The sequence below is a fragment of the Rhodococcus sp. AG1013 genome (genome assembly GCF_003350365.1).
Taxonomy (GTDB): Bacteria; Actinomycetota; Actinomycetes; order Mycobacteriales; family Mycobacteriaceae; genus Prescottella.
Window position 1 is genome coordinate 1 of record NZ_QQAT01000027.1, and the last position, 57671, is coordinate 57671.

At 68.7% G+C, this 57671-nt stretch carries 44 protein-coding genes and 4 tRNA genes (1 of these 48 running past the window's edge); 24 read left to right on the forward strand and 24 right to left on the reverse strand.

What is annotated here, in order from left to right:
- Positions 1–524 precede the first annotated feature (524 nt).
- The gene (locus tag DEU38_RS24845) at positions 525–1874 is read right to left on the reverse strand and encodes a lipase family protein (protein WP_114724058.1); all 1350 of its coding nucleotides are present in this window, start codon (positions 1872–1874) and stop codon (positions 525–527) included.
- A gap of 269 nt (positions 1875–2143) precedes the next feature.
- Between DEU38_RS24845 and DEU38_RS24850 the strand changes: the two genes are divergently transcribed.
- The 10 genes from DEU38_RS24850 to DEU38_RS24895 all read left to right on the forward strand — a co-directional run bounded on the left by DEU38_RS24850 (position 2144) and on the right by DEU38_RS24895 (position 16911).
- Positions 2144–2425, forward strand: coding sequence for an acylphosphatase (locus tag DEU38_RS24850; RefSeq protein ID WP_114724059.1), 282 nt, complete (start codon positions 2144–2146; stop codon positions 2423–2425).
- A gap of 22 nt (positions 2426–2447) precedes the next feature.
- The gene (smc, locus tag DEU38_RS24855) at positions 2448–6053 is read left to right on the forward strand and encodes a chromosome segregation protein SMC (protein WP_114724060.1); all 3606 of its coding nucleotides are present in this window, start codon (positions 2448–2450) and stop codon (positions 6051–6053) included.
- Between the two features lie 80 nt (positions 6054–6133).
- Complete coding sequence (locus tag DEU38_RS24860; RefSeq protein ID WP_114724105.1) at positions 6134–6667, forward strand: glutathione peroxidase; 534 nt, start codon at positions 6134–6136, stop codon at positions 6665–6667.
- Between the two features lie 128 nt (positions 6668–6795).
- Positions 6796–8301 (forward strand): signal recognition particle-docking protein FtsY, encoded by a 1506-nt coding sequence (ftsY, locus tag DEU38_RS24865; RefSeq protein ID WP_114724061.1) that lies wholly within the window; start codon positions 6796–6798, stop codon positions 8299–8301.
- Between the two features lie 195 nt (positions 8302–8496).
- On the forward strand, positions 8497–9657 hold the full coding sequence (locus DEU38_RS24870) for a phosphodiester glycosidase family protein (protein ID WP_181818935.1): 1161 nt from the start codon (positions 8497–8499) through the stop codon (positions 9655–9657).
- A 205-nt stretch (positions 9658–9862) separates the two neighbouring features.
- Positions 9863–11122, forward strand: a complete 1260-nt coding sequence (locus DEU38_RS24875; RefSeq protein ID WP_114724106.1) for an ammonium transporter — start codon at positions 9863–9865, stop codon at positions 11120–11122.
- A 58-nt stretch (positions 11123–11180) separates the two neighbouring features.
- Positions 11181–11519, forward strand: a complete 339-nt coding sequence (locus tag DEU38_RS24880; RefSeq protein ID WP_114724063.1) for a P-II family nitrogen regulator — start codon at positions 11181–11183, stop codon at positions 11517–11519.
- Entirely contained in the window at positions 11509–14046 is a 2538-nt protein-coding gene (locus DEU38_RS24885) for a [protein-PII] uridylyltransferase (RefSeq protein WP_114724064.1), read from the forward strand. The genes DEU38_RS24880 and DEU38_RS24885 overlap by 11 nt, the downstream gene beginning before the upstream one ends.
- A 190-nt stretch (positions 14047–14236) precedes the next feature.
- Complete coding sequence (ffh, locus tag DEU38_RS24890; RefSeq protein ID WP_114724065.1) at positions 14237–15817, forward strand: signal recognition particle protein; 1581 nt, start codon at positions 14237–14239, stop codon at positions 15815–15817.
- Positions 15818–15825: 8 nt separating this feature from the next.
- Positions 15826–16911: an amidohydrolase family protein gene (locus tag DEU38_RS24895; RefSeq protein WP_114724066.1), complete on the forward strand. Its 1086-nt coding sequence runs from the start codon at positions 15826–15828 to the stop codon at positions 16909–16911.
- A gap of 182 nt (positions 16912–17093) precedes the next feature.
- Here the strand turns inward: DEU38_RS24895 and DEU38_RS28910 are convergent, their stop codons facing one another.
- Positions 17094–17918: an ester cyclase gene (locus DEU38_RS28910; RefSeq protein WP_258558150.1), complete on the reverse strand. Its 825-nt coding sequence runs from the start codon at positions 17916–17918 to the stop codon at positions 17094–17096.
- A 565-nt stretch (positions 17919–18483) separates the two neighbouring features.
- Between DEU38_RS28910 and DEU38_RS24910 the strand changes: the two genes are divergently transcribed.
- Both DEU38_RS24910 and DEU38_RS24915 read left to right on the forward strand, forming a co-directional pair.
- Entirely contained in the window at positions 18484–19197 is a 714-nt protein-coding gene (locus DEU38_RS24910; RefSeq protein WP_181818936.1) for a TetR/AcrR family transcriptional regulator, read from the forward strand.
- Positions 19194–20459, forward strand: a complete 1266-nt coding sequence (locus tag DEU38_RS24915) for a nucleotide disphospho-sugar-binding domain-containing protein (RefSeq protein WP_114724068.1) — start codon at positions 19194–19196, stop codon at positions 20457–20459. The genes DEU38_RS24910 and DEU38_RS24915 overlap by 4 nt, the downstream gene beginning before the upstream one ends.
- 68 nt (positions 20460–20527) lie before the next feature.
- Here DEU38_RS24915 and DEU38_RS24920 read toward each other — a convergent pair.
- Together DEU38_RS24920 and DEU38_RS24925 are read right to left on the reverse strand one after the other, a co-directional pair.
- A tRNA-Leu gene (locus tag DEU38_RS24920) sits at positions 20528–20609 on the reverse strand.
- A gap of 78 nt (positions 20610–20687) precedes the next feature.
- Positions 20688–21395 carry a hypothetical protein gene (locus DEU38_RS24925; protein ID WP_114724069.1) on the reverse strand — a complete coding sequence of 236 codons (708 nt, stop codon included), beginning with the start codon at positions 21393–21395 and terminating at the stop codon, positions 20688–20690.
- Positions 21396–21839: 444 nt separating this feature from the next.
- Between DEU38_RS24925 and DEU38_RS24930 the strand changes: the two genes are divergently transcribed.
- Together DEU38_RS24930 and DEU38_RS24935 are read left to right on the forward strand one after the other, a co-directional pair.
- On the forward strand, positions 21840–31154 hold the full coding sequence (locus DEU38_RS24930) for a type I polyketide synthase (RefSeq protein WP_114724070.1): 9315 nt from the start codon (positions 21840–21842) through the stop codon (positions 31152–31154).
- Positions 31154–31555: a holo-ACP synthase gene (locus tag DEU38_RS24935; RefSeq protein ID WP_114724071.1), complete on the forward strand. Its 402-nt coding sequence runs from the start codon at positions 31154–31156 to the stop codon at positions 31553–31555. The genes DEU38_RS24930 and DEU38_RS24935 overlap by 1 nt, the downstream gene beginning before the upstream one ends.
- Before the next feature lie 215 nt (positions 31556–31770).
- Here the strand turns inward: DEU38_RS24935 and DEU38_RS28725 are convergent, their stop codons facing one another.
- Positions 31771–31908, reverse strand: coding sequence for a hypothetical protein (locus DEU38_RS28725; RefSeq protein ID WP_174911557.1), 138 nt, complete (start codon positions 31906–31908; stop codon positions 31771–31773).
- On the opposite strand from DEU38_RS28725, the gene DEU38_RS24940 reads away from it, so the two are divergent.
- Positions 31907–32341, forward strand: a complete 435-nt coding sequence (locus DEU38_RS24940; protein WP_114724072.1) for a hypothetical protein — start codon at positions 31907–31909, stop codon at positions 32339–32341. The genes DEU38_RS28725 and DEU38_RS24940 overlap by 2 nt on opposite strands.
- Before the next feature lie 7 nt (positions 32342–32348).
- The gene (locus tag DEU38_RS24945; protein ID WP_114724073.1) at positions 32349–33941 is read left to right on the forward strand and encodes an MFS transporter; all 1593 of its coding nucleotides are present in this window, start codon (positions 32349–32351) and stop codon (positions 33939–33941) included.
- Positions 33942–33963: 22 nt separating this feature from the next.
- On the opposite strand, the gene DEU38_RS24950 is transcribed toward DEU38_RS24945, so the two are convergent.
- From DEU38_RS24950 to DEU38_RS24960, 3 genes are all read right to left on the reverse strand, one after another.
- Complete coding sequence (locus DEU38_RS24950) at positions 33964–34617, reverse strand: TetR/AcrR family transcriptional regulator (protein WP_397484756.1); 654 nt, start codon at positions 34615–34617, stop codon at positions 33964–33966.
- Positions 34618–34722: 105 nt separating this feature from the next.
- Complete coding sequence (locus DEU38_RS24955) at positions 34723–35523, reverse strand: ABC transporter permease (protein ID WP_397484757.1); 801 nt, start codon at positions 35521–35523, stop codon at positions 34723–34725.
- Positions 35520–36473 carry an ATP-binding cassette domain-containing protein gene (locus DEU38_RS24960; RefSeq protein ID WP_114724074.1) on the reverse strand — a complete coding sequence of 318 codons (954 nt, stop codon included), beginning with the start codon at positions 36471–36473 and terminating at the stop codon, positions 35520–35522. Before DEU38_RS24960 ends, DEU38_RS24955 begins: the two co-directional genes overlap by 4 nt.
- Positions 36474–36577: 104 nt before the next feature.
- Here DEU38_RS24960 and DEU38_RS24965 point away from each other — a divergent pair, with 104 nt between their 5' ends.
- Both DEU38_RS24965 and DEU38_RS24970 read left to right on the forward strand, forming a co-directional pair.
- Positions 36578–37306, forward strand: coding sequence for a TetR/AcrR family transcriptional regulator (locus tag DEU38_RS24965; RefSeq protein WP_114724075.1), 729 nt, complete (start codon positions 36578–36580; stop codon positions 37304–37306).
- Between the two features lie 73 nt (positions 37307–37379).
- A complete protein-coding gene (locus DEU38_RS24970; protein WP_258558151.1) occupies positions 37380–38738 on the forward strand; it encodes a dipeptidase in 1359 nt (452 codons plus the stop codon).
- A gap of 10 nt (positions 38739–38748) precedes the next feature.
- Here DEU38_RS24970 and bcp read toward each other — a convergent pair whose 3' ends face one another.
- A complete protein-coding gene (bcp, locus tag DEU38_RS24975; protein WP_114724077.1) occupies positions 38749–39219 on the reverse strand; it encodes a thioredoxin-dependent thiol peroxidase in 471 nt (156 codons plus the stop codon).
- Between the two features lie 186 nt (positions 39220–39405).
- On the opposite strand from bcp, the gene DEU38_RS24980 reads away from it, so the two are divergent.
- On the forward strand, positions 39406–39627 hold the full coding sequence (locus DEU38_RS24980) for a DUF3618 domain-containing protein (protein WP_031936604.1): 222 nt from the start codon (positions 39406–39408) through the stop codon (positions 39625–39627).
- Positions 39628–39785: 158 nt separating this feature from the next.
- On the opposite strand, the gene DEU38_RS24985 is transcribed toward DEU38_RS24980, so the two are convergent.
- A tRNA-Lys gene (locus DEU38_RS24985) sits at positions 39786–39858 on the reverse strand.
- Positions 39859–39899: 41 nt separating this feature from the next.
- Positions 39900–39972, reverse strand: a tRNA-Lys gene (locus tag DEU38_RS24990).
- A 274-nt stretch (positions 39973–40246) separates the two neighbouring features.
- Between DEU38_RS24990 and DEU38_RS24995 the strand changes: the two genes are divergently transcribed.
- The gene (locus DEU38_RS24995) at positions 40247–41491 is read left to right on the forward strand and encodes an Ig-like domain-containing protein (RefSeq protein WP_114724078.1); all 1245 of its coding nucleotides are present in this window, start codon (positions 40247–40249) and stop codon (positions 41489–41491) included.
- 46 nt (positions 41492–41537) lie between these two features.
- Complete coding sequence (locus tag DEU38_RS29520) at positions 41538–41771, forward strand: hypothetical protein (protein ID WP_114724079.1); 234 nt, start codon at positions 41538–41540, stop codon at positions 41769–41771.
- A 107-nt stretch (positions 41772–41878) separates the two neighbouring features.
- On the opposite strand, the gene DEU38_RS29525 is transcribed toward DEU38_RS29520, so the two are convergent.
- The 3 genes from DEU38_RS29525 to orn all read right to left on the reverse strand — a co-directional run bounded on the left by DEU38_RS29525 (position 41879) and on the right by orn (position 43131).
- Positions 41879–42013: a hypothetical protein gene (locus DEU38_RS29525; RefSeq protein WP_258558152.1), complete on the reverse strand. Its 135-nt coding sequence runs from the start codon at positions 42011–42013 to the stop codon at positions 41879–41881.
- Between the two features lie 362 nt (positions 42014–42375).
- A tRNA-His gene (locus tag DEU38_RS25005) sits at positions 42376–42448 on the reverse strand.
- Positions 42449–42531: 83 nt separating this feature from the next.
- The gene (gene orn, locus DEU38_RS25010; protein ID WP_114724110.1) at positions 42532–43131 is read right to left on the reverse strand and encodes an oligoribonuclease; all 600 of its coding nucleotides are present in this window, start codon (positions 43129–43131) and stop codon (positions 42532–42534) included.
- Between the two features lie 84 nt (positions 43132–43215).
- On the opposite strand from orn, the gene DEU38_RS25015 reads away from it, so the two are divergent.
- Positions 43216–44973 (forward strand): helicase HerA-like domain-containing protein, encoded by a 1758-nt coding sequence (locus DEU38_RS25015; protein WP_114724080.1) that lies wholly within the window; start codon positions 43216–43218, stop codon positions 44971–44973.
- A 24-nt stretch (positions 44974–44997) separates the two neighbouring features.
- On the opposite strand, the gene DEU38_RS25020 is transcribed toward DEU38_RS25015, so the two are convergent.
- From DEU38_RS25020 to DEU38_RS25045, 7 genes are all read right to left on the reverse strand, one after another.
- Positions 44998–46116 (reverse strand): NDMA-dependent alcohol dehydrogenase, encoded by a 1119-nt coding sequence (locus DEU38_RS25020; RefSeq protein ID WP_114724081.1) that lies wholly within the window; start codon positions 46114–46116, stop codon positions 44998–45000.
- A gap of 93 nt (positions 46117–46209) precedes the next feature.
- Positions 46210–47553 carry a diaminopimelate decarboxylase gene (lysA, locus tag DEU38_RS25025; protein ID WP_114724082.1) on the reverse strand — a complete coding sequence of 448 codons (1344 nt, stop codon included), beginning with the start codon at positions 47551–47553 and terminating at the stop codon, positions 46210–46212.
- A 141-nt stretch (positions 47554–47694) separates the two neighbouring features.
- Complete coding sequence (gene cmrA / locus DEU38_RS25030) at positions 47695–48498, reverse strand: mycolate reductase (RefSeq protein ID WP_114724083.1); 804 nt, start codon at positions 48496–48498, stop codon at positions 47695–47697.
- A 45-nt stretch (positions 48499–48543) separates the two neighbouring features.
- Positions 48544–50574, reverse strand: a complete 2031-nt coding sequence (locus DEU38_RS25035; RefSeq protein ID WP_114724084.1) for an NADPH-dependent 2,4-dienoyl-CoA reductase — start codon at positions 50572–50574, stop codon at positions 48544–48546.
- Positions 50575–50593: 19 nt separating this feature from the next.
- Positions 50594–51157, reverse strand: coding sequence for a PadR family transcriptional regulator (locus tag DEU38_RS25040; protein ID WP_114724085.1), 564 nt, complete (start codon positions 51155–51157; stop codon positions 50594–50596).
- Positions 51158–51265: 108 nt separating this feature from the next.
- Positions 51266–51397, reverse strand: a complete 132-nt coding sequence (locus DEU38_RS28915; RefSeq protein WP_217487143.1) for a putative transporter small subunit — start codon at positions 51395–51397, stop codon at positions 51266–51268.
- A 63-nt stretch (positions 51398–51460) separates the two neighbouring features.
- Entirely contained in the window at positions 51461–52774 is a 1314-nt protein-coding gene (locus DEU38_RS25045) for a sodium:solute symporter family transporter (RefSeq protein ID WP_397484758.1), read from the reverse strand.
- A gap of 835 nt (positions 52775–53609) precedes the next feature.
- On the opposite strand from DEU38_RS25045, the gene DEU38_RS25050 reads away from it, so the two are divergent.
- Positions 53610–54980: an MFS transporter gene (locus tag DEU38_RS25050; protein ID WP_114724086.1), complete on the forward strand. Its 1371-nt coding sequence runs from the start codon at positions 53610–53612 to the stop codon at positions 54978–54980.
- Between the two features lie 33 nt (positions 54981–55013).
- Here DEU38_RS25050 and DEU38_RS25055 read toward each other — a convergent pair whose 3' ends face one another.
- Positions 55014–55844, reverse strand: a complete 831-nt coding sequence (locus DEU38_RS25055) for an acyl-CoA thioesterase II (protein WP_114724087.1) — start codon at positions 55842–55844, stop codon at positions 55014–55016.
- Between the two features lie 91 nt (positions 55845–55935).
- Here DEU38_RS25055 and DEU38_RS25060 point away from each other — a divergent pair, with 91 nt between their 5' ends.
- A complete protein-coding gene (locus DEU38_RS25060) occupies positions 55936–56505 on the forward strand; it encodes a TetR/AcrR family transcriptional regulator (RefSeq protein ID WP_114724088.1) in 570 nt (189 codons plus the stop codon).
- An 11-nt stretch (positions 56506–56516) separates the two neighbouring features.
- On the opposite strand, the gene DEU38_RS25065 is transcribed toward DEU38_RS25060, so the two are convergent.
- Together DEU38_RS25065 and DEU38_RS25070 are read right to left on the reverse strand one after the other, a co-directional pair.
- A complete protein-coding gene (locus tag DEU38_RS25065) occupies positions 56517–57362 on the reverse strand; it encodes an alpha/beta fold hydrolase (RefSeq protein WP_114724089.1) in 846 nt (281 codons plus the stop codon).
- A gap of 22 nt (positions 57363–57384) precedes the next feature.
- Positions 57385–57671: the final stretch of a TetR family transcriptional regulator gene (locus tag DEU38_RS25070; protein WP_114724090.1), read on the reverse strand. Its footprint extends 343 nt past the window's final position; 287 of the gene's 630 nt are visible here — the last part of the coding sequence; the start codon falls outside the window, past its right edge — the gene reads right to left on this strand; its stop codon occupies positions 57385–57387.

Below are 57671 nucleotides of genomic sequence, written 5' to 3' on the forward strand. Positions count from 1 at the left end.
CATCGTCCGCGACATCCAACGCGCACTCGCCATCTGGATCGGCACCTGCCCACTGTGTCACCACAGGTTTCCAACCTAACAAAGTCCTACTAGTGGGGGGTGTCCCTACCCGGTTCGCAAGGCGGCTGCGTTACCGGAAGCGGACTGATATGACTGCACTCTCGGTATGAGGCCATTGGGTATGAACATGCAGTTTTGGGAGGTATCGGCGCTCTTCCGGCATCTGAGGAACTATCTCGTGAACGCCCGTCGATTCTTCGCAGGGTGGCGTGTCACCGAGATTCCGAGCACCGAACACCCTCATCCTGAAGACCGCTGAACGACCTGTTCGGTCCCAAGTTCGAATTCGCTGGGCCGGCCTTCGAGTCGTCCTCCGAGTCGATGCTCGTGTAGTGGCCGACCGGCGGCCGGACGTCATCGCATTCGATATCTGACGGAGGCTGCTCGGGTTGGTGGTCGGCGTATCGGAGGTCTCTGACGACGTCGAGTGCGACCCCGCTGTTCTGCGGATGTGATGCGACAGGTCAGGGGTTGGCGTGTTCTTGTGGCGCAAGGGAATTCCCGGGTGCGATGCTCGCGCAGTTGGACGGGGCGGGCTTACCGTCGAATCGGTCGTTGATCCAGACGAGGGCGCCCGGTAGCCAGAGCGCGCCGCCGGGGGAATGGCTGATGGTGTCGTACTGGTCGTACTGAACAGGCAGTCCGGCGTCGCAGTATCTGATGGCGAGGCTACGGACATCTCCCGTGACCATGATGCCGTCACCCGCTCCGATACCGGGGCCACCCGGTTGGGTGCCCTCGAGGGTTCCGTTGGCTGCCTGAGCGATGAACATCGGGATCGTGGGTATCGGCGCGGTACCCATGTTGATCCGGTTGACGGCATCGACGTACTCGGGAATCGAGTTGGGATCCGCGTACTCCGGTTTGACGAGATCCTGCCAGGTCAGGCCGGGATATTGCCCGATCACATTGCTGATCGACGCGTCGTCCAGTCGAGCCATGACCTCACGTCCCCGGTCGCTGAGATACGGGCTGAAGTCGATGTCGTACGAACGGGCCACACCGACCACGCCCATTCCGACAACACCGCCCCATCCGATGCTTCCGCTGGCGTATCGGAGATTGTTGACCGGATTGACGAGCACGCCGCCCTGGGCGGCACCGATCAGATCGTCGTTGATATCCGGTGCATATTCGGGCGCGAGGATCGATGCCCAGTTGGTGGCGATCGCACCACCGGAATACCCCATCAGGCCGATCTTGGCGTCGTCGGTGATTCCGGTTTCGGGAACGTTGCGGGCGGCGCGTAGGGAATCGAGGGTCATCATGCCGTACTCGGGTCCGGCAGCGAAGTGCGCATCCGGACCCTCGGTATCGGCGACGACGATCGTGTAGCCCGCCGCGAACAGTGGGCCGAACACGGCCGTTTCGACGGAGGGGAGTGTGCCGCCGATGTTGGGGTTGCGCCCGCTGGGGGTCACACCACCGATCGTGATGTCGCCGGCGATTGCTCTCGACGGGCCGTCCTCAGGGTTCAGCGAGTCGTAGAAGGACTGGTAGGAAACGACTCTGTTCGGCTGGGCATTCTCCGGTCGCAGGATCGAGGTCACATTTGCGGACGGCTGCCCGAGGGCGTCGGTCGATCGGTAGAGCACCTGCACTGCCTGCACCGGTGTCGGGACGTTGACCACGTGGTACGGCACGCTGCGTGTCTTGAGAACCGCACCAGGCTCGTAGGACGCCAATGGTGCGGTGCCGTCATATCGGTAGAAGGGGTCGCCCGTTGGTTCTGCGAGGGCGGCCGGCGCCGCAGCACACGTCAGTGCAACAGCGAGTAGCGCTACGGCGGTGCGTGACAGGCCCCTTGGCGACATGCTCAACCCCCACTGGAATGGGCCACGTCTGACCATGTGGCCGCGACATGACGACCACGATATATTTGCTGATCAGTAGCGTGGCGTGAATCGACCACTGTGATCACTTCGCATCGCAACGCTCCGCGGGTCCGGTAGGACTGATCCGGCATTGCAGACGACGGGCACTGCGGACCGGTGGCCGGCATGGGGGTTCTCGGGATGGGGCGCGGCCGAGCCGATGGCCCGCACGTCCGCAGGCTCACGGCGCCCGTCGGATAATTGCCGTCATGAGTCCCGACACCGAACGCCTCACCGCCTGGGTCCACGGATATGTCCAGGGTGTCGGATTCCGGTGGTGGACCCGGGCGCGCGCCCTCGAACTGGGTCTGTCCGGCCATGCGACCAATCACGTCGACGGCCGGGTGCTCGTGATCGCCGAGGGGCCGCGCGATGCGCTCGAGCGGCTCCTGGCGCTGCTGCGGTCGGGGCAGACGCCGGGCAGTGTGACGCTCGTCGTCGAGCACTTCGGCGCGGCACGCGGGGGCCTTTCCGGGTTCGTCGAGCGCTGATCCGCCGGTAGAGTCCACCGTCATGCACCTGAAGAGTCTGACGTTGAAGGGCTTCAAATCCTTCGCGTCTGCCACGACTCTGCGGTTCGAGCCCGGCATCACGTGCGTCGTCGGCCCCAATGGTTCGGGCAAGTCCAACGTGGTCGACGCTCTCACCTGGGTGATGGGCGAGCAGGGCGCGAAGGCGCTGCGCGGCGGCAAGATGCAGGACGTCATCTTCGCCGGTACCGCCGGCCGCGCGCCGCTGGGTCGCGCCGAGGTGACGCTGACGATCGACAACTCCGACGGCGCGCTGCCGATCGAGTACTCCGAGGTATCCATCACGCGGCGCATGTTCCGCGATGGCGCCGGCGAGTACGAGATCAACGGCAACTCGTGTCGGCTGATGGACGTGCAGGAACTGCTCAGTGACTCCGGCATCGGCCGCGAGATGCACGTCATCGTCGGTCAGGGGCGGTTGTCCGCGATCCTCGAATCCCGTCCGGAGGACCGGCGGGCGTTCATCGAGGAGGCCGCGGGTGTCCTCAAGCACCGCAAGCGCAAGGAAAAGGCCGTCCGCAAGCTCGATGCGATGCAGGCCAACCTCGCGCGGCTCACTGACCTCACCGCGGAGTTGCGTCGACAGCTCAAGCCGCTCGGCCGGCAGGCCGAGGTGGCCCGGCGAGCGCAGAGCGTGCAGGCGGACCTGCGCGACGCGCGCCTGAGACTGGCCGCCGACGACCTCGTCACGCGGCGCACCGAACTCGCCAGCCAGACGCACGACGAGAAGCTCGCCCGGCAGCAGCAGGAAGCGGTGCAGGCCGCGCTCGAGGCGGCCACCGCCGAACTCGGTGGGCACGAGCAGGCCCTCGCCCGCCTGACACCGCAGGCCGAGGCCGCGGGCCAGACATGGTTCCAGCTGTCGGCGCTGGCCGAACGGGTGAGTGCCACGATCCGGATCGCGCAGGAGCGGGCGCGTCATCTCGACGCCGAGCCGGACGCCGGTCGCGGACAGGATCCGGACGAGATGGAGGCCCGCGCCGAGCGGATCGCGCAGGAGGAGGCCGAACTCGTCGCGGCGGTCGAGATCGCGCGCGCCACCCTGGAGGCGGCCCGCGAGCAACTCGCCGAACGTGAGGAGGCCGCTGCCGACGCCGAGCGCGCCCACCTCGCGGCGGTGCGGGCGATCGCGGACCGACGTGAAGGACTGGCCCGGCTGTCGGGGCAGGTCGACACATTGCGGACCCGGGCAGAATCCGTGGACGCTGAGGTCGCCCGCCTCGACGTCGCGATCGACGAGGCCCGACAGCGCGGGGACGCGGCGCAGACCGAGTTCGACGCCGTCGAGGCCACGGTCGACGACCTCGACGCCGGCGAGGTGGGTCTGGACGGCCACCACGAACGTGCCGTCGCGGCACTGACTCTCGTGACCGACCGGGTCACCGAACTGCAGGCGGCCGAGCGTGCCGCGGGTCAGGAAGTGGCGTCGCTGAAGGCTCGGATCGACGCCCTGTCGATGGGTCTCGAACGCCAGGACGGTGGTGCGTGGCTGCTCGAGCATCACGCTGACCTGGGCCTGACGGGTGTGGTGGCCGAGTTGATCCGCGTCGACGCGGGTTTCGAGGCGGCCGTCGCCGCCGTCATGGGCCCCGCGGCCGACGCGATCGTCGCGGAGTCCGCCGCTGCCGCCGCGAGTGCGGTGCAGGAGCTCAAGGCCGCGGACGGCGGACGGGCCGCAATCATTTTCACGATCGAAAACCGCGGTAGTACAACACGTCCCACGCTGACTGGGACGGCGAAGTGGGTTGCGGACGTCGTCGAGTGTCCCGAGTCGGTGCGCTCCGGGATCACGGCGCTCCTCGCGGGCGTCGCGGTTGTCGACTCGCTCGACGACGCCACCGAACTGGTGCGGGCGATGCCGTCGGTGCGTGTGGTGACCCGCGACGGCGACCTCGTCGGGGCCGGCTGGATCACCGGCGGCTCGGACCGTCGGCCCAGCACGCTCGAGGTGCAGGCCGCGATCGACACCTCCGTCGCCGGCCTCGAGGCCGCCGAGCGGCGTGCCGAGGAGTTGACGGCGGCGCTCGCCGGCGCGGTCGCCGAACAGGCCGATCGGGCCGAGGTCACCGAGCAGGCCCTGGCCGCGCTGCACGAGTCCGACGCCGCGCTGTCCGCGGTCTACGAGCAGTTGGGGAGGCTGGGGCAGGTTGTCCGGGCCGCGCACGCCGAATCCGAGCGGCTCGTCGCGCAGCGGCTGAAGGCGGAGACCGGCCGGGACGAGACCCTGGCGTCGCTCGCGGAACTCGAGGGACGGTTGCGGCGGGCCGAGGAGGAGCAGTCGGGTGGGGATCCGGCCGATGCCGACGGTCCCGACGCCACCACCCTCGAGCGTGAAGCAGCCGCCGCGGCTCTGACCGAGGTGCGCGCGGTCGAGGTGGAGGCACGACTCGCGGTCCGCACCGCCGAGGAACGTGCGGAATCCGTTCGCGGCAAGGCAGATTCGCTCCGCCGGGCGGCCCAGGTCGAGCGTGAGGCCCGAGCCCGCGCGGAACGGGCGTTGCAGGCCCGGCAGACCGCGGCCGCTGTCGCGGCCGCCGTGGCCGACGCCGGTGGACGGATCGCGGGACGACTCGAACGGGTGGTCGCAGCGGCCGCCGCCCATCGGGACGAACTCGCCCGCCTGCGCGCCGCTCACACCGAACAGGTCGAGGCCGTCCGGGAACAGGTCCGGCAGCTCACCGCGCAGATGGCGTCGCTCACCGACGCGGTCCACCGCGACGAGGTGGCCCGCGCGCAGGCCGCGCTGCGGATCGAACAGCTCGAGCAGACGATCCTCGAGCAGTACGCCATCGCACTCGACGACCTGATCGCCGAGTACGGGCCCGACGTCCCACTGCCGCCCACCGAGCTCGAGATCGTCGAGTACGAGCAGGCCCGCGAGCGCGGGGAACAGGTCACCAGGCCCGCGCCGATACCGTACGACCGCGCGACGCAGGAACGTCGCGCGAAGCGGGCCGAGAAGGACCTCGCGACGCTCGGCAAGGTCAACCCGCTGGCGCTGGAGGAGTTCGCGGCGCTCGAGGAGCGCTACAACTTCCTGTCCACCCAGCTCGAGGACGTGAAGAACGCGCGCAAGGATCTCCTCGGCGTCGTCGCCGATGTCGACACCCGCATCCTCGGGCTGTTCACCGAGGCCTACGCCGACGTCGAGCGCGAGTTCGTCGAGGTGTTCGCGAAGCTGTTCCCCGGCGGCGAGGGCCGCCTGGTGCTCACCGACCCGTCAGACATGCTCACCACCGGCATCGAGGTCGAGGCCCGGCCACCCGGCAAGAAGGTCAAGCGGCTGTCGCTGCTGTCCGGTGGCGAGAAGTCGCTCACCGCGGTCGCGATGCTCGTCGCGATCTTCCGGGCCCGGCCGTCGCCGTTCTACGTCATGGACGAGGTGGAGGCCGCACTCGACGACACCAACCTGCGTCGACTGATCGGTCTGTTCGAGCAGTTGCGGGAGAAGTCGCAGCTGATCGTCATCACGCACCAGAAGCCGACGATGGAGGTGGCCGACGCGCTGTACGGCGTGAGCATGCGCGGCGACGGCATCACCACCGTGATCTCGCAGAGGCTGCGCGGTCAGGACCTGGTCGCCGGGTGACGCCGGAACCTTCATCCACGTGCACGCGACCGCGTGTCCGCACTCGATAACACTCGATGAGTAGACGAATGGGAGAACCGATGAACGCCCACGATTTCCCGGTGAAGACCGCGGACGGAACAACCGAGGATCTGAGTACCTACAAGGGCCGGTTGCTGCTGATCGTCAACGTGGCCAGCAAGTGCGGACTGACCCCGCAGTACGAGGGGCTCGAGGCGCTCTACGGGGCGAACAAGGATCGCGGGCTTCAGGTCGTCGGGTTCCCGTGCAATCAGTTCGGGGACCAGGAACCCGGCGACGACGCCGAGATCCAGCAGTTCTGCAGCGTCAACTACAACGTCACCTTCCCGGTGTACGCCAAGCTCGAGGTCAACGGCGACGACGCGCACCCGCTGTTCACGTACCTGCGCGCCGCCGCCCCGGGCGACTTCGGACCGGACCACGGATTCCTCTACGAGCACGTCAGCAAGACCCGTCCCGAGGCGATCGGCACCGACGAGGTGAAGTGGAACTTCACGAAGTTCCTCGTCGACCGCGACGGCGAGGTCGTTCGCCGCTTCGAGCCGACTGTCACCCCCGAACAGATCGCCGAGGAGATCGCCGGACTGCTGTAGAAGGCGCGCCGCGGCGGCACGTGACACCCGGGGATCGGATCCTCGGGTGTCACGTGCGGATCGCCGCCCCGCGTCGCCTCTCTTGCCCGGACACGTCACAGCCGCGAGCAGCCTGACAGGATGTTGGGGTGACTACCGGAGCCTGGATAGCAATAGCGGCCGTACTGGCCGTCCTTGTCGTTGCGCTCGTCGTCGGCCTCACCATGGCCCGACGTCGCCGCATCAGCCTGACCGCGCCCGAAAAGCCGGAGCTGACGGAGCAGCCGAAGGACCGTTCGGGCGGGTATCAAGCCGGTGGCGGATTCAACTTCAGCCAGGGGCCGACGGCCACCGCGCCGCCGAAGGTGCCCCCGGCCGCGCCGAAGACGCCGCCGGCAGCACCCCCGGTGCCGCCGGCCGCGCCGCCCGTTCCTCCGACGGCGCCCCCCGTCCCGCCGGCCGCGCCCGCACCTGCCCCGGAGCCCACGCCGCCGCCCGCCCCCGAGCCCGTCGCGGAGCCGGAACCCGTCGTCGAGCCCGAGCCCGCCCCCGCGGCGGAGCCGGTCGTCGAGGAGAAGCCGGTCGTCGCGCCGGTCGCGGAGCCCGAGCCGATTGTCGAGGAGAAGCCGGCTGTCGAGGAGAAGCCGGCTGTCGCGCCGGTCGCGGAGCCAGAGCCGGTCGTCGAGCCCGAACCTGTTGTCGAGGCCGCCCCCGCGCCGGCGATCGAGGAGATCGAACCCACCGAGGGCCGTCTGGACCGCTTGCGCGGTCGTCTGTCGCGGTCGCAGAACGCGGTCGGCAAGAGCCTGCTCGGCCTGCTCGGTGGTGGTGACCTCGACGAGGATTCGTGGGAGGAGGTCGAGGACACCCTGCTGATCGCGGACCTCGGCACCGCAACGACGACCAAGGTCGTGGAACGTCTGCGTGAGCAGATGGCGGCCCGCGGCGTGCGCAGCGAGGCCGATGCCCGCGCGCTCCTGCGCGAGGTGCTCGTCGAGGAACTGCGCCCCGAGATGGATCGCTCCATCCATGCCTTGCCGCACGGTGATCATCCCGCGGTGCTGCTCGTGGTCGGTGTCAACGGCACCGGCAAGACCACCACGACCGGCAAGCTCGCCCGCGTGCTGGTCGCCGACGGCCGCCGTGTCCTGCTCGGTGCCGCCGACACGTTCCGTGCCGCGGCAGCGGATCAGCTGCAGACGTGGGCCGAGCGGGTCGGCGCCGAGGTGGTGCGCGGCAAGGAGGGCGGCGACCCGGCCGCGATCGCGTTCGACTCGGTTGCCAAGGGCATCGAGGACGGCGTCGACGTCGTCCTGATCGACACCGCCGGCCGCCTGCACACCAAGACAGGCCTCATGGACGAGCTCGGCAAGGTCAAGCGTGTGGTCGAGAAGAAGGCGGCCGTCGACGACGTCCTGCTGGTCCTCGACGCCACCGTCGGGCAGAACGGCCTGATGCAGGCCCGGGTCTTCGCGGAGGTCGTCGACATCACCGGCGTCGTGCTGACCAAGCTGGACGGCACCGCGAAGGGTGGCATCGTGTTCCAGGTCCAGCACGAGCTGGGCGTTCCGGTCAAGCTCGTCGGCCTCGGCGAGGGTGCCGACGATCTGGCGCCGTTCGAGCCGGGGGCGTTCGTCGACGCACTTCTCGGATAGCCGGTTTCGTCCGGTGCGCCGATCCCTTCCGTCCGCGTTGTCCGGACGGGGGTCACGACGACGTAACGGATGACATGCACTCGGACAACGGGCCTCGGTAGAGCGATCTACTGGGGCCCGTTGTTCGTGACGTGTCGGGGGAGTCGAGCGCATCCGCGTTGCTCGGTCACGAGTTCACGCTGGGGGAGGCGCGTAGTGCGAACCGTCCGGACCTTTCTGACCGCCGCGGCAGGGGCCGTTCTCCTGGCCGGATTCGTGGGCACCGCCCCCGCGTCGGCCGACCCGTTCACCGATGCCCGGGCGCGGCTCGACGGCGCCGTCGCGGCAGCCGGGGGCAGCCCCGTCGTCTACCAGTTCGGCCCCGACTTCCGGCTGCCGATGCAGCGTGCGGACGGCAGCGTCTACGACATGGGCACCGACAGCCGGCTGATCGTGATCCCGGGGGCCTCGCGGTCACCGCTCACGTCGGAGTTGCTCGTGGATCGCAAGGCCGGTGACTCGTTGCGATGTGAGGCGACGCCCACCGCGGTCGCCGGTGGGATCCAGCAGACGTCGGAGCTGTACCCGCCCGTCGATGCGTGGAACCGCATGGGGCAGCCCGCAATTGCGATCAACACCAACTTCTTCGATGTGCGCCCGCAGTCCGAAGGCACGAGTTGGGCACGCAGCGGGTGCTCGTCGCCGCTCGGGACGTACTACGACACTCACCTGGCGACGCGGAGCCTGGATTTCTCGAAGTTCTGGGACCGGTACTTCGTCGGGTCCGAGGGCCTGAGCGACGGTGCCGGGCAGGTGTGGTCGCCGCTGTCGACGTTCTTCGTCGTCGACGACAACGTCGCGGGACTGCCGATGCCGGTGTCGTTCGAGCTGCACGACGCCGAAGGCCCGTTCAGCAACGAGGAGACCAGACGGCGGGTCGACCAGTTGGAGTTAGGCGGGCGCGAGTTCACGGCGTTCGCGGGCATCAAGCTGCGTGGGCCGGCCGGGGAGTTCCAGTTCGTCGACAACCCGATCCGACGCGCGGCCCGAACCGCCATCGGCTACAACACTGCTCGCGACCAGTTGTACATCCTGCAAGGCGGATCGAACGAGCCGGACGGTTTCACCCTCGGGAACGTGCAGGATCTGTACCGGGCGCTCGGCGCCGACCTGGCCGTGGGGCTCGACGGCGGTGGATCGTCCGCCCTCGTGGTGAACAAGGCGGCGGGAATCCCTTGGGCAGGACAGGGAATCAATGCCGGAATCGCCCCGCTCGGCTCCTGTCCGGAGGCCCCGGATGCGTACTGTTCGCCGGGTCCGAAGCGTCCGGTTCCGGGGTGGTTGGGCGTCGATATGCGCGAGCAGTTGGGCTCGTAACGGGCAGGATCCTCGCGAAAACTCCCTGATGAAACGTGCCCGCAACATAGTCTGGCCATGCGTTCACCTACGCGAAACAGCCGAGAGCCCTGCCGGAAACACCGCGTGACCACTCTTCTCCATGACGACGTGCTGCCCGGCGCGCGAGAGGGAGGTTCTAGTGAGTCCCGAGGAAGTGTTGGCGAGCTCCGGTAACGCCGCATGGATGCTGATGGCCGCGTCGCTGGTGCTGTTGATGACACCCGGCGTCGCGTTCTTCTACGGCGGGATGTCGCGGTCCAAATCGGTCCTGAACATGATGATGATGTCGTTCGGGTCCATGGCCGTGATCGGCGTCATCTACGTGCTGTGGGGCTGGTCGATGTCCTACGGGACCGAGGACATCGGCGGGGTCTTCGCGAACCCGTTCGAGTTCTTCGGCCTCAAGGACAGCATCACCGACGCCGACGGCAACTTCATCGCCGGCGCATGGGGTTACCCGAATGTCATCGATATCGCGTTCCAGGTGACGTTCGCGATCATCACCACCGCGCTCATCAGCGGCGCACTGGCCGAGCGCGTCAAGTTCGGCACGTGGATGGCGTTCTCCGCGTGCTGGGTGACGGTGGTCTACTTCCCGCTGGCACACATGGTGTGGGGCGGCGGGCTGCTCTCCGGCTCCGAGAACGGACTGGCCGCCAAGATCTTCGGAACCATGGACGACGGTGAGGGCGGTCTGGTCGCGCAGGTCGCACCGATCGACTTCGCCGGCGGCACCGTGGTCCACATCAACGCCGGCATGGCCGCATTCGTGCTCGCGGTCATCGTCGGCAAGCGGATCGGCTTCGGCAAGACCGCGTTCCGTCCGCACAACCTGCCGCTCGTGATGCTCGGCGCCGCGCTGCTGTGGTTCGGGTGGTTCGGATTCAACGCCGGTTCGGCCTTCGCCGCCGACGGTGCTGCCGGTCTCGCCTGGGTCAACACCACCTCGGCCACCGCGGCCGCGATCCTCGGCTGGCTCGCCACCGAGCGGATCCGCGACGGCAAGGCGACGAGCCTGGGTGCGGCATCGGGCGCCGTGGCCGGTCTGGTCGCGATCACGCCGGCGGCAGGTTCTCTGAGCCCGGTCGGTTCGCTCGTGCTCGGCGCCATCGCCGGCATCCTGTCCGCCCTCGCGGTGGGCCTGAAGTACAAGTTCGGCTACGACGACTCGCTCGACGTCGTCGGTGTCCACCTGGTCTCCGGCCTGTGGGGCACGGTCGCGATCGGATTCTTCGCGACCAAGACCGGGCTCTTCTACGGCGGCGACTACAAGCAGCTGGTGATCCAGATCGTGATCGCCGCCTGTGCGCTGACCTTCACCGCAGTTCTCACCGCGGTCATCGCCTTCGCACTCAAGCCCCTCGGATGGCGGGTGTCGAAGGAGAAGGAAGCACGCGGAATCGACGAGGGTGAGCACGCAGAAACTGCATACGACTTCGCCTGACGCGATACTGAAGGAAAGTGAACATCGGGCACATGAGACTTTTCGAAGGGATACAGAGATGAAGCTGATCACGGCGATTGTCAAACCGTTCACACTCGAGGACGTCAAGACCGGCCTCGAACAGGCCGGTGTGCTCGGGATGACGGTCAGCGAGGTGCAGGGCTACGGGCGGCAGAAGGGCCATACGGAGGTCTACCGCGGAGCTGAGTACTCGGTCGACTTCGTGCCCAAGGTTCGCGTCGAGGTGGTCGTCGACGACGCCGCGGTCGACAAGGTCGTCGAGGTCATCGTCGAGGCCTCCCGCACCGGCAAGATCGGTGACGGCAAGGTCTGGGTCACACCGGTCGAATCGGTTGTCCGAGTGCGAACCGGGGAACGAGGTTCGGATGCGCTCTGACCCTCACGGGTCCGGATTCGACGGCCCTGATCCCGTCGCCGCCACGGCGGCCGGGTCGGGGCCGTCCGCGTCTCGCGGTGCGGAGTCGGGACATCCGGACGAGGCCCGGGACCTTGCCCGGGCACGGGAACAATTGCTGACGGGCGGTTCCCGTCACCACCGTCTCGACGCCCCCTCGCTGCGCCACGCCCTGGTCGATCTGCACGAATTCTGGCTCACCACAAAAGGAAACGAACTGGGCATCCGCCCGGACTCGGGGTTCGCGATCGTCGCGGTCGGCGGACTGGGGCGCCGCGAGATGCTGCCCTACTCCGACCTGGACCTCATCCTGCTGCACGACGACGTCGACCCCGCGGTGGTCTCGCAGGTCGCCGACCAGTTGTGGTATCCGCTGTGGGACGCGCACATCAAGCTCGATCACAGTGTGCGAACCGTCCCGCAGGCCCTGCAGGTCGCGACAGCCGACCTGACCGCGACGCTCGGCATGCTCGAGGCCCGCCACATCGCCGGCGACGTCGAGCTGAGCCACCTGCTCATCGGTGGCGTTCGGCGACAGTGGCGCACCGGGATTCGTTCGCGCTTCGACGAACTCGTCGAGCAGTCGCGTACCCGGTGGGCGCGCAGCGGCGAGATCGCGCACCGCGCCGAGCCGGATCTCAAGAACGGACGCGGCGGACTGCGGGACGTCCAGTTGCTCAACGCACTGTCGATCGCGCAGCTCACCGACGGGATGCCCGGTCTCGGGCCGGACGCGCCGGGTGGCGGGCTGGCGCTCGCACACCGGCGCCTGCTGGACGTGCGCACCGAACTGCACCGGGTTGCGGGCCGCTCGCGGGATCAGTTGCGGGCGCAGGACGCCGACGAGATCGGTGCGGCGCTGCGCATCGGCGATCGGTTCGATCTGGCCCGCACGCTCAGCGACTGCGCCAGAACCATCAGCTATTCGGTGGATGTCGGGCTGCGGACGGCGAGCAATTCGCTTCCGCGGCGCGGTCTTTCGAAGCTCCGTGGGATTCCCGTGCGACGGCCGATCGACGAGGGCGTCGTCGAGCATGCCGGCGAGGTGGTGCTGGCGCGTGACGCGCGGCCCAAGCGGGACCCCGGCCTGGTGGTGCGGGTCGCGGCCGCGTCGGCGGCGACCGGGATGCCCATCTCCGCGTCGACGCTGAGTCGGCTCTCCGACAGCGCCCCCGAACTGCGGGAGCCGTGGCCAAAGGGCGCACTCGGCGACCTACTGGTGCTGTTGGGGTCGGGCACGCGGGCGATCCCGACGATCGAGGCCCTGGACCGGACCGGGCTGTGGGGACGGCTGCTGCCGGAATGGGGCGCGGTGCGCGACCTGCCGCCGCGCGACGCCGTCCACACGTGGACCGTCGACCGGCACCTGGTGGAGGCCGTCGCGCAGGCGGGCGCGCTCACCACCCGTGTCGCGCGCCCCGACCTGCTGATGCTCGGCGCGCTGCTGCACGACATCGGCAAGGGGCGCGGCGGCGACCACAGCGAGGTCGGGGCCGAACTGGCCACGCAGATCGGGACCCGGCTGGGGCTGTGGCCGTCGGACATCGGGCTGCTGACCGCGATGGTGCGGCACCATCTGCTGCTGGCGCAGACGGCTACCCGCCGGGACCTGGACGATCCGGGGACCGTGCAGATGGTGGTGGACAAGCTGGGCGGCGACCCGGTGCTGCTCGAGTTGCTCCACGCGCTCGCCGAGGCCGACTCGCTGGCGACCGGACCGGGTGTGTGGGGCGACTGGAAGTCGTCCCTGATCGGTGAGCTGGTGCGGCGCTGCCGCCTCGCGATGGCGGGGGAGAAGCTGCCGGTGCCGGATCCGATCGATCCTGCGCTGATCGACCTGGCGGCCCGCGGCGGGGTGCATGTGTCCCTCCATCCCGGGTCTGCCGCGCACACGTTCGTGGTCACCGTCGTCGCGCCCGACACGCCCGGACTGCTGTCCCACGAGGCGGGCGTGCTGGCCCTCAACTCGCTGCGTGTGCTGTCGGCGTCGCTGGGCAGCCACGGCACCTCGGCGATCAACTCGTTCGTCGTCGCGCCGCGGTTCGGGGCCCCGCCCCAGGCCGGCCTGCTGCGGCAGGAGCTGATCCGGGCGATGGCGGGGGAGGTGGACGTCCTCGAGCAACTGGACGCGCGGGAGCTGGAGTCGCGCGGGACGCAGCCGCTCGAGGATCGGACCGCGGCGGCCGTTCCGGTGCAGTACGCGCAGGCTCCGCCTCGGGTGATCTGGTTCGAAACCGAGGGAGCCGACGAATCGGGTCAGGTGATCGTGGAACTGCGTGCGGAGGACCGGTTGGGCCTGCTCAGCCGGTTGGCACGGGTACTCGAGCGAAACGGCGCCGACGTGCGCTGGGCGCGGGTGAGCACGCTGGGCTCGTCGGTGGTGGACGCGTTCTGTATCCGGCTGTCGGAGTCCGACACCAGGGCCGGGCGCGAGCGGCTCGAGCGTGCGATCCTGTCCGTCGTCCCGGCGCCGGAACCCGAGAAGGAGCCGGACTCCGAGTCCACCTGAGCCCGGCGCGGTCGACATCGGGCGGTTGCTGCGCTGCGCTCTCGGGCGTTGTCGCAGGAACCGCCCGCGGCGCCGTTCGCCGGTTCATCGGTGCCGGGTACAGGGTTGCCGCGCGGTCCGACCGCGTCGAGCGGTTACCCTGGTTGCGAGAATATTCACGGCCTTCTCTCAGAGCTCAGGAGCGCACTCGGTGTTCGAATCCCTTTCCGACAGGTTGACCGGAGCCCTCAAGGATCTGCGTGGCAAGGGTCGACTCTCCGGAGCCGACATCGACGCCACGTGCCGCGAGATCCGTCTCGCACTCCTCGAGGCTGACGTCGCGCTGCCCGTCGTCCGCTCCTTCATCGCCAAGATCAAGGAACGCGCGAAGGGCGCTGAGGTCTCCGGTGCGCTCAACCCGGCGCAGCAGGTCGTCAAGATCGTCAACGAGGAACTCGTCGGCATCCTGGGCGGCGAGACGCGTCGTCTGCAGTTCGCGAAGACGCCGCCGACGGTGATCATGCTGGCCGGTCTGCAGGGTTCCGGTAAGACCACCCTCGCCGGCAAGCTCGCGAAGTGGCTCAAGGACCAGGGCCACACCCCGCTGCTCGTCGCGTGTGACCTCCAGCGTCCCGGCGCCGTCAGCCAGCTGCAGATCGTTGGTGAGCGCGCGGGTGCCGCGGTGTTCGCGCCGCATCCCGGCACGTCGATCGGTGGTGGCGACAACGCGCTCGGTGTCTCGGCCGCCGACCCCGTCGAGGTCGCCAAGGCCGGTGTCGAGGAAGCCCGCAACAAGCAGTACGACGTCGTGATCGTCGATACCGCCGGACGTCTCGGCATCGATGCGGACCTGATGGCGCAGGCCGCCGGGATCCGCGACGCCGTCCAGCCCGACGAGACGATCTTCGTGCTCGACTCGATGATCGGTCAGGACGCGGTCAGCACCGCCGAGGCGTTCCGTGAGGGCGTCGGCTTCACCGGCGTCGTGCTCACCAAGCTCGACGGCGACGCCCGCGGCGGCGCCGCGCTGAGCGTCCGCGAGGTCACCGGCGAGCCGATTCTGTTCGCGTCGACCGGCGAGAAGCTCGAAGACTTCGACGTCTTCCACCCGGACCGTATGGCCAGCCGCATTCTCGGCATGGGCGACGTGCTCAGCCTCATCGAGCAGGCCGAGCAGGTGTTCGATGCGCAGCAGGCCGAGGAGACCGCGCACAAGATCGGCTCCGGCCAGCTGACCCTCGAGGACTTCCTCGACCAGATGATGGCCGTGCGCAAGATGGGCCCCATCGGCAACCTGCTGGGCATGCTGCCCGGCGCGGGGCAGATGAAGGACGCGCTCGCCAACGTCGACGAGAAGCAGCTCGACCGGATCCAGGCGATCATCCGAGGCATGACCCCGGAGGAGCGCGAGAACCCGAAGATCATCAACGGTTCGCGTCGACTGCGGATCGCGAACGGCTCGGGCGTCAAGGTCTCCGACGTCAATCAGCTCGTCGAGCGCTTCTTCGAGGCCCGCAAGATGATGGCCGCGATGGCCGGACGCATGGGCATGCCCGGTGCGCGAAAGCAGATGAAGGGCAAGAAGGGGAAGAAGGGGAAGAAGGGCGGCAAGGGCCCGACGCAGCCCAAGATCCGGGGCGGTTTCCCGGGCGGCTTCCCCGCCGGAATGCCGGGCATGGGTGGCATGCCCGCCGGCATGCCGGACCTGTCGAACATGCCCAAGGGTCTCGACCAGTTGCCGCCGGGACTCGAGGGCATCGATCTGTCGCAGCTCAAGCTCCCCAAGAAGTAGGCACATCCGTGAGCTCGTTCCACCTGCGGGGCACCGGACTGCCCGACGAGCAACCGTTCGACCTGTGGGTGCGCGACGGCGTGTTCTCGGCCGAGCCGGTGCCCGGCGCGCGGACGCTGTGCATGGACGGCTGGATCCTGCCGGGTCTCGTCGACGCGCACTGCCACGTCGGGATCCGGTACGGCGGCGGTGCGGAGGACCTGGACGGTGCGCTGGCACAGGCCCGCACCGAGCGTGACGCCGGCGTCCTGCTGATCCGCGACGCCGGATCGCCGGTGGACACCCGCTCGCTCGACGACGTCGCGGGGCTGCCGCGGATCATCCGCGCCGGACGGCACATCGCCGCCCCGAAGCGGTATATCCGCGGGCTGCCGGTGGATCTCGAGGACGAGTCCCAGTTGCCTGACGAGGTGGTGCGGCAGGCTCGCGCCGGTGACGGCTGGGTCAAGCTCGTGGGCGACTGGATCGACCGCGAGGTCGGTGACCTGGCACCGCTGTGGAGCGACGGCATCCTCGTCGAAGCGATCGAGGCGGCGCACCGAGAGGGCGCCCGGGTCACCGCCCACGTGTTCGGCGAAGACGCGCTGCCCGGTCTGATCAACGCCGGGATCGACTGCATCGAGCACGGCACCGGCCTGACCGACACCACCATCGCGATGATGGCCGAACGCGGCACCGCGCTGGTGCCGACGCTGATCAACATCGACAACTTCCCGGAGATCGCCGACGGCGCGACGCGATTCCCCGTGTACGCCGCGCACATGCGCGACCTGCACGCGCGGGTGAACGACACCATCGGCGCCGCCCGCGATGCCGGCATCCCGATCTACGCGGGCACCGACGCCGGAGGACACGTGAAGCACGGGCGGATCGCCGACGAGGTCGCCTCGCTCGGCAAGGTCGGCATGACGCCCACCGAGGCTCTCGGCGCCGCGTGCTGGAATGCGCAGACATGGCTCGGCGGTGGCGGACTCGAGCCGGGCGCCCCGGCTGATCTCATTGTGTACGAACAGGATCCGCGCACCGGGCCGCAAGTTCTCGCGGAGCCGTCGCTCGTGATGGTCGGGGGACAGGTCGTCACGACGCGGGGCTGACCCCGATTCTGTTGGCGGAGCCGGCCGATGAGGTCGGCGGGACCCACGTCCGACGAGCGGTCGTCGCATGCCTTGTGCCGGTGTCGCGGAGCTTCTCAGCACTGAATGGCCCTGCGGCAACGGCACCGGGTGTGCGACACCATGTCGGCGACGTTGCTCCGGTGGAGGGTGGTCGCGTCGACTCAGCCGAGTTGCTTCATCAGTGAGTACAGGTTCGCCACACCCCAGTGCTCGACGATCCGGCCGTCGCGCACCCGCATCGCGTCGACGGTCTCGAACGCGACCTCCCGGCCGGTCGGCGCGATGTCCATGAACGCGCCTCGGTGTGTGCCGTGGTACGTCTTGTACGTCGTCACCACGTCCCCATCCACTGTCTGCCAATGGATTTCGGCGTGGAAGTCCGGGAAGGCCGCACGCAGCGCGTGGTACAGCAGGCGGGCGCCGTCCTTGTCCGGCGATCGACCGGGCTGCGGGGTGTGGTCGACGAAGTCGTCGGCGAACAGTTCGTCGAACACCGCGTAATCGCCGCCGCCCTGCACCTCCTCGGTGTTCCGGCGGACCACGGCCTTGGCGGCCTCGCCGTCGGGTCCGGCCGCGGAATCGCCGTTCCGAATCTTCGCTGCCGGAACGGAATCCATCGCGTGTCGCCCGTTCGGCGTCGATGCGCGGCGGGCGATGCTTGCCGCGAAGCCCGGTGTCTCGCGTCGGTTGTGGTCGGCCGCCGCGGCGGTGGCGGTGTCGGCGGCGTCCTCGTAGGTGATGCCGTGCCCGTCGAGGAACGCGAAGTAGTCGCCGGTCGGCGTGAGCATGAGACGGTTGGTGATGGTGCAGCGTCCGTCGTCGGTGGCCTCCGCACGCAGTTCCCACGTGGCCTGGACGGTCGTGCGTCCGTCGGGGGTGACGGCGTCGGACGTGGACACCATCCGGCAGTGGTGTGGCGCGACTACCTCACCGATGTAGTGGTGGATCAGCAGTGTCTTGCCGATCTGCTCCACGCCGATGGACATCGGCCTACCACCCGCCCCGGTGCCGACGCCCACCGTGACGTGGTCCGGGGGGGCAACATTGCTGGAACTCCGCTTCGGGAAGCGTGAACAGCCATTCGGCGATGTCGACCTTGTCTGCCTGCACATCGATGATGTGGGTGAAGGTCGAGTCGGAGAGCGTTCGAGTGGACATCCCGGCCTCCCGTCGTGGTGGAGAGCTGCCTCGGTGGACCGCCGCGCCGTGCACGGGACGGGCGGTGAGAACCGACGCTAGTCGGGAGGGGGGTGCTCATGGACCCGGATCCGCAGATGTTTGCAACACAGACACTCGCGATGTGCCCGACCGGTGTGGTGTGCGAGCGAGGATGCGAACTGGCCGGTACTCCTCGCGCTGACTCTCCTCGCGCCGGAGGACGCGTAGGCGCGTTCTGCCGGTTCGTTCCGCCGCTGTCTCGTTCCGTTGTCACCCGGTAAGGGGTGTCGCTTTCGGCGGAGCTCGTCGTCGCGTGACACTCGGGCCCGGAACTCTATCTGCGTCCATAGGACGCTATTGTGGATGTCTGAGCAATCTTTACCGGAGGGGTGCATGACTGAACCGGGCTTGGCGCTCTCGCGACTCTGGGGCACTCCTTCGGTGCTCCGCCCGGGTCCGAAGCCGAGGCTGTCGCTCACCGAAATTGTCGATGCCTCGATCACGCTCGCCCGGACCGACGGGTTGGCGGCGGTCACGATGGCGCGCGTGGCCGAAACCGCACTGTGCGCGAAGATGGCGTTGTACCGCCACGTCAGCGACCGGGACGATCTACTTTCCGCCATGCTCGACCGAGCACTCGGTGAACCACCGCAGCTGAACGGCTCTTGGCGAGAACGGTTTACGGCACTGTGGGATGCCCTGCTCGGTATCTATGCGTCCGACCCTTGGCTACTCGAACTGCCGACGGACGTGAACGGCGTGACTCCGCAGAATCTCGCGTGGATCGACAGGGCACTGAGCCTGTTCGATGAGAGTCTGCTTCCATCGAGTGAGCGCTTGAGCACGGTGCTGCTGATAACCGAGAACATCCGGTTCGAGGCTCGCCGACGAAAGGCAGCGGGCGATCCTGTCGATGATCTTGATTTTCTGCTGGAATCCGCCGTGAGTGCAGGCCGGCGGTTGTCCGGCGAGCGGTACCCCCATCTCGCTGGACTGTCTCGGACTGGAAGCGACGGGGAACCAGCATCCCTGTCGAGCGCTCGTCACGTTCGTGACCTCATGCTTCGATCTGTCGCTGCGTACTTCCCGGAAGGGCATGAGGGATGAGCGGTACCCGGCGCCTGCGGGTCCTGTTCGCGCCGGAAACGTTCAATCTCGGCGAGACCTCCCGTGCGGTCGAGGTCGCGAAGGAGGTACGGGCCGACGGGCATGACGTGCTCTTCATGGGATACTCCCGACGCTTCGCCGGTTACGTCCGGGGGGCAGGGTTCGCGCTCGAGCTTCTCGACCCTGAACTGAGCGAACGGGAAGCGGAGCAGCTCATCGCGGTGGATCAGGGGCGCGCGCTGCGGCACCCGTTCACCGACTCCATGGTGCGAACGCGGGTTGCGAGTGAACTCGCGTTGATCGAACGGTGGCGGCCCGATTGCATCGTGATCGGCACCACGCTGACGCTGTTCATCTCGGCGAGGGCGGCGCGGGTTCCTCTCGTGTATGTCCGTCCCTATGCGATGAGCCATGGTCACCTGACCCGGATGACCATGTTCCCGCTGACGGCCGGCCAGGGTGCGGCGGCCGCTGACGTGAACCGTGCAGCCGCATGGTTCTTGCGCCAGGCCGCTACCAAGGCCCGGTGGAAACCTGGCTCCTTCCGCCGCGTTGCCGCCGAGCATGCCGTCCACCTGCCCGAGCGCACGCTGGCAGCGCTCGACGCAGACCTCAATCTGATCGCGTCATTGTTTCCGTTCGCCGACCAGCGGCCCCTCGCGGCCCGGGAGATCGCGGTCGGCCCCCTCTTCGCTCAGAGCGCTGGCGAGCTTCCGCATCGCGTAGCGTCTCTTGCGGAAAGGAAGCGACCCGCCGTGTACATCGGTATGGGGTCGTCCGCGGGACGACGACTCGTGCTCGAGGTGCTGAAACAGCTCTCCCGGATGGACATCGACATCGTGTCGAGCGCGGGGCGATACGTCACCGAGGACGACTGCGCGGCCCTCCCCGAGAACGTGCAGGTGTACGACTTCCTGCCCGCGCACCTGCTGGCGGGGATGATCGACGCCTCGATCATTCACGGTGGCGAGGGCACCGTGCAGACCGCCTGCGCATCCGGAGCGCCCTTCGCGGGGATCGGCCTGCAGCCGGAACAGCGAATCAACCTCGACGAGTGCGCCCGGTACGGCAACGCCCTCCGGTTCACCCCGCGGGACATCCGTCGCGGAAGACTGCCCCATATCGTGGAGCGCCTGCTGCACGACGAGAGTCTCCGGCACGCCGCCCGTACGGTGCAGCCGCTGGCGCAGCCAGTCGGCGCCGTGAACAGTGCTGCAGCGATCCTCGACCTCGCCCGCAGGGGCATGCATGAGAGCCACTGACGAACAGGCAATGACACCCGACCCGAGATTCATGAAACCGAGTCGGGGGTCATGTCGTTTGATTTGAGTGCGCGAGGGGGGACTTGAACCCCCACGTCCTGAGACACTGGAACCTAAATCCAGCGCGTCTGCCAATTCCGCCACTCGCGCGAGCGCTTGTCAGACTACGCCACCGTCGACCGGTCTCCATCGTCAGGACCGGCCGACGGTCGGAGTACGGCTGTTCGTCTACGCGGACAACGGCTTCGGTGCCCGCCTGCCGGCCTGTGCTCGCTGGTGCCGCCATACTGCGTTCAGCAGCGCTGCCGGATCGAGGTCGGCCGTCTCCGCGGCGCCGGCCAGCAACTCCAGGGCATGGGACTCGGTGACCGGTTGCGCCGATCCGGTTGCCTCCGTGACGAACATGCACAGAGCCTCGAGCGTTCGAGGGCCGATGAGCCCGAGGCGTAACACGAACGTCTCCCATGTTGTGGTGCCGAGTCCGGGGATGGCGGTGATGACGGACCAGGCGCCCCGCCCGTCGGCCAGTTTCCGGGAGGTGTCGATGCCGGCGTGCACGAGGCCTGCGGCGGCGAGAGCGGTCGCCTCGGCCTTGGTGGTGTAGTTGCCCGGAACGCGTTGCCGATTGCCCAGGATCTCGGCGAGTCGGTCCGGGGTGTCGGCGAAGTCCGCCAGCGCGCTGATGTCGTCGAGTCGCGTGCCGCGATGACAGCGCCAGTTCTCGATCACGCGTCGGACACCGGTGCGCGGTGTGCCGTACGTTGCCCGTGCCGAGAAGGCGGCGTCGAGCAGGGCGGCCTCGGCCTCCTCCGGCCAGGCCGGCGGCCACTGCGACCGCTCGCTCGGCAGTGTCGCGGCGATGTGTTCGACGAGTGCATCGACGAATGCATCATCTACGAATGCATCGGCGAGTCCGTGAACCTCCGGTGTATCCATGTTCCCCCCTGGTGTCGGTTGTCCGGCGGACGCTATCCGGGCACCCCGACAGACTCCGACGCGACCGCGACTCCCGATTTCGAACCGACCGCACGTTCGAGGCCCGCCGTCAAGGAGGTCACGAATTGATAACAATCAACGTGAGGGTTCCCTCAGGTTTGTGGACGTCCATGCATGGCCTGTGACCCGCAGTTACGCGGTCTACTGGCGGGTCACTTTCGCGCGATCCTGTGCGCAATGTCACTTGATACTCGCTGGTAGGGAAGGGGGTCGGTGGCAAACGTGAGGCTTCCCTCATGATTTTGTGCCAACCTTGACGCGCCCGGATTCGCTGGATTTCGAAGCGTGTTCGAGGGGTGCCGCGACATCGCCGCGACAGCTCTGCCGAGGGCGGCCGACCACGACCTACCTCCCGTCAGGGAACCAGGAGAGGACTTAACTTCAGTGACGATCGACGACACTGCAGGAAACGGACGAACCTCGAGGGAGAGCAGCCAGTTCGGATCGGATCGGGGTTCTGCCCGGTCCTCCGCGCAGGGTCCGCTCGTGGACCGGTTGCGGGCAGGCGAGCCGTACGCACTGGCTTTCGGTGGCCAGGGCGCGCCGTGGCTGAGCGCCCTCGCGGAGCTCGCACGTGACAGCGGCCTGGAGCCGACGCTCACCGAGCTGGTGAACGAGGCTGCCGCGCTCCTCGCGCCGGTCGCGCAGGACCTTCTGGTGGTTCGCCCGGTCGGTTTCGATCCGATCGCGTGGATCCTCGAGCAGGAACTCGCGGACGATGAAGACACTGCCGGCGCGCCCGCCGGCCCGTCCGCGGCCGCACTCACCTCCGCCGCAGTGTCGCTGCCCGGCGTCTTCCTGACCCAGCTCGCGGCGCTGCGTGCGCTGCAGCAGCAGGGCCTCGATCCGGCGGAGACAGCCCCGGTCGCGACGATCGGCCACTCGCAGGGCCTCATCGCTGCCGCCGCCGTGGAGGGTGGCGGTGCCGCTGATGGTGCGCTGCTCGCCACCGCCCAGCTCATCGGCGCCGGAGCCGGTCTCGTCGGCCGTCGCCGCGGCATCATCGCCACCGCCGACCGCGCGCCGATGCTGGCCGTCTCGAACGTCGACCCCGATCGTCTCGAGGCAATCGTCGCCGAGCTCGCCGAGGGCCAGGAGCCTGAGCGCGCCGCTGTCATGGCGATCCGTAACGGCCGCCGTCGTGTCGTGCTGTCCGGTCCGCCGGCCCAGCTGGCCTGCGTGCAGCAGCGCTGCGAGCAGATCGCGGCCGACGAGACCCGCGCCCGTGACGCCAAGACTCGCGGCGGCGCCGTGTTCTCGCCGGTCTTCGAGTCGCTGTCCGTCGAGGTCGGCTTCCATCACCCGGCCCTGAACGAGGCCGTCGACATCATCGGTGGCTGGGCCACCCGCTGCGGCCTCGACGCCGAGCAGGTGCGCGCCCTCGCGCAGGCCGTGCTGGTCGATCCGGTCGACTGGGTCGACGCGGTCGACGGCGCCGTCGAGTCCGGTGCCGCGTGGATCCTGGACCTGGGCCCCGGCGACCTGCTCACCCGCATGACCTCTGCGGGCCTGCGCGGCCACGGCGTCGGCATCATCGCCGCGTCCACCCGCGGCGGTCACCGCAACCTGCTCACTCCGGGCGCCGCACCCGAGGTGCCGCGCGCGTGGACCGAGTTCGCGCCCAAGGCAGTTCAGCTGCCGGACGGCCGCGTCGCCGTCGAGACCGCGTTCACCAAGCTCACCGGTCGCTCGCCGATTCTGCTCGCCGGCATGACCCCCACGACGGTCGATCCGAAGATCGTCGCCGCCGCGGCCAACGCCGGTCACTGGGCCGAGCTCGCCGGCGGCGGCCAGGTCACGGAGCAGATCTTCGCCGACCACGTCGAGGAACTGAAGGGCCTGCTCGAGCCGGGGCGCGCCGTGCAGTTCAACTCGATGTTCCTGGATCCGTACCTGTGGAAGCTGCACGTGGGCGGCAAGCGCCTCGTGCCGCGCGCCCGGGCCGCGGGCGCCCCGTTCGACGGCGTCGTCGTCACCGCAGGCATCCCCGAGCTCGAGGAAGCCGTCTCGATCATCGAGGAGCTCACCGAGGCCGGCTTCAGCTACGTTGCGTTCAAGCCGGGCACCGTCGCGCAGATCCGTTCGGTGATCCGTATCGCCAACGAGGTCCCGACGTACCCCGTCATCGTCCACATCGAGGGCGGCCGCGCCGGTGGTCACCACTCGTGGGAGGACCTCGACGACCTGCTGCTCGACACCTACGCCGAGCTGCGCACCCGGGAGAACCTGGTGCTCTGCGTCGGCGGCGGCATCGGAACCCCGGAGCGGGCCGCCGACTACCTGACCGGCCGTTGGTCCACCGAATACGGCTTCCCGGCAATGCCTCTCGACGGCATCCTCGTCGGCACCGCCGCGATGGCAGCCCTCGAGGCCACCACCTCGCCCGAGGTCAAGCAGCTGCTGGTCGACACCCCCGGCACCCCCGACTGGGTCGGTGCGGGCACCGCCGAGGGCGGCATGGCCTCCGGCCGCAGCCAGCTCGGCGCCGACATCCACGAGATCGACAACGCCGCATCGCGCACCGGTCGTCTGCTCGACGAGGTCGCCGGTGACGCCGAGGCCGTCGCTGCCCGCCGCGACGAGATCATCGCCGCGCTGGACGTGACCGCCAAGCCGTACTTCGGTGACGTCGCGGCCATGACCTACCAGCAGTGGCTGCGCCGCTACCTCGAGCTCGCCGTCGGCGTCGACTCCCCGCAGGCGTTCGACTGCGGCGGCGACGTGCAGGACGCGATCGCGGAGGCCACGCAGTCGGTATGGCTGGACGTCTCGTGGCGTGCCCGTTTCGGTGAGATGCTCCAGCGTGCCGAGGCCCGCCTGCACCGCAACGACCGCGGACCGATCGAGACCCTGTTCGCGGATTCGGCCACGCTCGACCAGCCGTTCGCCGCGCTGTGCGCGCTCGAGGCCGCATACCCGGACTACGCCACCACGGTGCTGCACCCGGCCGATGTCCCGTTCTTCACCGCGCTGTGCAAGACGCCCGGTAAGCCCGTCAACTTCGTGCCCGTCGTCGACGGCGACGTCCGTCGCTGGTGGCGCTCGGACTCGCTGTGGCAGGCTCACGATCCGCGTTACGGCGCCGACCAGGTGTGCGTCATCCCCGGCACCGTCGCGGTCGCCGGCATCACCCGCGTCGACGAGCCGGTGGGCGATCTGCTCGACCGCTTCGAGAAGGCCACGGCCGACGAGCTCGTCGCGACCGGTGTCACCCCGGCCCAGGTCGCGGGTCGTCGCCACGGTGGCTTCGGCACGGGTCTGCTCGACGCCGTCCTCACCGCGCCCGACGTGCTGTGGGCCGCGCGCCTGACGCAGAACCCGGTCCGTCGCCTCGGCGAGGTCGCCGAGTGGACCATCGAGTCCGACACCGTCGCGAGCCACGACAAGACCGGCGCCCGCCTGGTCGTCGCCGGCGCCGAGCACGTCGACCTCACGGTCCCGCTCGCGCTGGGCAAGGCCGTCGAGATCCGGATCACCGTCCCGGCCGCGGTCCGCGACGGCGGTGCCCCGGTCGTCACCGAGGCCGACGCCGAGGCGTCGATGTCCGCACTGCTCGGCGTCGCTGCCGGACAGGAGCTTCCGGCGGTCAAGGGTGGTGTCGCGCACATCAACCTCGCGTGGACCCCGGACCTGGTCGCCGACCACGCCGGTGTCACCGGCGTCGGCCTGCCGGAGACCGTGAGCACCAGCGGCAATGCGGTGCCCGACGTCGTCGTCGGCGCCTGCTGGCCGGCCGTGTTCGCCGCTCTGGGTGCCGCGACCACCACGGCGGGCGTCCACGTCATCGAGGGCATGCTCGACCTGGTCCACCTCGACCACGCCGTGCACCTGGTGGGTGAACTGCCCACGGAGACCAGCATTCTCGTGGTCCGTGCCGAGGCCGGCGAGATCGTCGACACCGACATGGGTCGCGTCGTCGAGGTCCGCGTCGAGGTCGGCGCGATGCTCGGCGAGGGCCTCGACGCCCCGGCCGTCGCGACGCTCACCGAGCGCTTCGCGATCCGCGGTCGCACCGGCAAGGGTGAGCTGGCCGATCCGGCCCGCGCCGGCGGTTCGCTCGGCGACGACGTCGCCGAGACCCCGCGTCGCCGTCGCCGCGACCTGAAGATGGTGGCGCCGCGGAACATGGCGGCGTTCGCCCGCGTCTCCGGTGACCACAACCCGATCCACACGTCCGACGCGGCCGCACTGCTGGCCGGGCTCGGCAGCCCGATCGTGCACGGCATGTGGCTGTCCGCCGCGGCACAGCAGGCCGTCACCGCCGTCGATCCGCAGTCGAAGACTCCGGCTCGTCGTCTCACCGCGTGGACCGCCCGCTTCCTCGGGATGGTCCGTCCCGGCGCCGAGATCGACGTCCGCGTCGACCGTGTCGCGACCGACCGCGGTGCCGAGATCGTCGAGGTGGGCTGCCGTGTCGACGGCGACCTGGTGATGGTCGCCACCGGCCGCACCGCCACGCCGAAGACGGTGTACGCGTTCCCCGGTCAGGGCATCCAGCGCCCGGGCATGGGCCTCGACGCCCGCGCCCGCAGCAAGGCCGCCCGCGAGGTGTGGGAGCGCGCCGACAAGCACACCCGTGAGGCCCTCGGCTTCTCGATCCTGGCCGTGGTCCGTGACAACCCGACGCTGGTCAAGGCGCGGGGCGTCGAGCATCGCCACCCGGACGGCGTGCTGCACCTGACCCAGTTCACGCAGGTCGCGATGGCCACCCTCGGCGTGGCCCAGGTCGCGGAGCTGCGCGAATCCGGTGCCTACGTGGAGGGTTCGTACCTGGCCGGCCACTCGGTCGGTGAGTACAACGCGCTCGCCGCGGTCGCCGGTGTGCTGCCGCTCGAGGCGCTGCTCGAGGTCGTGTTCCAGCGCGGTTCGGCGATGCACGAGCTGGTCCCGCGCGACGCGGCCGGCCGCAGCGACTACCGCATGGCCGCGATCCGTCCGTCGCAGATCGGTGTCGCCGACGACGAGCTGCAGGCCTTCGTCGGAGGCGTCGCGGACGCGACGGGTGAATTCCTGCAGATCGTGAACCTCAACCTGAAGGGTTCGCAGTACGCGATCGCCGGCACGGTCAAGGGTCTCGCCGCGCTCGAGCGTGAGATCGACATCCGCCGTGAGGCTTTCGGCGGCAAGCGCGCGTTCATCGTGGTGCCCGGCATCGACGTGCCGTTCCACTCGACCGTGCTGCGGGGCGGTGTCGACGACTTCCGCGCCAAGCTCGACGAGCTGCTGCCGCAGGACATCGATCCGTCGGTGCTGATCGGCCGCTACATCCCGAACCTGGTGCCGAAGCTGTTCAACCTGCGCCGCGACTTCGTCCAGGAGATCGCCGACCTGGTGCCGTCGCAGCAGTTGCAGGCCGTGCTCGCCGACTTCGACAGCTGGAGCGAGCGCCCCGTCGCGCTGACCCGCGTCATCCTCGTCGAGCTGCTGGCCTGGCAGTTCGCGAGCCCGGTCCGCTGGATCGAGACGCAGGACCTGCTGTTCACCGACGAGGCCGACGGCGGCCTCGGGGTGGAGCGGTTCGTCGAGATCGGTCTGGGTGCCACCCCGACCGTCGCGAACCTCGCCTCGCAGACGACGAAGCTGCCCGAGCATGCGAACAGCACGGTCGAGGTCCTCAACATCGAGCGTGAGGCGTCCGTCGTCTACAGCACCGATGTCGATCCGGCGCCGGTGGAGGATGACGAGCCCATCGAAAGTGCCGCTCCCGCAGCGGCAGCCGCTCCGGCTGTCGCCGCGCCCGCCGCGGCCCCGGCCGCGCCGGCCGGTGGTCCGCGCCCGGACGACATCGCGTTCAAGGCCGCCGACGCCACCAAGGTGCTCATCGCCCTGTGGACCAAGCTGCGCCCGGACCAGATCGGTCCCGCCGACACCATCGAGGCGCTGTGCGACGGCGTGTCCTCGCGCCGCAACCAGCTGCTCGTCGACCTCGGCGCCGAGCTGTCGCTCGGCGCGATCGACGGCGCCGCGGATGCCGACATGGGCTCGCTCGCAGTGACGGTCGACCGCCTGGCGCGCACCTACAAGCCGTTCGGCCCGGTGCTGTCCGACTCGATCAACGATCACCTGCGGAAGGTGTTCGGCCCGTCCGGTCGCCGCCCCGCCGCGATCGCGGACCGCGTCAAGAAGGTCTGGGAGCTCGGCGACGGCTGGGCCCACCACGTGACCGCCGAGGTCGCACTCGGCACCCGTGACGGCTCCAGCGTCCGCGGTGGCGCGATGGGCGGTCTGCACGAGGGTGCGATCGCCGACGGCGCAGCGGTCGACGCGCTCGTCGACGCGGCCGTGCAGTCGGTCGCCTCGCGACGCGGTCTCGTAGTTTCCTTGCCGGCCGCCGGTGGCGGTGCAGGCGGAACCGTCGACGCTGCCGCGCTCGGCGAGTTCACCGAGCACATCACCGGTCGCAACGGCGTTCTCGCCTCTGCTGCCCGTCTGGTGCTCGAGCAGCTCGGCTTCAGCGATGCGGCGGCGGCCGCGGTCGCAACCGAGGACACCGCGCTCGTCGACCTGGTGTCGGCCGAGCTGGGTTCGGACTGGCCGCGCCTGGTCGCCCCCGCGTTCGACGCCAAGAAGGCCGTCCTGATCGACGACCGCTGGGCCACCGCTCGCGAGGACCTGGCCCGGGCCTGGATCGGCGAGACCGAGCTGACCGTCGAGCGTTTCGACGGTGCCGGTGCTGCCGTGGCCGCCCACGCCCAGTGGTGGCAGCAGCGCGCCACCGACACCGGCCGCACCACGCTCGCCGAGATCTACGGCCGCATCGCGCAGGTCGCGATCGCCCCGATCGACGAGGCCGGTCAGTGGTCCGGTGAGATCGCGGTCGTCACCGGTGCGAGCAAGGGCTCGATCGCCTCTTCGGTGGCGGGCAAGCTGCTCGGCGGCGGTGCGACGGTGGTCGTGACCACTTCGCGCCTCGACGACGCGCGGCTGGGCTTCTACCGCAAGCTCTACGCCGACAACGCCCGCGCCGGTGCCGCCCTGTGGGTGGTCCCCGCGAACATGGCGTCCTACGCGGACGTCGACGCGCTCATCGACTGGGTCGGCACGGTCCAGACGGAGACCGCGGGTGGCGCGAAGAAGCTGATCAAGGAGGCGATGACTCCGACGATGCTGTTCCCGTTCGCCGCACCTCGCGTGGCCGGTGAGCTCTCCGACGCCGGCGCCCGCGCCGAGATGGAGATGCGGGTCCTGCTGTGGTCGGTGGAGCGACTGATCGGCGGCCTGTCGAAGATCGGCTACGACAGCGACGTCGACACCCACCTGCACGTGGTGCTGCCCGGTTCCCCGAACCGCGGCCTGTTCGGCGGCGACGGCGCGTACGGCGAGTCCAAGGCCGCGCTCGACGCGGTCGTCGGACGCTGGTCGGCCGAGCGCACGTGGGCCGAGCGGGTCACGATCGTCCACGCGCTGATCGGGTGGGTGCGCGGCACCGGCCTGATGGGCGGCAACGACCCGATGGTCGAGGCCGTCGAGGCCAAGGGCGTGCGCACCTGGTCCACCGACGAGATGGCCACCGAACTGCTGGGCTCGTGCACGGCGGACGTCCGGCGTGCTGCTGCGGATGCACCGCGTGTGGTCGACCTGACCGGCGGACTCGCCGAGGTCGACCTGGATCTGCCCGCGCTGGCGAAGGAGGCCGCCGAGGCGGCCGAGAACGCCGGCAAGAAGGCCGACGAGGCCGGTGTCGATGCGAATTCCATTGCGGCGCTGCCTGCTCCGCCGCGTGCGGTCGAACTGCCGGCCGTCGGGTCCTGGCCCGAGCTGGACGTCGATCCTGCCGATCTGGTCGTGATCGTCGGCGCCGGTGAGCTCGGCCCGTACGGTTCGTCCCGGACCCGCTTCGAGATGGAGGTCGACGAGCAGCTCTCGGCGGCCGGCGTACTCGAGCTGGCATGGAACACCGGCCTGGTGACGTGGGAGAACGATCCCGTCGCCGGCTGGTACGACGCCGAGACCGGAGACCTGGTGCCGGAGGCGGAGATCGCCGACCGCTACCACGACGCCGTCGTCGAGCGGTGCGGTATCCGCACCTACGGTGACGAGGGCGCGATGGTCGACAACACGGCGCCGCTGCTGACGTCGGTGTTCATCGACAAGGACCTGTCGTTCGTGGTCGGCTCCGAGGCCGAGGCCCGGGCGTTCGTCGACTCCGATCCGGAGAACACGACCGCCGCGGTCGACGCGGAGAGCGGCGACTGGACCGTCACCCGCAAGGCCGGCACCGAGATCCGCGTGCCGCGCAAGGCGAAGCTGACCCGCACGGTCGGCGGCCAGATCCCGACCGGGTTCGACGTCACCAAGTGGGGCATCCCCGCCGACATGGCCGGATCCGTGGACCGTGTGGGCCTGTGGAACATCGTCTCGACCGTCGACGCGTTCCTCACCGGCGGCTTCACCCCGTCCGAACTGCTCCGTTGGGTGCACCCGGCGTTCGTTGCCAACACCCAGGGCACCGGTATGGGCGGCATGACGTCGATGCGCTCGCTGTACATCGACACGCTGCTCGGTGAGTCCCGCGCGAACGACATCCTGCAGGAAGCCCTGCCGAATGTGATTGCGGCGCATGTCGTCCAGTCGTACGTCGGTGGCTACGGCGCGATGGTGCATCCGGTTGCGGCGTGCGCCACGGCTGCGGTCTCCGTCGAGGAGGGCGTCGACAAGATCCGGCTCGGCAAGGCCAAGCTGGTCGTCTCCGGTGGCTTCGACGACCTCGGTATCGAGGGCATCATCGGCTTCGGTGACATGTCGGCGACCGCGAAGTCGGACGAGATGACCGCCAAGGGCATCAGCGATCGTCGCTTCTCGCGGGCCAACGACCGCCGTCGCGGCGGATTCGTCGAGTCGGCCGGTGGCGGCACGATCCTGCTGGCCCGGGGCGACCTGGCCCTGGAGATGGGCCTGCCGGTCCTCGGTGTGGTCGCGTGGGCGGGTTCGTTCGCCGACGGTGTCCACACGTCGATCCCGGCCCCCGGCATCGGTGCCCTCGGCGCCGGACGCGGGGGACAGGACTCGCAGCTCGCGCTGTCGCTCAATGCGCTCGGTGTCACCGCCGACGACATCTCGGTGGTCTCCAAGCACGACACCTCGACCGCGGCGAACGACCCGAACGAGGCCGAACTGCACGAGCGTCTGGCCGCGGCCCTGGGCCGCAGCGAGGGTGCCCCGCTGTTCGTGATCTCGCAGAAGACCCTCACCGGTCATGCCAAGGGTGGTGCGGCGGCGTTCCAGCTGATCGGCCTGTGCCAGGTCCTCGGCCAGGGCGTCATCCCGCCGAACCGCAGCCTCGACTGCGTCGACGACAAGATGGCGGAGTTCTCGCACCTGGTGTGGCCGCGGACCCCGCTGCGCTTCGGCGACCAGTTCGCGCTCAAGGCGGGCCTGCTGACCAGCCTCGGCTTCGGTCACGTGTCGGGCCTGATCGCGGTGGTTCACCCGCAGGCGTTCGTCGAGTCGATCCCGGCGGATCAGCGCGAGGCCTACCTGGCGCAGGCACAGCAGCGCACGATCGACGGTCAGCGCCGTCTGGCCGCGGCGATGTGCGGTGGCGACAGCCTGTACGAGCGTCCGGCGGACCGTCGCTTCGGCGGGGACTCGGTGCCCGCCAAGGCATCCCGGCAGCTCGAGGCCGACATGCTCCTCGCCGAGGATGCGCGCCTGGGCAGCGATCACGTGTACCGCCTCGGGAAGCCGGGGTGCCAGTGATGGCCATTCTCGGAATCGGCTTCGACGTCGTCACGATCTCGGAGTTCGAGGAGCAGCTGAAGCGTCCCGGTACGGCGATGAAGTCGAGCTTCCGTCCGGGGGAGCGGCGCTACTGCGAGGCCAAGAGTGAACCGGCCCGGCACTACGCGGTGCGCTGGGCGGCGAAGGAGGCCGTGATCAAGGCGTGGGCGGCCTCCCGGTTCGCCCGGCCGCCGGCCGTCGGCGACAACGCCTACGTGCAGGTCGAGGTCGTCAACGACGCCTGGGGGCGCCCGACGATCAAGCTGCACGACGAGGCCGCGCAGTTCCTGCCGTCCGCGAAGATCCACCTGTCGCTCACCCACGACGGGGACGTGGCGGGAGCGATGGTCGTGATCGAGGAGCCGGACCCGATCGCCTGACCGGACCCGGACGAACGAGACCGGCCGACGGAGAAATCCGTCGGCCGGTCTCGTCGTTTCTGCCGGACCGCGGGCGGAAATCGCGCCGGATTGCCGCCGAACAGGGGGTCGAGGGACGGTAATCGGCGTAGAAACGGAGGCGAGGCTGTTCCGAACCTGTTCCGGGGTGATCCGAGACGGAAGGGCTAAACCGTGTTCCACTCGACACAGAACGATCAGATTTTCCGCAGGCCCGGCACGATCCGGGCGGTGACCGCGGTGGGGTTCGCGGCACTGCTGGCCGTGACCGGGTGCTCGTCGAACGACGACAACTCGTCCGGTTCGACCAGCGCCTCCATGACATCCGCGTCCATGACATTCGGGACGGGGATGACCTCCCCGAGCGGGACGGGGACGGCGATGCCGATGACCGGGGCGTCGAAGGACGTGAACGACGCCTTCGTCGCATTCTTCTCCGGGGAGACATCGGGAGGCCAGAAGATCCTGCTGGTGCAGAACGGCGAGGCGTTCGCCGACACCATCAACGCGCAGGCCGAATCGCCGATGGCGAAGGGCACCACGGCGACCGTGACGAACGTGGACATGGACGCCCCCGGCCACGCGACCGTCACGTACACGATCGAGATGAACGGTCAACCCGTGCTGGCCGACCGGATCGGTGAGGCCGTCGAGCAGGACGGCCAGTGGAAGGTCGCACAGGGCACGTTCTGCGACCTGCTGACCCTCGAGGGAAACCCGCCGCCGGTGTGCGGACAGCCGACGACATCGGCGGCGACACCGAGCTGAGTTCGACATGAGCCGCGGTGTCGTCGCGCCGATCGGCGCGACGGCGCAACCGCGCGCCGCGCTCGCGACTGTCTGCGCGGTGCTGTTCCTGACGTTCCTCGACACCACGATCGTCAGTGTCACGCTCGGCAGCGTGCAGTCGGACCTGCATGCGGGTGTGGTGTCGCTGCAATGGGTCGTGAACGCCTACACGCTGGTGTTCGCGTCTCTGATGCTGACGGCGGGTTCGCTCGGCGACCGGTGGGGACGCAAGCGGGTCATGGTCGCGGGCATCGTGATCTTCTGCGTCGGTTCGGCGGTGTCGGCGGTCGCGTCGACCGTCGCGGTGCTCATCGTGGGGCGCGCGGTGATGGGCGTGGGAGCGGCCGCATCCGAGCCGGGCACGCTGTCGGTGATCCGCCACGTGTTCCCTGATCGGAGCGACCGTGCCAAGGCGCTCGGTGCGTGGGCCGGTGTGTCCGGTCTGGCGCTCGCGCTGGGCCCGGTGGTCGGCGGTCTGCTGGTCGGCACGTACGACTGGCGCGCGGTGTTCTGGTTCAACCTCGTCCTCGGCGCCGTGTTGTTCGTCGCGGCTGTTCGATTCGTTCCCGAGAGTTCCGATCCGCAGCCGGGGCGACTGGACCTGGCGGGGTTCGTGTTGGGTTCCACCTTCCTCGGATGCGTCATCTTTGCGGGCATCTCGGGGGAGAACGTCGGCTACGACGCACCGTCGGTGATCACACTGTTCGTCGTCGGCGGAATCTCGTTGGTCGCCTTCGTGATCGTCGAGCTGCGGGTCCGCAACCCGATGCTCGACTTCCGGTACCTGCACCCGCCGCTGGTGCGCAGCGCGCTGATCGTCGCGTTCGCCGTCTACTTCGGGGTGTTCTCCATCTTTTTCTTCACCGCGCTGTATCTCGAGGAGGTCTACGCCTATTCGGGACTGCACGCCGCGGCGATGTTCACGCCGATGGCGGTCGCGATCGTGGTCGGCTCCGCGCTGTGCGGATTCTGGGTGGCCCGCAGTTCGGCCGCGGTGCCCATGATCGTGGGGTGCATTCTGGCGGCGGTGGGCATCCTGCTCACCCGAGCGGCACTGAGCGGCGACCCGTCCTTCGTTCCGTTGGCCGGCGCGCTCACCGTCGCGGGTCTCGGGTTCGGGATCGCGGTGGTGCCGTTGACGTCTGCCGTCCTGTCCGGGGTGCCCGCCGCGCACTCGGGGATGGCGGCTGCGGCCACCAACACGATGCGTCAGATCGGGGCCGTAGTGGGGGTCGCGGCGCTCGGCGCGCTGGTCAACTCCCACCTGACGGAGGACCTCACCGGCAGGCTCAACGATCTGGACATTCCCGCCAACTTCCAGTCCATCGTCATCGACGCGATCAAGACCGGGGCCGTGCCGGCCGGCGGAAGTGAGGAGGCGTCGTCGGCCTACGGTCCGATCGTCGACCAGGTCATCGACGCGACGTACGCGGCGTTCCATGCCGGCCTCGACACGGCGCTGCTGGTCTCCGCGAGCATGATCTTCGTCGCGGCCGCCATCACGGTCGTCGCAGCAGTGCGGGTGCGTGGCAGGACCAGCGGTGGCTACGACGGTGTGGCGGAGGTGGAGGCCCGCTGACCCCGGTCGGGTGCGGTGGACCTCAGGTCGAGCGTGATTCCTTCTCGGCCACCAGCAGATACGCGACCATGAGCCGTTTGAGTTCGGCGACGGCGTCGGCGTGGCTCTGGCCGTCCTGTACCGAGAAATTCAACATCGAGTAGACGACGTGGACCAGGACCTCGGCCATCATCTTGCGGCGCTCGCGGGGCGTGTGCGGGGTGAGCGGCGCCAGCATTCGCGAGACCTGCTCGGCGAACTGTTTCTCGTGGATCACGCCGGTGGCCCGGGTCGACGGCGTCGACTGCATCGCCAGCCACACCTCACGCCGCGACGGATCCGACGTCCACAGCCCCGCCATGTGATCGACGAACTTGTTGAGGAACCGGAGCCAGTCGAGCGACGGTACCTCGCCGTTGAACGCCTCCAACTCCTGCTGCACGCCCACGAGATCCTGGCGGTTGAGCTCGCACACGATCACGTACTTGTTCGCGAAGAACTGGTACAGCGTGCCGATCGGCACATCCGCCCTGGCCGCCACCTCCTCGCACGTGAACGATTCGAAGCCGACGTCGACCAGCAGTTCCCGCGACGAGGCCAGTAGGGCGTCGAATTTGCGGCGGCTGCGCTCCTGCGTCGGGCGCCGCCGGGGCATGAGTTCCTGGGGGTCGCTCTGGACCTCCAGCGCGGGGTCCACCCTGCGAGGGGGACGGCGGCTGGTAGTGGACTCCACGAGCACAGATTATCGGTCTTTGCCGTCAGATTCGACGACCTGCCCGTTCTGGTGTTTCCCGCGGTACCGCTAACGCGTCGTCCGCCTGCGGTACAGCACCGTGGCGCCGACGAATCCGACGACGGTGACGGCGGCACACCACAGGACGGCCAGCACGGCGCTGTCGCCGATCGGCGTGCCCATCAGCAGCCCCCGAACCGTCTCGATGACGGGGGTGACCGGCTGGTTCGCGGCGAACCACTGCAGCCAACTCGGCATCGTGGCAGCCGGCACGAACGCGCTGCTGACGTAGGGCAGGAACAGGATGACGAACGTGAAGCCGCTCGCGGCTTCCGGGTTCTTCGCGAGCAACCCGAGCGCGGTCGACAGGTACGACAGCGCGAACACGAACAACGCGATGATCCCGATCGCCCCGAGCCACCGCACGGGGTCTGCCGTCGGGCGGAACCCGATCAGCAGCGCGAATGCGACGACGATCGCGGTCGTGATCATGTTCCGCACGACGCTCGCCAGCACGTGTCCGTTCAGGACCGCGGACCGTGCGATGGGCAATGTGCGGAACCGGTCGATGATGCCGTCGGTCATGTCGCTGGAGACGCTCACCGCCGTCGTGGACGCGCCGAAGGCCGCGCACAACAGGATGATGCCCGGCACGACGTAATCGATGTAGGCGCCGCCGGTGTCGATCGCGCCACCGAACACGTAGACGAACATCACCATCAACATGATCGGCAGGGCGAGGGCCGTGAGCATCGTGTCCGGGCTGCGCGAGATGTGGGTGAGGTTCCGCCACAACATCGTCCAGGAGTCGGACAGTGCGAACACGGGTTCGTTCACGGTCAGGGTCGATGTCGTAGATGGCACGGTCATCGGACTTCCTCCTTGCGGGCTCCACCGGTGAGGGCGAAGAACACGTCGTCGAGATCGGGGGTGTGCAGGGTGAACCGATCGACGGACAGCGTCGGGTCGTCGATGCGGTCGAGGAGCGCCTTGAGGGAGCGGATGCTGCCGTCGGTCGGGATCTGCAGCGTCGAGGCGTCGAGGTCGACGACGGCGTCGGACAGCGCTGCGCTCGCCCGCGCGAGCTGGGCCGGGTCGTGGACGGCGATCTCCACGTGCCCGCCCGGTACCAGCTGTTTGAGCTCGTCCGCGGTGCCTTCGGCGACGATCCTTCCGGCGTCGAGGACGGCGATCCGGTCGGCGAGCTCGTCGGCCTCGTCGAGGTACTGCGTGGTGAGCAGGATCGTGGTGCCGTCGCGGACCAGTTCGCGCACCATCGCCCACATGTCTCGACGGCTCCGGGGGTCGAGCCCGGTCGTCGGTTCGTCGAGGAACAGCACCCGCGGCCGCGCGACCAGGCTCATCGCGAGGTCGAGGCGTCGTCGCATTCCACCGGAGTAGGTGTCGGCACGCTGGTTCGCGGCGTCGGTGAGGTAGAACTGCTCGAGGAGTTCGTCTGCGCGGCGCCGTGATTCACGGCGACCGAGGTGATGCAGGTCGCCGATGAGGGTGAGGTTCTCACGGCCGGTGAGCAGTGTGTCGACCGACGCGTACTGGCCGGTGACGCTGATGTCGGCGCGGACCGCACGCGCCTGCGACGGCAGGTGGTGTCCCGCGACCTCGACCTGCCCGGCGTCGAACGGCAGCAAGGTCGACAGGATGCGGACCGTGGTGGTCTTGCCGGCGCCGTTGGCGCCGAGCAGCGCGAACACGCTGCCCGTGGGCACGTGGAGATCCACGTCGTCCAGCACCGTGCGGTCGCCGAAGGTCTTCCGTAACCCGGTCGCCGAGATGGCGTGCGTGGTCTGTGGTCGGTACATGAGCCGTCCTCCCCAAAACTGCGTACGTGATACACAACTGTTTACAACATACGCAGTTTTAGGATGAGCGCAAGAGTCGGCTCGAGAGAGGAGCGGTGACGCGGATGGAGACCACTGAGGGCGCGGCGCTGCCTCGGATCGTCGAACTCGCCTGGGGACTGGGCGAAGCCGGCAGCCGTGGCCCCAAGCGGGGCCTGAGCGTGAGCGAGATCCTCGATGCCGCCATCGAACTCGCCGACGACGAGGGCGTGGCGGCGCTGTCGATGGCGCGGGTCGCCAAGCGTCTGGGCTTCACCACGATGTCGCTGTACCGGTACGTCGAGAGCAAGGACGAACTGCTCGAGTTGATCTCCGATCGCGTCATCGGCCCGCCGCCGACGATTCCGCCGGAGCTGTCGTGGCGGGAGGGGCTCGAGGTGTGGGCGCGCGCCGAGTACGACACGCTCATGCGCCACCGGTGGTGGCTGCACCTGCCGATCAGCGGGGCCCCTCTCGGGCCGAACAACATCGCGTGGCTCGAGGCTGCTCTCGGAACTCTGGCATCGACGGCGCTGCCCGAGCCGCTCAAGGTGCAGGTTGCGCTGAACGTCTCGGTACACGTCATCGGCCGGGCCCGGTTCACCATCGATCTGGTCCCCGACGTGGAAGCGGACAACTACGCCAGCATCCTGCCGAGGGTCCTCGACCCGGCGCAGTTTCCGGCCCTGATGTCGGCGCTGGACAGCGGTGCGTTCGCGGAGGACGACGTCGATTGGCAGGACGCCGATTTCCGGTTCGCGCTGTCGCTGCTCCTCGATGGCGTCGAACGTCTCGTGGCGCAGTACGACACCTAGCGGCAGTACGCCACGTCGGCCGTCTCCGGCTCGTAGGCTCGGATGCGACGCGTCGAGAATGCTGGAGGTGGCCGTGGTGGTGCAGAAGTCGGACGAGATCCGGGCCCGGGTTCGGGAGCTGATGCCGACCGCGCGTGACGAACTCGCCGCGCTCGTGGCATTGCGGTCCATCGCGGATCCGAGGCAGGCCCCGCCCGAGCAGTGCGCCGCCGCCGCGAACTGGGTCGCCGACGCCTTCCGGGCGGCCGGGATCGGCCACGTCGAACTGATCGGGACGTCCGACGGTTCCCGCGCGGTCGTCGGGCATCAGCCGGGACCCGAGGGTGCGCCGACGGTGCTGCTCTACAGCCACTACGACGTCCAGCCTGCGGGCGACGAGGCGCTGTGGGCGACGCCGCCGTTCGAACTCACCGAGCGCGAGGGCCGGTGGTACGGGCGCGGTGCCGCGGACTGCAAGGGCAATGTCGTCATGCACCTGCTCGCGCTGCGGGCGCTCGCGGGAGCAGGGGAGCCGCTGCCCGTGGGGATCCGGATCGTGTCGGAGGGCTCCGAGGAGATGGGCGGCGGGGGGCTCGAGGATCTGGTCGAGCAGCGGCCCGAACTGTTCGCCGCGGACGTGGTCGTGATCGCGGACACCGGCAATGTCGCAGTCGGCCGGCCCACCCTCACGACGAGTCTGCGGGGAATCGCGAACGTCGTGGTGCATGTGGAAACCCTCGCGGGCGAACTGCATTCGGGCATGTACGGCGGTTCCGCGCCGGACGCTCTGGCCGCGCTCGTCCAGATGCTCTCCACGTTGCGGGACCACGGCGGCAACACCGTCGTCGACGGGCTCGACACCGCGCAGGACTGGGACGGTGTGGACTATCCGGAGGACCAGTTCCGGGCGGATGCCGGCGTGTTGGACGGGGTCCGGCTCACCGGTTCGGGCTCGGTCGCGGACGCGGTGTGGGCGCGTCCGGCGCTGACGATCCTCGGGATCGACGCTCCGCCGGTCGTCGGGTCCGCGGCGGCGATCCAGCCGCGGGCGTCGGCCCGGCTCAATCTGCGAGTGCCGGCGGGGATGGATCCGCACAAGGCGCAGGACGCGCTCATCGCGCATCTCGAGAAAGCGGCGCCGTGGGGCGCCCACGTGACGGTGGAACGTGAGGCGGTCGGGTCGCCGTTCCGGGCGAAGACGTCCGGGCCCGGCTACACCGCTCTGACGTCCGCGCTCGCGGAGGCGTTCGGCGCCGACGTGGCGGTGGCGGGGCAGGGCGGCACGATCCCGCTGTGCAACACCTTGGCCGGACAGCTCCCGGACGCCGAGATCGTGCTGATGGGTGTCGAGGAGCCGCGGGCGCTGATCCACGCGCCCAACGAGAGCGTTGACCCGTCGGAGATCGAGAATCTGGCCGTCGCCGAGGCCCTGTTCCTACAGGGCCTCGGCTGACGGGGCGGCGTCAGACCGACAGGTCGCGGCGGAGCTTGGCGACGTGGCCGGTGGCGCGCACGTTGTACTGGGCCACCTCGATCTTGCCGTTCTCGTCGACGAGGAACGTCGAGCGGATGACGCCCTGGACGACCTTGCCGTACATCTTCTTCTCGCCGAACGCGCCCCACGCGGTGAGCGTCGTCTTCTCGGGATCCGACAGCAGCGGGAAGGTCAGGCCCTCGTTGTCGCGGAACTTCGCGAGCTTGGCGGGCTTGTCGGGGGAGATGCCGACGACGTCCAGGCCGGCCTCGTTGAGTTCGGCGAGGCTGTCGCGGAAGTCGCACGCCTGCTTGGTGCAGCCCGGCGTGCTCGCGGCGGGATAGAAGTACACGATCACCTTGCGGCCGCGGTAGTCGGCGAGCGACACCTCGTTGCCGTCGGCGTCGGGCAGGGTGAAGTCGGGTGCGATGTCGCCGGGGGCGAGCCTGTTCTCGGTCACAGCGACTGAGGCTACCCAAGGCCCCCGACGGCTGTGGCCGACCGCGGACGGGCGCGGACGGCACGAGCGACGGTCCGCACGACGCCCCGCACTCCCTTCTGCTCTACGGTTGTGTCGAGCTGTGCCGGTAGCGTGACCGGCACAGCAGCATCACAGCCGCACCGATTCGAACCAGTTGGAGGACACGTGCCCAGGGACACCGAGAGCATCGAGCGGGACATCGAGAACGCCCGCAATCAACTCGCGCAGACACTCGACGTGCTCGCCGTCCGCACCAACCCCAAGCGGCTCGTCGAGACGACCAAGCAGAGTGTCCTCGCGAAGTTGAACGAGCCCGCCGTGAAGGCGGCGCTCATCGGTGCCGGTGCTGTCGTCGGGTTGCTGGTGCTGCGCAAGATCTTCCGCTGACGCGACCGGACCAGGTCCGGCAGCTCGAACGGGACGTCAGGTCACACATTCCCCGGGATCGTGTGACCTGACGTCCCGTTCGTCGTTTCGGAGGCATCGAGCCTTCGATCGGAAACGACGAAAGGCCCCCGCACATGATGTGCGGGGGCCTTTCACGGTGCGCCCACAGGGACTCGAACCCCGGACCCAGTGATTAAGAGTCACTTGCTCTACCAACTGAGCTATAGGCGCATGCCCATTTTGCCGGAGAACCGGCTGCTAGTGAACTAGCGTGCGCCCACAGGGACTCGAACCCCGGACCCAGTGATTAAGAGTCACTTGCTCTACCAACTGAGCTATAGGCGCATTGCTCGTCGCGAGGTGTCCCTCGTTCGGTGCGAGGAGAACATTAGCGGACGGCTTCGAGCGAAAGCAAATCAGTGGTCCTGTAACCCTCGAGCCGCAGGTGGCGATTGGTATTCGACCGTTACTCACGTGTCCGGCACGTCGGGGAAGTCGGCTGCGCGAACCTGGCATCATGCAGGAGCGCGGGTGCCGGAGGGATTGTCGGGTCGGCACGTGGGTGGGGTGGGTCGAAGGGACTTGCCTCGGTAGGTGTGCAGTGTGAAGTGGGGTTTTCATGAAGGTCAGTCGCGGTGAGGGTCGTCGGCGCGGGGGTGGAGCGACGAGATCGAGGCTGCCTGCCGCCGCGGCAGTGGTCGCAGCGGCTCTGGGGATGGTGATGCTCGTCACGGGGTGCACCATCTCGACCGGTGCGGCCGGCGCCTCCACTTCCGATACCGGGCCGGTCGACTCCAATCCGCTCGTCGCATTGATCCAGCCGAAGCTCACCACCACCGTCGTGGACGGCGCCGTGGGCTTCTCGCCCGGCGACCCGGTCTCGGTCCGGGTGGCCGACGGCCGGTTGGCGAACGTGGCGCTGCGCAACCCGGACGGCAAGACGGTCGCCGGAGCGGTGGCTCCGGACGGGCTGTCGTGGACCAACACCGAACCACTCGGATACAACCGCAAGTACACGCTCCAGGCTGACGCGTACGGACTCGGTGGCTCGACATCGACCACTCTGTCGTTCACGACCAGTGCCCCCGGGAACCTCACCAAGCCGTACGTGATGCCCGGCGACGGCAGCGTCGTCGGTATCGGCCAGCCCGTCGCGATCCAGTTCGACGAGAACATCCCCGACCGCAAGGCTGCGGAGGGCGCGATCGAGATCGTCACCGCGCCGCCGGTCGAGGGCGCCTTCTACTGGCTCAACAATCGTGAGGTGCGCTGGCGGCCGCAGAACTACTGGGCGCCGGGCACCACGGTCACCGTCGACGTCAAGGCGTACGGCCGAGATCTCGGCAAGGGATTGTTCGGGCAGGAGGACGTGCACTCGTCGTTCACGATCGGCGACGCCGTGGTCATCACCGCCGACGACGAGACCAAGCAGGTCACCGTCAACGTGTCCGGTCGCGACGTCAAGACGATGCCGACGTCGATGGGCAAGAACAGCACCCCCACGGACAACGGGGTCTACATCGTCGGAGACCGGTTCGATCACCTGGTGATGGATTCGTCGACCTACGGTGTCCCGGTGAATTCGCCGGACGGCTACAAGACGCCGGTCGACTGGGCCACGCGAATGTCGTACAGCGGCATCTTCTTCCACTCCGCGCCGTGGTCCCTCGGCGAGCAGGGCAACACCAACACCAGTCACGGCTGCCTGAACATGAGCCCCTCCAACGCGAAGTGGATCTACGACAACACCAAGCGTGGCGACATCGTCCTGGTCAAGAACACGGTGGGCGGCACCCTGTCGGGCACCGACGGACTCGGGGACTGGAACATCCCCTGGGAGACCTGGCGGGCCGGCAACGCGTAGCGGGCGATTATTCTGGGTGTGACCGAATCGTCCGAAGGAACGGGAGCTGAGCGTGGTAGCGGTGGGAGTCGGGGATCTCGTTCAGGCGGCGGGCCATGCGGGCCCGTGGACTGTTCTCGAGGTCCGGCATGGCATGGCGTTGCTCGAACACGCGGATGGGCACCGGCTCTCGCGTCGGACGACGACGCTGACCGTGGTGCGTAAGGCTGAACCAGGTGCGCGCGCCGCACGTTCGGTAGACGACGCGGACAGCGGCGACTCGCCGACGCTGTTCGACTAGTACCTGTCGCGACGCGTCTGCAAGATCGTGGCGTGAGACACAGCAAGAAGCGGCCGGCACCCATCGGGTGCCGGCCGCTTCTCGTGGAGCAGTCTGTGTGTCGACCTCTACGCGGGGAAGAGGGCGTTCAGTGCACCGACCAGGCCCAGGATTGCGCCGACGCCGGCAAGAGCGCCGCCGATGCCGGTGATGACCGGCTGGATCTGCTTGATCAGGGCGAGGTCGGAGTCGGAAGAACCCATTGTGAAGCTCCTTCATGTGATGCGGATTGGGGGGCGTGGCATGTGTCATGCCGCTGCATCAAAGATGCTGTGCGTCACAGTAGGGGCCGGATGAACAAACGGTTAATTGGAGGTCCCACTGAGTGGGACTTGTGAGTTTTTCCTGTTCAGGGCGATTTGTGTGTGTCACCGGGTACTTGAAAAGTGAACTGCATCACGCCGGCGTTGCTATCTCGCCTTTTGTGTATGCGGCGGACTTCGGAGGGCCTCGGCGGGCGATCGGTGCGCAGAACGCGCGGTGGCGGCGGAGCGCACGACGTGAGGGTGAGGTGCCGCCGGAGAAACGAGAAAAGCCCCCGGCGATGCCGGGGGCTTTTCTTCGGGGTGACTGACGGGACTCGAACCCGCGACAGCCAGGATCACAACCTGGTGCTCTACCAACTGAACTACAGTCACCATCGCTGTCGCTTCCGGCGGAACCGGTTGCTGCAGCGAGATGAATATTAGCCTGTCGATCGAGGAAAGTGCCAATCGGCTGGTCAGGCCGGTCCCAACTCCTTCGCGACGGCCGCGATCTCGGTGGTCGAGGGGCCCGGATCCGCCACGAACGCGGTGCGCCGGTAGTACTGCAGTTCGCGGATCGATTCCTTGATGTCCGCGAGGGCCCGGTGCGAGAGGCCCTTCTCCGGCTGGCCGAAGTAGATCCGCGGGTACCAGCGGCGGCACAGCTCCTTGATCGAGCTGACGTCGATCATGCGGTAGTGCAGGTGCCCGTCCAGTTCGGGCATGTCCCGGGCGATGAAGCCGCGGTCGGTCGCGATGGAGTTGCCTGCCAGCGGCACGGTGCCGGCGACGGGCACGTGCTCGCGGATGTAGGCGAGCACCATCTGTTCCGCCTCGGCGACGGTCACCGTCGACGCGCGTACCTCTTCGGTCAGTCCGGACTTGGCGTGCATCTGGGTCACGACGTCGGGCATGTCCGCCAGAGCGTCGTCGTCGGCGTGGATCACGATGTCCACGCCTTCACCCAGGATGTTGAGGTCGCTGTCGGTCACCAATGCAGCGATCTCGATGAGCTTGTCCGTACCGAGCCGAAGGCCCGTCATTTCACAATCGATCCATACCAATTTGTCCTGCACGAGAAACACAGTAGTCACGCCCGGGCGGGATATTGTCCACGGTGGAGAACTTCCCGCACGCTTTCTGCTCGAGGAGGACACCACATGACGGTTGACCCGACGCCGGCGGAGAAGGCTCGGATCGCGAAAGCGGCCGCCGAGGAGGCGGCTCGCGTCGCTGCGGAAGCGGCAGCGGCTGCGGAAGCGGCCGAGCGTGAGGCGGCCGAGCGTGAGGCGGCCGACGCGGAGCGGGCGGAGTGTGAAGGCGCGAAGGCCGGTCCGGACAATGGGGGTTCGGCCGAGGGGTTCGGCGCCACCGCCGAGATCGCGTCCGGATACGCGTCGGAGGGAGCGGCCCTCGAGCTCGGGGCGGTCGTCGTCGACGGTGCAGTGGATGCACGTGCCCGCGTGCGGATTCCGCTGGCGACCGTCAACCGCCACGGACTGATCGCCGGCGCCACTGGCACGGGCAAGACGAAGACACTGCAGGGCATCGCCGAACAGCTCTCGGCGGCAGGTGTTCCCGTCGTGATGGCGGACGTCAAGGGCGACCTGTCCGGGCTGTCCGCGCCGGGGGAATCGAACGACAAGATCACCGGTCGAGCCGCGGAGACCGGGGACCCGGACTGGGTGCCCACCGGCTACCCGGTCGAGTTCGTGTCGCTGGGAACCGAGGGCATCGGGATCCCGGTGCGTGCCACCGTCACGAGTTTCGGGCCGATCCTGCTCAGCAAGGTCCTCGGACTCAACGAGACCCAGGAGTCGACGCTGGGGCTGATCTTTCACTGGGCCGACACCCGGGGGCTCGCCCTGCTGGATCTGAAGGACCTGCGCGCGGTGATCGCGCATCTCACGTCCGACGAGGGCAAGGCCGACCTCAAGGGCATCGGGGGCGTGTCGGCGGCCACCGCGGGTGTGATCCTGCGCGCGCTGGTCAATCTCGAGGCCGACGGCGGTGACACCTTCTTCGGTGAGCCCGAGTTCGAGACCGAGGATCTGCTGCGGGTGGGCGCCGACGGGCGCGGGGTGGTGACGCTGTTCGAACTCGGCGCGCAGGCCGCGCGTCCGGCGATGTTCTCGACGTTCCTGATGTGGGTGCTGGCCGACCTGTTCCAGACGCTGCCGGAGGAAGGCGACCTCGACAAGCCGAAGCTGGTCTTCGTCCTCGACGAGGCACACCTGCTCTTCAAGGACGCGTCCAAGGCGTTCCTGGCGCAGGTGGAGCAGACGGTCAAGCTGATCCGGTCGAAGGGCGTCGGCGTCTTCTTCTGCACCCAGTTGCCCACCGATGTCCCCAATGCCGTGCTCTCGCAGCTCGGTGCGCGGGTCCAGCACGCGCTGCGCGCCTTCACCCCGGACGACCAGCAGGCACTGACCAAGACGGTCCGTACGTATCCGAAGACCGCGCACTACGACCTCGAGAAGGCGCTCACCTCGCTGGGGACCGGTGAGGCGATCGTCACCGTGCTCTCGGAGAAGGGCGCTCCGACTCCGGTGGCGTGGACGAGGATCCGGCCGCCGCGGTCGCTGATGGACACGATCGGCGACGACGGGATCCGGGCGGCGTCCGGCGCCAGCGGGTTGCAGGCGAAGTACGGGCACACCGTGGACCGGGAGTCGGCGTACGAATTGCTGACGGCGAAGGTCGCGGGCGCGCCGAACCTCGACCCGACGTTGGATGTGCCGCCCTTGCCGGACCTTCCGGATCTGCCGCCGCCGCCCGCCCCGAACGAGGGGCCGAGTGTTGCCGAGCAGATCCTCGGCAACACGGCGGTCAAGAGTTTCCTCCGGTCGGCGGCGTCGGCTGCCGGGCGGGAGATCTCGCGGAGCATCTTCGGTACCGGGCGCAGGCGACGGAGGTGAGTGCGCCCGGCACCGAGGTGGCGGTCAGTCGAACAGGACGACGCCGCGGATGTTCTTGCCCTCGTGCATGTCGATGTACCCCTGGGCGATGTTGTCGAGCGTGTAGGTGGTGGTGATCAGTTTGTCGAGCTCGAGCTTGCCGCTGCGGTACAGCTCGACCATCCACGGGATGTCGGCGCTCGGCGCGGACGCGCCGAACAGCGAACCCTGGATGCGCTTCTGGTAGAGCGTGAGCTCGAGCAGGCTGACCGGGATGCCGATGTCGGTGCCCTTGCCGAGACCGGTGACGACGACGGTGCCCGCCTTGCGGATGGACGAAAATGCCTGCGCCACATGCTCACCAGTGGTCACGCCGACCGTCACGATCGCGGAGTCCGCGCCCTGACCATTGGTGAACGATCGGGCGATCTCGGTGGCCTCCTCCATCGTCGCGACCGCGTGGGTGGCGCCGAGTTCGAGGGCGGTGGTGCGCTTGAACTCGACCGGGTCGACGGCGATGATGTGCGCCGCGCCGGCGTGAGCCGCGCCCTGGACGGCGTTGATGCCGATCCCGCCGATACCCATCACGATGACCGTGTGGCCGGGATAGACCTCGGCGGAATTGACGGCTGCACCCCAGCCGGTACCGACACCGCACCCTAGGAGACAGAGCTTGTCCAGCGGGAGGTCCTTGTCGACCTTGACCGCGGAATCGACGTGCACGGTGGAGTACTCGCTGAAGGTGCCGAGCCCGCACATCTGCGCCACGGGGGTGCCGTCCATCGAGAGCCGGAAGCTCTCCGGATCGTCCGGGCGGCTTCCGCTCATGATGGTGGCGCCGCGGTCGCAGAGGTTCTGCAGCCCCTTCGCGCACCAGCGGCACCGCCCGCAGCCCGCGAGGAACGAGAAGATGACGTGGTCGCCGACCTCCCAGCCGTCGGTGTGCGGTCCGACCTCGACGACGATGCCGGAGCCTTCGTGACCGCCGCAGATCGGCAGGTGGCTGTAAGCGTGGTCGCCCTTGGCGAGGTGATCGTCCGAGTGGCACAGGCCGGACGCGACCATCTTGACCATGATCTCGTTCTGTCGTGGGCCGGCGAGTTCGAGCTCGACGACCTTGTAGGTCCCAGGTGCTTCGGTGATGACGGCGCCGCGGGTCTTCACAGGTTCCTCCCAGTGGACATAACAGTGTGTTGTGCATCACTATCAGTTCCGGCGGGTCCGCGTGGCGGATGTGATCCCACTCACTGGAATCGGTCAGGCGTCGGATTCGCGCGCCATGAGGTCGGCGACGGTCTCGCGGCGGATCAGCTCGCGAATGTGCCCGTCCCGCACCGCGACTACCGGTGGCCGGCCGACGCCGTTGTACGTCGACGCGAGGCTGTGGTGGTAGGCGCCGGTGCACGGCACGGCGAGGACGTCCCCGGGATGCAGGTCGACGGGGAGTGAGACGTCCTCGGCGACGACGTCGCCGGCCTCGCAGTGCCGTCCCACCACGGTCACCGTGGTGTGGCGGCCCAGTGGATGCCGGTTGGCGATCACGACGTCGTACCGGGCGCCGTACAGCGCGACCCGGGGGTTGTCGCTCATGCCGCCGTCGACGGCGACGAAGGTGCGTCCGCCGGCATGAGTCTTCGTCGACACGACGCGGTACAGGGTGACCCCGGCCCGGGCGACGATCGCCCGTCCCGGTTCGAGCACGATCTGTGGGCGGGGGAAGCGGTTGCGCGCGCAGGCGTCGTCGAGGGCGTCGTCGACGACGGCGGCCAGGACCGCCGGATCACACTCCGGGTCGCCGGGGCGATAGGGCACGGCGTGTCCGCCGCCCAGGTCGAGGGTGGTGAGGATGATGCCGTGATCGCTGCGGATCTGCGCCATCTGCCCGACCAGCCGGGCGACGGCGGACCGGAAGCACTCGGCGTCGGCGATCTGGGACCCGAGATGGCAATGGAGGCCGACGAGTTCGAGGTTCGGCTGCTCGAGGACCAGTCGCGCGGCATCGCCCGCCTGATCGTGGGACAACGGGAATCCGAACTTCTGGTCGTCGACCCCGGTCGCCACCGCGCGATGGCCGTGGATGTCGATGCCGGGCGTGACCCGCACCAGCACCTGGACGCGCCGGTTCGCGATCGCGGAGAGGAGGCGGATCTCGGTGAGAGAGTCCACCACGATCCGGCCCACTCCGGCGTCCACCGCGGCCCGCAGTTCCGTCGCGGTCTTGGCGTTGCCGTGCAGAATGATCCGAGCCGGATCGACGCCCGCGGACAGCGCGATCGCGAGTTCGCCGGCCGAGCACACGTCGATCGACAGCCCCTCGCGGGTCACCCAGTCCGCGACCGCGCGGATCATCAGGGCCTTGCCCGCGTAGGCGATCTCGGCCTCGGGGAACGCGGCGCGGTATGCGCGGCAACGGTGCCGCACGTCGGTCTCGTCGAGGACGTAGGTGGGTGTGCCGAACTGGTCGGCGATGTCGTCGAGCGCGACTCCGCCGACCCGGATCCGGCCCCGGTCGTCGTGGTCGGTGGTGGTCGGCCACAGCGCCGGATCCAGTCGCGGCGTCATCGTCGTGCGAAGGGACGGAAAGAGATCGAGCAGGGTCACCGGCGTCTCCTGAGGGTGCCCGCATCCGGGTGGAGCGGGGTCACCTTCAGGACTACGCCGGTCCCGTGCTCATCGGTCGGTTCTTGACGGGTGCTTGACGGCGCCCGCCCGAGCCCTGACGCGCGGTTGACGCGAGGTGCGTCAGCCGCCCAGTTTCCGGTAGAACGTGCCGACGATCGGGGCGACGACGGCGCGCGGGCTGTACTGGCCGGCCACCGACATGCCCTTGCTCAGGATGCCCGGCACGATCCGCATCTTGTTCTCGGCCAGCGCGTCCAGCGAGACCTTCGCGACGTACTCGCTCGAGATCCACAGGAAGTCGGGGACCAGCTTGTCGACGATCGACGCCTCGGCGGGGTCGGGGGTCTCGGTGCGCACCGGGCCCGGCGCGAGCAGCGTGACGTTGACGCCGCTGCCCTTGAGTTCGCCGCGCAGCGACTCGGAGAACGTGTTCACGAACGCCTTGGTGGCGGCGTAGGTGGCGTTGTTGGGGATCGGCATGTTGCCGGCCGCCGAGCCCACCATCAGGATCGCGCCCGACTTGCGCGCCACCATGCCCGGCAGGACCGCGAGGGTGAGGTCGTGGACGGCGACGGAGTTGAGCTCGACCTGGTCGCGCTCGTACGACGGATCGAGCTCGCTCACGGGACCGAACGTCGCGATACCGGCGTTGTTGCACAGGATCGAGATCTCGCGCTCGGACAGCTCGGTCACCAGCGGGGCGCGGCCCTCGCGGTCGGACAGGTCCACGGCGCGGACCTCGACCTCGACGCCGTACTTCTCGCGCAGCTGGGCGGCGAGCTTCTCCATGACGTCGCCTCGGCGGGCGACGAGGATCAGCGAGTGTCCGCGCGCGGCCAGTTCGGCGGCGAGGGCCTCGCCGATGCCGGAGGAGGCGCCGGTCACGACCGCGCGGGCGTCTGGGGTGGGGTTCGGCAGGCTCACGAGAATGCAGCGTAGTCGGTGCCCGGATTCGTGGTGGTCATGCGCTCAGATGCTCGCCGCCAGCCGGGTGCCCTGCTCGATCGCGCGTTTGGCATCGAGTTCGGCGGCGACGTCGGCGCCGCCGATGATGTGCGTGGTCACACCGGCGACCGTCAGTTCGTCGACGAGGTCGCGCACCGACTCCTGCCCCGCGCAGATCACGACGGTGTCCACGTCGAGCGTCCGAGGACGCTCGTGCTTCTCGCCGAACGTGATGTGCAGACCGGCGTCGTCGATGCGCTCGTAGTTGACGCCCGACAGTTCGTGCACGCCCTTCGCCTTCAGCGCGGCGCGGTGCACCCAGCCGGTGGTCTTCGCGAGCCCGGCACCGATGCGCCCGGGCTTGCGTTGCAGCAGGTACACCTCCCGCGGCGACGGTGACGGCCGCGGCGTCGTCAGCGCACCGGGAGCGGACTCGGGATCGGTGACGCCCCACTCCTGCTTCCACTCCTTCAGGTCCAGAGTGGGGGAGTGCTCGTGGGTGAGGAATTCGCTTACGTCGACGCCGATGCCGCCGGCGCCGATCACCGCGACCGTCCTGCCGACCGGCTTCCTGTCCCGCACAACCTCGGCGTACGACAGCACCTTCGGGTGGTCGACGCCAGGGATGTTCGGGACGCGCGGGGTCACGCCGGTCGCGAGGACCACCTCGTCGTAGCCGGAGGCGATCAGGTCGGCGGCGGTGACGCGGGTGCCGAGCCGGACGTCGACACCCGCGAGGTCGAGTTGGCGGCGGTAGTAGCGGATGGTCTCCGCGAACTCCTCCTTGCCGGGGATCCTCTGCGCGATACCGAACTGGCCGCCGATGTCGTCACGTGCCTCGAACAGGGTGACGGTGTGGCCGCGTTGCGCGAGGTTGAGTGCCGCCGACAGTCCGGCCGGTCCGGCGCCGACGACCGCGAGGGTCTTCTTTCGTCGCGTCGGCAGCAGGACCAGCTCGGTCTCGCGCCCCGCACGCGGATTGAGCAGGCACGAGACGTGCTTGTTGACGAACGCGTGGTCGAGGCACGCCTGGTTGCAGGCGATGCAGGTGTTGATCTCGTCGGGTGCGCCGGCCTCGGCCTTGCGGACCCACATGGGGTCGGCGAGCATCGGCCGGGCCATCGAGATCAGCCGGGCGTCGCCGCGGGTGAGGATCTCCTCGGCGGTCTCGGGCATGTTGATGCGGTTGGACGCCGCGACCGGGATGGACACGTGCTTCGCGAGTTTGTCGGTGATGTCGGCGAACGCTGCGCGCGGTACCGACGTCACGATCGTCGGCACCCGCGACTCGTGCCAGCCGATGTCGGTGTTGATGATGGTGGCGCCGGCGGCCTCGACTTCCTGTGCGAGCGCGACGATCTCGTCCCAGCTCTGTCCACGCTCGACGAGGTCGGCCATCGACAGCCGGAACAGGATGATGAAGTGCGGGCCCACGGCGGCGCGGGTGCGGCGCACGATCTCGACAGCCATCCGGCGACGCTTCTCGGGGGTGCCGCCCCACTCGTCGGTGCGACGGTTGGTGCGCTCGGACAGGAACTGGTTGATCAAGTAGCCCTCGCCGCCCATGATCTCGACGCCGTCGTACCCGGCCGAACGGGCCAGACGGGCACAGCGGACGAAGTTGCGGATCTGCCAGCGCACGCCACGGCTCGTCAGGCGCCGCGGCCGGAACGGGTTGATGGGCGCCTTGATCGACGACGCGGACACACTCAGCGGCTGGTAGCTGTACCGGCCGGCGTGCAGGATCTGCAGCGCGATCTTGCCGCCCTCGTCGTGGACGGCGTGGGTGATGACGCGGTGCCGACGGGCCTCGAACCGGTTGGTGAGCTTCGCGCCGAAGGGCAGCAGCCAGCCCGTCCGGTTGGGGGCGTAGCCGCCGGTGACGATGAGGCCGACGCCGCCGCGGGCGCGTTCGGCGTAGAACTCGGCCAGACGGGCGGTGTTCTTCGCGCGGTCCTCGAGGCCGGTGTGCATCGACCCCATGATCACGCGATTCCTCAGCGTCGTGAATCCGAGGTCGAGTGGCGAGAGCAGATGCGGGAACTGGGAAGTCATGCCGGGCCTTTCGGTCAGGTCAGGGCTGTGAAGAAGAATCGGGATGCTGTTCGGATTCGAGGGCGGCGAGCACCTCGGTGCACCAGCCGACGAACCCTTCCTCGACGCGGATGCCGCCGCGCAGGACGAGGTACTGGTGCAGGACGGACCCAGCGCGACGGCGGGATTCGGGAAAGTCGTGGTCCTGGATCCTGCGGTACAGGTCCAGGCGTGCGACGTGCTCGTCGCGGTGCCGGCGCACCTCTGCGATGAGCGACGCCATGTCGCCGTACGCGGCGCCGCGGATCTTCACGGCGAGTTCGTTGCGCAGGTGGCCGGGCTCGGTGGGCTCGGCGATCCAGCGGGCCAGCTCGGCCCGGCCCGCGCTGGATACGCGGTACACCTTCTTGTCCGGGCGGCCGTCCTGTGCGATCGCCTCTCCCGTGACCCAGCCGGCGTCGTCCATCCGCTTGAGTACGCGGTAGATCTGCTGGTGGGTGGCACTCCAGAAGAAGCCGATCGACTTGTCGAATCGGCGCGCGAGTTCGTATCCGGAGCCGGACTGCTCGCTGAGGGAGACGAGGATCGCGTGTTCGAGTGCCACGTCCCCAGTCTGTATGCAACGAGGTGAATATGCAACTGTGCGTATAACGCGTACGGGGTGCCCCGGACCTTGTTCGGTCCGGGACACCCCGTGGTCACGCGCGTCGGGTCAGACGAGGCGCTCGCCCTTCCTGCGGGCGGCGGCCCACTCGCGGACGGCGCCGCGGGTGATGACGAACAGTGTCGCGGCGACGACGATCGGCCATATCAGGACGTAGACGGTCAGGAACACGGTGTTCACAGGTACTCCTCTGTAATCGGATCGAGTCTGCAGTCGGATCGAGCCGGGGCCGGTTCGGAGCGGTCAGTCCCGGACGGCCGCTTCCCCCAGCGACGGACGGTCGTCGTCGATGTCGGTGGACCCAGGCTCGCTGTCGAAGTCGCCGACCCGTTCCTTGATCGTCGCGAAGTCGAACGATTCGGGGTTGCGCACCGACATCACGTAACAGACCACCGTGCTCACGGCGTACGCGACGAGTGAGCCGCTCAGGGTGGCGTAGTCGTGCAGGAAGCCGATGCCGAAGGGCGCGACCACGAGGATCGCGACCGCGCCGACGATCTTCGCGACGCGCAGTCCGAAGAACCCGAAGGCCATCAGGGCGAGCACCACACCGACGCCGACGACGGACACGACATCGATGAGGAACCCACTCGCCCCGTCGGTGGGGAACCAACCGAAGCGCACCGGCAGGAACGTGGCCACTGCGGCGAGGGTCGAGATCGTGAACGCCTTGTTGGAGAACTTGTTCCAGTAGAAGCTCGCGATCACCGGGAAGACCAGCGCGCCCCACAGGGCGCCGACGAACACCAGGAGATCGAGAATGTTGAGTCGCATGCTCGCGAACGCCACGGCCAGCGCGGTCGCGACGACCATGGTGGCGCGGCCGATCAGCAGCATCCGGCGTGGATCGGCGGCCGCTCGGACGGCGACGGTGTGGCCGTACCCGTCGGTCATGACGATCGACGACAGCGCCGCCAGATCGGAGTCCGCGGTGGACGACAAGGCTCCGAGGATGAGCAGGAAGAACAGTGCGACCAGTACCGCCGGCAGGTAGGTGCCCGCCATCTGCGGAATGAGGTTGTTGACGTCCCCGTCCAGCGGATCGATGCCCAGGTACAACGCGAGGACGCCGAACATGCCGATGCCGATCACCGTGGCGCCGTATCCGACCGCGGCGGTGATGAACGTCGGTTTGATGAGGTCCTCGCGGACCGCGAACAGTCGCTGCGCGATGGTCTGGTTTCCGATCGCGTAGGCGAGGACGGCGGCGATGTAGGGGGCGCCCTGATTGAAGAACGCCTCACTCGAGAAGAAGTTGCCCTGGGCGGGAGTCAGATTCGCGGCACCCGTCTCGAACGCTGCCGGGAATCCCGCGGCGAAGAAGACGATCGGGATCAGGATGGCGACGGCGCCGAGCATGCCCAGTAACTGGATCACGTCGGTCAACACGGAGGCCCGGAATCCCGACCACAACGTGTACAGCAGCACACCGCCCGCGATGACGAGCGCACCCTGGATGAAGTTGAGCGGTGACAGCAGGGAGATGAGTACGCCGCCCGCGATGAAGTTCGAAATCAGGCTGATGAGGCTGCCGACGACGTTGGATCCGGCCAGCATGAGCTGGCTCGATCGCCCGTGCCGGGCGTACATGATCTCCGCGAGGGTGTGGGCCCGGGGCGCCAGTCGCCGATGCGTACATCGACGATGCCCAGATCCAGGTGGCCGTCATGCTGGCCGCGGAGATGCCGAAACCGACCTGGTTTCCGGCCGTCATGAAGTTGTCGGCGTTTTCCCTCTTCCGGCCGATGCGGAGGGAGATGAGAAATGTTCCGCCGTAGAAGAACACTAGTAGCAGAATAATCGCCACGGCGCTGAATTGGACGAGTTCGGGTACGTCCATTCGTTACCTCCTTGACATTTCTTCGCGAGAATGCGGCTCGCGAATCTTTGATGCGAGCAGGCGAGACCGAGGGGTGTCTGTACTGGTCGACGGGCGCATCTGCGTCGTCCTACCGGCGCCGCGGCGCAGCGATGTCCGCTCCGGGTGAACGCGAAAACTGTTCCGCGCGAGCGGGTCGTGTCCCTCGACACGGCTCGTGGACCGACGGGGCCGGTGGCGGCACGCGACGCCGGCGGCGCGGGAGTTTCCCGCGTCGACGGTCGTGCGGTGTGCACGAAACGCGAGTATTCGCCGTTCGTTCACGAGGGTCGACGTGTTCCGGATCGGGCGTCCACGCAGTTGTGCGCGGGTTCGTCGACGCATTCCCATCAGTCGCCAGGCAGTGTAACACGCAAGAATTGTCGGGGCGGTTTTCGAGTCGCGAAATTGAATTGATCCGAGAGATTTGATGGAAGTATGGATTTCGATGTCCACCTCGTGTTTGTTTCGAATTCGACCGGCGTGCGGGTGTGTCACCGTGCAGGGCACGTCCGACTACGTAGGCTCGCCGCCATGAGCACCGAAGTGGTTGGGGGCGCCGGCATCGGGCAGGCGGCGACCCGTCGTCAGGTCGCCGCGTGGGGCTTGTGGGACTGGGGCTCGGCAGCGTTCAACGCCGTCGTCGTCACCTTCGTCTTCTCGGTCTATCTCACCGACGCCGTCGGCGACGATCTGCCCGGATCGATATCCGCGAGCACGTGGCTCGGGTGGTCGCTCGGTATCGCCGGCTTCTTCATCGCCGTCCTCGCGCCCGTGAGCGGCCAGCGGTTCGACGCCGCCGGTCGGCGCAAACGCTCCCTGGCGGTGCTGACGTTCTTCACGGTCGCCGCGATGGCGGGCATGTTCTTCGTCGTCGACGACTACCACTACCTGTGGCTGGGACTGGTGCTGCTCGGCGTCGGATCGGTGATCTTCGAACTCGCCGGCGTGCCGTACAACGCCATGATGCGGCAGGTGTCCACTCCCGAGAACATCGGCCGGGTATCCGGGTTCGGCTGGGCCATGGGCTATTTCGGCGGCATCGTGCTGCTGCTGGTCTGCTACTTCGGGTTCATCGCCGGCGACGGCGACACCCGCGGTCTCCTGGGGCTGAGCACCGACGGCGGCCTCAACATCCGGCTCGTCGCACTGCTTGCGGCGGTATGGTTCCTCGTGTTCGCGATCCCGGTGCTGCTCGCGGTCCCCGAGGTGCCGCGCACCGCGGCCGACCCCGGTGCCGCGAAGGCGGGCTTGGTCGAGTCGTACCGGGTGCTGTGGCGCGATCTGAAGGAACTGTGGGCCGCCGACCGGCGCACCGTCTGGTTCCTCGTGGCGAGCGCGCTGTTCCGCGACGGCCTGGCCGGCGTCTTCACCTTCGGCGCGGTGCTGGCCGTCAACGTGTACGGAATGGCGTCGGACAGTGTGCTGCTGTTCGGTGTCGCCGCCAACGTCGTCGCCGCCCTCGGCGCCATCGTGGCCGGACGGTTCGACGACCGGATCGGCCCCAAGGTGGTGATCGCCGGTTCGCTGATCGCGATGCTGGTGGTCGGCACCGTGTTGCTCGCCGTCTCAGGCACGTTGATGTTCTGGATCTTCGGCCTGCTGCTGTGCCTGTTCGTCGGACCGGCGCAGTCGTCGTCGCGTACGTTCCTCGCGAGGATCACCCCGCCCGGACGCGAGGGGCAGCTGTTCGGGCTGTACGCAACCACCGGCCGCGCGGTCTCGTTCCTCGCGCCGACGCTGTTCGGCTTCTTCGCGTGGTGGTTCGGCGCCGATCGGGCCGGCATCGTCGGTCTGCTCGTGGTCCTCGGTATCGGCCTGGCGGCGCTGTTGATGGTCCGCCCGCCCGAGCGGGACCCCGGGCCGCGCACCGGGCCGAATGTCACATCGGTTCAGTCCGACTGAACGCGTGTGACATTCGGCCAGAAGGACGGGGCGTCAGGACTTGAAGTAGACCAACTGGTGGGTGGTGGCGAGCAGGACGCCGTCGCGTCCCCAGATCTCGCCGGACTGGTCGAAGTAGCCGTTGCCGAAGTTCTGGGCGCGGGCGGTGCCGAGGACGGCCTCGTCGGCCTGCGCGGCGAGCATCGCCGCATCGGCGTGGAAGTACACGGTCAGCGATACCGTTCCGGCCGGCAGCATCCGGCCCAGGCGCAGGAACACGCGCGGGTAGAACACGTCGCACAGCGATGCCAGGGCGGGGAAGTCCAGTGCGCGGGGCGGGTTGTCGCGGACCCACAACGTCGTCGTCGAGTCGGACTGCTCGCCGGCGGTGTCGTCCGCGACGTCGGGGATCGCGCCCTCGACGAACCGCATCTCGTAGTTGCGGGCCCACGCGATGAAGTCGGGGAACCCCTGGACCGCAACGGCATCGGCCGCGGGAACGGCGGGTGGCGTGATGTCCGTGGAGGTCCATGTCTCGCGGCGGATGCCGAACACCGCGGTGGCGGTGGTGGTGACGACGCCGTCCTGGGTCAGCTCGATGTTCCAGTGCTGGGTGGAGCGGTTGGTGCGGGTGGGGCGGGCGGTGACCTCGAACGGGCCGTCGGCGATCGGGCCGGCGAAGTTCACCGTGAGGGAGAGTGGCTCGCCCAGACGCTCGGGGTGCTGCTGCGCCGCGCGGAGCAGGGTTGCAGCGGTGATGCCGCCGAACGGGCCCACCATGTTCGCGTAGGCCGGGTCGGTGTGACCGTGCGACCGGCCTGCGTCGAACGCGCTGAGTTCGACGGCCGCGTCGAACGGGTGCGGGGGTGCGACGATCTGGGTCACGGCTGCTCCTGGTGGGTGACGATCCGGTTCTAGGTATGACAACATACATAGAACTGGACGGCAACAGTGTGATCGACGGAAGGGCGACGACATGGCGAGGCGAAGCGATCCCGTGAACGGTCCGCGCGCGGCCATGATCGACAGCGCCGTCGCGCTCATCCGCGAGCAGGGTGTGGCCGCGACGTCATTCGCCGACGTCCTCGCCCACAGCGGTGCCCCGCGCGGCTCGATCTACCACCACTTCCCGAACGGGAAGTCCCAGCTGGTGGAGGAGGCGACCCGATCCGCCGCGTCCTACCTGGGTCGGGGCGTCGCCCGCGTTCTCGAGGCCGGTGACACCGTCTCGGCGCTGCGCGCGCTGGTGGACCTGTGGCGTCGTGGGCTCGAGGCCACCGACTTCGCCGCCGGGTGTCCGATCGTCGCGGCCGCGCTCGGCACCGAACACGGCGCACGCGAGGTGGCGGGCGCGACGTTCTCCGAATGGTGCGACCTGATCGCCGGGTCGCTTGTCGACGACGGCGTCGCGCAGGAACGGTCGGCGTCGTTGGCGGTGCTCGTGGTGAGCGCGCTCGAGGGCGCGCTGGTGATGGCGCAGGCGCAGGGCACGTCGGCGCCGCTCGATGCGGTGGTGGACGAACTCGAGGTGTTCCTCGGCGGGTGACGGCCGGGCCGTCAGCTCTGGGCTGCCCGGGCGAGGATCGCGTCGGCCAGCGCGTCGGCGTTCTCCTCGGGGATCCAGTGACTACCGCCCTCGAGCACGACGAAACGGTACGGCGCGTCGACGAAGTCGCTGCAGCGCTCCGCGCACGCCGGGCCGATGGCGGGGTCCGCGGTGCTCCACACGTACGTGGTGGGGACCCGCACCGGCGGCAGGTCGCCGAACTCGTGGACCAACGCCCGGTACCAGTTCATCGCGGCCGTCAGGGCGCCCGGCTCCGACAGCAGCCGGACGTGTTCCTCGACCAGATCGGGGTCGTTGCCGTCGCCGAAGACCGCCCGTAGGCGCCGTGAGTTCTCCTCGAGCAGAACGGCTTCGGAGTTGCTCTCGGTGCGGAACTGTCTCATGTAGCCGGACCGCCGCTGCTGGTCGGCGTCATTGCGCAGCGCCCATCCGAAGGCCGCCGCGTGCGGCACCGACACCGCCGTGAGGCTGCGGATCCGCTCCGGGTGCCGGCCCGCCACCTGCCACGCGACGGCCGCACCCCAGTCGTGACCCACCAGGTGGGCCGAGTCGAGGTCGTACGCGTCGAGCAGTCCGACGACGTCGGCGACGAGGTGGTCGAACCGGTAGTCCTCGACCGCCTCGGGGCGAGCGCCGGGGGAGTATCCCCGCTGATTCGGCGCGATCACCCGGAATCCGGCGCGGACGAGTCGCGGCGTGATCGGCCGCCACGACGCTGCGCTCTCCGGGAAGCCGTGGAGCGCAACGATCGGCACACCGTCGTCCGGGCCGGTGACGGTGACGTCGAAAGTCAGGTCGCCCAGGCGAACTCGGTCATGGCGCGCGTCGGCTGTCATGGTGGCCACGGTAGCCGAACCGCTACGCGCGCGTGGGCTTCCAGCTCCCGATGCCGAGCATGATGAGCCGCAACTGCTTCTCGGCCCGCTCGATCACCGCGCGTTCGTCGGCCGACCCCGGACGGTCCACCTCGAGCAGGTCGATCACCGCGGCGAGCATCGCCTGCACGATGAGGTCGGCGGCCATCTCGAGATCCTCGACGTCCCAGTCGGTGAGCCCCGGCATGCGGGACAGGTCGATCGTGAGTTCGCTGACGAACAGGCGCAGTTCGGTGGCGATCGCGCGTCGGACCTCGGTGACGCCGCCGT

Coding starts and splice junctions, on each gene's coding strand:
- DEU38_RS25065 (WP_114724089.1), bottom strand. CDS start 57,362: ATGACAGCCGACGCGCGCCATGACCGAGTTCGCCTGGGCGACCTGACT.
- DEU38_RS24925 (WP_114724069.1), bottom strand. CDS start 21,395: ATGGATACACCGGAGGTTCACGGACTCGCCGATGCATTCGTAGATGAT.
- DEU38_RS24940 (WP_114724072.1), top strand. CDS start 31,907: ATGACATTCGGGACGGGGATGACCTCCCCGAGCGGGACGGGGACGGCG.
- DEU38_RS28910 (WP_258558150.1), bottom strand. CDS start 17,918: ATGTCCATCGGCGTGGAGCAGATCGGCAAGACACTGCTGATCCACCAC.
- DEU38_RS24945 (WP_114724073.1), top strand. CDS start 32,349: ATGAGCCGCGGTGTCGTCGCGCCGATCGGCGCGACGGCGCAACCGCGC.
- DEU38_RS24960 (WP_114724074.1), bottom strand. CDS start 36,473: ATGTACCGACCACAGACCACGCACGCCATCTCGGCGACCGGGTTACGG.
- DEU38_RS24965 (WP_114724075.1), top strand. CDS start 36,578: ATGGAGACCACTGAGGGCGCGGCGCTGCCTCGGATCGTCGAACTCGCC.
- DEU38_RS25045 (WP_397484758.1), bottom strand. CDS start 52,774: ATGCTGGCCGGATCCAACGTCGTCGGCAGCCTCATCAGCCTGATTTCG.
- DEU38_RS24845 (WP_114724058.1), bottom strand. CDS start 1,874: ATGTCGCCAAGGGGCCTGTCACGCACCGCCGTAGCGCTACTCGCTGTT.
- DEU38_RS25035 (WP_114724084.1), bottom strand. CDS start 50,574: ATGACTTCCCAGTTCCCGCATCTGCTCTCGCCACTCGACCTCGGATTC.
- DEU38_RS24995 (WP_114724078.1), top strand. CDS start 40,247: ATGAAGGTCAGTCGCGGTGAGGGTCGTCGGCGCGGGGGTGGAGCGACG.
- DEU38_RS25060 (WP_114724088.1), top strand. CDS start 55,936: ATGGCGAGGCGAAGCGATCCCGTGAACGGTCCGCGCGCGGCCATGATC.
- DEU38_RS29525 (WP_258558152.1), bottom strand. CDS start 42,013: ATGGGTTCTTCCGACTCCGACCTCGCCCTGATCAAGCAGATCCAGCCG.
- DEU38_RS24910 (WP_181818936.1), top strand. CDS start 18,484: ATGACTGAACCGGGCTTGGCGCTCTCGCGACTCTGGGGCACTCCTTCG.
- DEU38_RS24850 (WP_114724059.1), top strand. CDS start 2,144: ATGAGTCCCGACACCGAACGCCTCACCGCCTGGGTCCACGGATATGTC.
- DEU38_RS24955 (WP_397484757.1), bottom strand. CDS start 35,523: ATGACCGTGCCATCTACGACATCGACCCTGACCGTGAACGAACCCGTG.
- DEU38_RS24860 (WP_114724105.1), top strand. CDS start 6,134: ATGAACGCCCACGATTTCCCGGTGAAGACCGCGGACGGAACAACCGAG.
- DEU38_RS24875 (WP_114724106.1), top strand. CDS start 9,863: ATGCTGATGGCCGCGTCGCTGGTGCTGTTGATGACACCCGGCGTCGCG.
- DEU38_RS24915 (WP_114724068.1), top strand. CDS start 19,194: ATGAGCGGTACCCGGCGCCTGCGGGTCCTGTTCGCGCCGGAAACGTTC.
- smc (WP_114724060.1), top strand. CDS start 2,448: ATGCACCTGAAGAGTCTGACGTTGAAGGGCTTCAAATCCTTCGCGTCT.
- DEU38_RS24885 (WP_114724064.1), top strand. CDS start 11,509: ATGCGCTCTGACCCTCACGGGTCCGGATTCGACGGCCCTGATCCCGTC.
- DEU38_RS25015 (WP_114724080.1), top strand. CDS start 43,216: ATGACGGTTGACCCGACGCCGGCGGAGAAGGCTCGGATCGCGAAAGCG.
- DEU38_RS25050 (WP_114724086.1), top strand. CDS start 53,610: ATGAGCACCGAAGTGGTTGGGGGCGCCGGCATCGGGCAGGCGGCGACC.
- DEU38_RS28725 (WP_174911557.1), bottom strand. CDS start 31,908: ATGGACGCGGATGTCATGGAGGCGCTGGTCGAACCGGACGAGTTGTCG.
- DEU38_RS24935 (WP_114724071.1), top strand. CDS start 31,154: ATGGCCATTCTCGGAATCGGCTTCGACGTCGTCACGATCTCGGAGTTC.
- DEU38_RS24880 (WP_114724063.1), top strand. CDS start 11,181: ATGAAGCTGATCACGGCGATTGTCAAACCGTTCACACTCGAGGACGTC.